This window comes from Candidatus Dojkabacteria bacterium, from assembly GCA_016927995.1.
Classification (GTDB): Bacteria; Patescibacteriota; Dojkabacteria; order JAFGLO01; family JAFGLO01; genus JAFGLO01.
Map to the genome: position 1 here is coordinate 1 of JAFGLO010000003.1, position 57671 is coordinate 57671.

Here is a 57671-nt window from a genome sequence, read left to right on the forward strand (position 1 = left end):
AGATATAATGGGAGCAGACATCCATGCTGCACAGATTGGTAACTTAAGCTCAAATGACATTACGATTTCAGAGAATCTGGATGTTGGCAATAATGCGTATGTTCGGAATGGACTTAATGTAGGGTCTGGAGGAATATTTACTAACGGAAATTTGAGCACAACCGGAACATTAAATTCATTAGGAACATATTCTGCTACAGTCGGAACAACAAACAGAGATCTATTCATCGACGACTCCGGAAACATTGGATACGTATCATCAAGCCAGAGATACAAAGAAGATATCGCAACTGAGACTGATATTTCTTGGTTATTTGACCTAAGACCTGTCACATTCACTTATAAATCTGATCCAGATAACAAACTTCAATACGGTTTAATAGCAGAAGAAGTTGAGCTGGTTAATCCCCTTCTCGTAAGCTATGATGAGCTTGGTCAACCCGAAACAGTGAGCTACAGCAAGTTAATTACGCCAATGCTGGGTGCAATTCAAAAGCAAAAACTAACCCAAGATAAACTTACCACTGACATAGAAACCTTGCTCACTAAGTTTACCAATATTGAAACCAGGGTATCCAATTTGGAAGCGAGTTTACAGCAAAGCGGCGTAGCCATAATTCCTGCCGGTCAAACTGAAGTTTATGTAGAATTTCCAAAGTCCTATTCCGAAAACATACCTAAAGTAATTGTCACATTAAACTCCGACTTACAGGTTCTTTTCTCTGTTACCAACAAAACTGCTACTGGATTTACAATTAAAATTAGTGCTGCTGTAACTCAAGATTTATCCTTCGACTGGTTAAGCGTAAGGTAACGGTAGCAAATATTATAGGAAAATAACGAGACCCTGTATGAAGATATCCGAAATACAAGCCAAATCCGTGCTTACTAAAAGCAAGCTCCCCGGTGCAGACTTTGTTATTAACCCCTATTCTGGTTGCCAGTTTGGCTGTGTTTACTGTTACGCCGATTTTACAAGAAGGTTCACGGGTCATACACGAGATATTTGGGGAGAATATGTTGATATTAGAACAAATGCTGCAGAGATTTTAGACAAAGAGCTAGATAGACTAAATCTGACCGAATCGATCAAACGAAACAAATTCAAAACCGGAAGCAAGCCTGTAATTTTCTTTGGATCAGTAACCGACCCCTATCAAGGAGCTGAAGCAAAGTACAAAATTACAAGAGAGTGTCTTTTGGTCTTGGCAAAACACAAGCTTCCTATAAAAATCTCGCTACTTACCAAGTCGCCTCTAGTAACACGAGATATCGATCTTTTAAAAAAACTTGATATTACGGTTGGACTTACGATTACTTCAACAGATGACAAAATTGGCCGACTCTTCGAGGTTAGTGCCCCACCAGCAAATCTTCGACTTAAGGCGTTAAAAACCCTTAACGAAAATGGAATCTCAACCTACGCATTTGTTGGACCGTTGTTACCTCACTTTATGACTAATCCTAAAAAGCTAAAAGATCTCTTTTCCCAAATAAAGGAAACCGGCACCAAAGAAGTCTGGGTTGAGCACATAAACTTAAGCGGATCTAAGTTTGAAAGACTAACAAAACTAGTCGGCGATAAGCTTGGGCAAGAAACGCTTAAAAAATTTAAAGAATCTCAAACCCGTAAATACAAGGATCAACTGAATGCGGTTGTAAAGGAAATTATATACGAGCTAGGCCTTACCCTTGTCGGAGGCGACGTGATAGATCATAAACGCAAGTAAATCAAAGGTTTAGCTTAAATTCTTAGCTAAGTAAGCAACAATGTAGTCAAACATTTCTCCAAGTTTTTGCCTTTCATTAATCGGTACAAATGGTCGAAGATCTTTTATGAAATAATCTTTTGAGAATGATTCTAAACGTTTTTTCAATATTCTTATATTAAAAATCTCGCCATAATACTCAAGCTTCCGGTTAATCATTGTTACATCTAACTTTCCACCAAGTTCCTGCAGGATCCAAAGATCATAAAGATCTCTTGGCTTATCCCTACTCAGAATGGCTCTTATCTTTTCAGCAATAATTTCATCTTTACTCAAGGACCTTACAAATCCTCCAAAAACAATAGGATATTCTGTTTTCAAAATATTTTTTACTGGTTGCAAGACATTTTCTCGCAGGGAGAAATCAAGCTTTACAAATATCTTGTTTTTGAAAAACGGGTGACTAGCTGTAAGTAAATAAGTTTTCCCGGCAAGTGTTTTCCTTTCTTTAAATTCGAACGGATATTTTTTGTTTAGGCTCTTAAAAAGACTGTTTATCCGTGCAGTAAATTCCTTCTCGGGAAGATTAACTGTGAAATCCAAATCCTCAGAAAACCGTTTGCCTCCGTATAGTAATCTTATTGCAGTCCCTCCTTTAAAAAAAATCTTTTCCGAGAACTTTTGTTCATATAGCTCTTTCAAAAACGTTATCTGGACAAATTCACGTAGTACAATCGACTCATTTATTTTATATCGCCCAGCAAATTCTTTAACTTGTTCTTGGGTAATCATATATACTTTAAGATAAATTCATTAACCTTATTAACTAACCTAGGTGGAAGTAGTTTTGTGTATTTTTTTAAAACAGCCTTGTCAACAATAGAAAAATCCATATCACCTAAGCAGCTCTCGGTTTTTAAACCCCTTGAAATCATATACAGTTGATCAAAAAGGGCTTTTTCCGGATTGGCTATTAAAAAACCCTTCTCTTCATAATACCCAATATAAAGCCTAGTACTAAGTCTCGAATATGTGTACAGTTTATCCTCGATTTTTTTCCGAGTGGGAGATTTAGTGGTTACAGACGTTATTTCAAATGGAAACTGACTTAGAATACCATGATAATTTAATGCAGTTTCGAACGATACATAAGATGGAGAGTAAAGAAACTGCGCAATTTCAAAATCGGAAACAGACGAACCACCCAAAATATACTTTCCTCTTTCCAAAGAAACAAATATACCTTCTTTTACGAACCGTTTGATTATTGATTGCAAGGTACTTTGAGATCTGATCCCTAATATTTGCTCTAGATCAAATATGGTAAAGAGTCTTTTCCCAGAGTTGTTAATTGCGTTTAGATATTTATATGTTGCCATATACTGCACATTATATGCAGTATAACCGAACATGTCAAGTCAAGCAAAGCCCTAAGCAGGTCGCCATTAGGGCCCTACCGGTTTACAGTTCAACACCTAACAGGCTCATTATACTTGTCGGGGGCGACGTGATTGATCATAAAAGGTTATAATCTACACCCGAATACTTAAGCTCATCTACTAGATTCGAGTTGACAACCGGAACAGTAGTTTATCTACCCTTCGGGTTACCGTTTTAACATATCGGTCAATGTATCCTCCAAAATTTGAATAGTAAAAGATCCAAGTCCCAAGCCAGATCCAGCAGTATTTAAGGGCGATGAGAACGTATGCTAACTTGATGTTTTTCCTAAAAGCTGACTTATTCATGCGAGAATTATACCACCTAATAACTATCCACGTCCGGGAAGTCAACATGTAGGGTTTCCTCACTTACCAATATCCATTCGTCATTTTGCCACTTGTAATCGGAAATTATCCAATCGTGCTCAGTTTCTGTTTCATTGTATGTCTCTACGTTAAGCGTAATTTCAATCCACTCAGACGGGCCAAAGACTCCACTACTCCATCTGAAGTAATAAATTGAATGTACTGAACCTGCACCCGAGTGAACCCAAGAACGTATAGCATCCCCTTTCAAAGTAGGATACGCAAACTCACCCAAGTATTTAAACACAGTTAATCTACCGGAAGTAGTATCCAGCATCGATTGCCAGATTCCATAATAGGAATTTCCATTAGCAGACGGATACATAAAAATCACCAAATCGTTTACCCCATCAAATGTCATGTCTTTAAGTTCAACCATGTCGTCGCTAAATATAAGGTCCATTGCATGATCAACAACTTGCGTATGTGCAAGTGTCCACGGAGTCGTATCGATAGCGGAAATAGGTCTAGTGTAAATTGTTAAAACGGCGTTAAAAATATCCCCTGAAGGATATGCAAATTCGTTAATTGGTAAAATTTGGACAGCAACATAATAATCGGCGTTAAGAGTTCCAACAAAAACAAATCCGGTTTCGTCGTAGTTAACAACTGGCGCTAGGTTACCATTTGTAACCCATGGTTGTTCTAAAAATTCCCTGGTTGTTTCTTGAAGCATTCGGTTAACCGTAGAGGTGTCAGTGGAATCCGTTTCTTGCGGGGAATCCGTTTCTTGTGTAGATAAATCAGTCGTGTCTTGGGATACACATTCTTCGCACTCATTGCACTGTTCACATTCCTCACACTGTTTGGGTATTAAAACTCCTATTACAAGTCCAACAGATATTAAAATCCCGGACAAACCCAAAACAACAAAAGGTTTTTTAACGTTTTTCAAGGAAAATTTTCTCATATTGGTCACAATATATCATATGGGATATGCAAGCTGCAATCCTTAAGAAACCTCCAGCCTTTGCCAAGGATTACAAGTACCTGTGCTACAATATACATGTACATAACTTGTAAGGATTCATTGTTATGCTTGATCCGCAAAAGATTTCAAAAATAGGCATAGGAACATATGGAATTGGCGGGCGGGGCCATAGAGACGTTGAATTAACCGAGAAGCAGGAAGACCGTAAATACATAGACGCAATTGCTTACACACTTAAACACGGTGCAAACTTTTCTGAAATTTCGGCAGGTTACGGTCATGGAAACTCACTCAGATTGTTTGCAAAAGGACTTAAAGCCTCATTGGTTAAGCGAGAGAATCTTTTTCTTACAAACTCCCTGTATCCAAGAGATTTGCCAAACATTGAAACACTCAAAGAAGATTTAAAGGCATTTTACGAAATCCTGGAAACTGATTATGCGGACTCAACACTTGTGACTTTGTCACTTTTAGTAAAGTTTGGTCACGAAAAAGTTTACGAAATGCTTCACGAATTCATAGATTCGGGGAAAACTCGATTTGTTAGTATTTCAAACGCAAGCCCTGACTCCATAGCTGCTTTCAAAAAGGAATTTGGTGACAAGGTCTTTGCACATGAAGGGCATATCAGCTTTGAGGTACGAGCAATGGCCGAAAAAGGTATATTTGATACGTGTAATACGCTTGGAATTACAAACATTATCTGGCGACCGCTTCACAGAAATGCTACGACACAGCGAAATTGGCCCCTGCTTTTAGAACTTTCTCAAAAATATGGGAAAACCCAAAATCAAATTATCCTAAACTGGATTTGTCATTTAGGGTTTCATCCTATGGTTATGTCGGCTAATCCTAAACATATCGACGAGAATCTTTCGGCTCCGGATTTTACAATGGAACTTTCGGATTACCAACGAATCAATAAATTTAGACCCCAAAACTATAACCCACCAAAAGTTGATTGGGAAAAAACAGGTAAAGGCGTGTCTATTGTAGAATTGGTAGTAGATTTTGATAAACATATCAAATTATAAATACGCTTGACAAAACCGGCCGCGGGACGTATTATGTACACAATTGTACATGATTCGTCCCGAAATGAATTATAAGGCACTTCTCCTAAAGCAAAAAAGAAAGATTTTCAAGACCGATGATTTCACGATTATTTGGAAAATTTCGAACAAGAACACGCTACTAACAACAATAAAGCGATACGTAAAAGACAAAACACTTCACAGAATAAGAAAGGGCCTCTATAGTGTAGTTCCATTAGCAGAGCTTGATCCATTTCTTGTCGGAACTTCGTATGTTAAAGGATTTTGCTACGTCAGCCTGCAAACAGTATTAGAGCTTCACGGGTTAATAAACCAGTTTTCCCAGAAAATAACACTTATAGGTAATAGATCAATTAATTTTTCCGTAAACAATACGCAATTCCTATGCAAAAAACTAAGCCCCAAATACTTAAATAATTCCGAAGGAATAAATCTCGAAGGTGAATATCCTATTGCCACAAGAGAGAGAGCAATTGCAGACATTCTATACTTTAATCCGAAATTCCATTTTGACAAAGATATCTCCAAGTATGAAAAAGAACTTAATCTTATAAAAAGTAATGTATATTCATGGAAGTAACAAGAAGGCAAGATATGCCTCATAAAATTGCGCTTTATAGTCTATTGGATGCCTTACTTTCAAACCCAGTAATTGCCACAAATATATATTTCAAGGGGGGAACATGTGCTTCAATGCTAGGCTTTCTAGATCGTTTCAGCATAGATCTTGATTTCGACATACTTGATAAAACTCAAAAGCCCATATTAAGAAAGGCTATTCATAAGATTATTTCACAGCTAGGATACACAATAAAGGATGAGTCGAAAGAGCAATTGCAATTTTTCCTAAAATATAGAGACATTCCAAATGAGCGGAACAACCTAAAACTTGAAATATCTGACCTAGTATCGACAAAGAACAAGTACAAAGAATACTACCTTGTGGAAATAGATAAATACTGCCAAGCCCAAACAATTGAGACGATGTTCGCAAACAAGCTTGTTGCATTAAAAGCACGATGGGATGAGGGTAAAGGCATTTCGGGTCGTGATATGTATGATATTCACCATTTTTTCAAACAAGGATACGACATAAATACCCCTGTTGTCGAAGAGCTTAGAAACTGCAGCTTTAATAAATATGTAAAAGAGCTAATAGATTTTATAACTACTACTGTTTCAGATAAAATGCTGTGGGAAGACCTCAATCCTCTTGTTTCAAGCAGTAAGTTAAAAACGGTTGTGCCTAAAATCAAATCAGAAGTCATATCAGCATTAAAAATCATCCAATTATGAGCACTTTCGATCCAGGTAATCAAGGCACGTTGGAACTTCCAGAAGCTTTAGGACTCCTGTTTTGCACGGACTAGACAGGTCAACAGGCCGGCTATAACGAGCTATTTTACATTGCAAGTACAGTTAAGCAAGATAAAAGCATTAGACCTTACCTTGTCCTGCATAACCAAACGGTATACAGTTAAGCAAGATGACAGACAATCAAGACACAATACAGGGCGGAAAATAGTTCCGAATACCTGCAGGAACAAAAAAGAAAGATTTAATAATAAATATTGTTGGCGCGAAAAATCCGCTTATCAAGTTCTAAAGAATAAATGGGTGATCGAGCGGAGTTGAACCGCCAACCCCCGCTTCCACAGAGCGGTGCTCTAACCAGTTGAGCTACGACCACCATCTAAAAAACAGTTAGCTGGAAGTCCCTATGCTGTCGGGACGACCACCATAAGATTCAAGGGCATCTAACAGCAACCTCCCTTGCCCACTTTTCAAGAACTTTTCACGTTTTATCACACATCTCTTACAATATCCTCCCTCGTAGTATACCATTTTATATGGTCCATTCTCGCGAGTAAACTTACTACAACCAGCATTGTGCTCTTCCAACCTAACCGTTGGAACAGAAGTTCAACAGCATATTTTAATACATTTTAGGGACTTTTTAAAGGAAATCTCTTCTATCCGACTACCCAAATATCTGACTAACTAATAACGATACATCCTCAGGAGCTTCCCTTTTTGCAATGATGTTCGTAATTGTTACAAAGAATTGAAAACCCCAAATCTCTTTCTTTTTAGCTTTAATCTGTTCTGCGGTTACATTTTCCACGGTAAGAGAAGAATTCTCTTGAGCAATTAACTCCCGCAAAACTCTGTCATCCGGCGTTATAAAGAAATCTCCCTTATTATCAGGTATCCTCTCGGCAATTGTCTTAATTAACTTTACTGCACGTCCCCTATAACACTCATGAATAGCTTCTAGCGATTCGAAGCCGATTGCCTTGAAAAACTCCAGTATTGAAGCCTCATACCTACCCGTAAGTTGAGGCATCGCTCTTAATAATTTATAGCCCTCATTAACTCGGTCCTGTATCATAACGTTAACAAAACAATCAAAGTCTCCAAAAACTGCAATAGGTCTATTAAAATCAGAATCTAATGTGCCACTATCCTTCAAAGAACCTGGCAAGCAGCTTAGTGCAAGTTGAGGCTCCTGTTTCACTCTATAAAATCTATATCCTGAACTCATAAATATGGGCGCAGTTTTAGGGTCAAACTCTTCAATTCCTGAATCTACGCGAATCAATTCGTGAGTCATTATTGCGATAAAGTTTTCTAGAACAGAACCCTTTAGCTTAGAATCTTTTCGAATTCTTGAGCGAGTCCAAATAGAATTGCCTTTGTTTATTATCGTTTTAACCTGTCCTTGAGCAAGAATAGTCTTGGCCGGAATACCCGAAGCATCTATTTGTTGTTCTCCAAGTATTCTAGTATGCTCATTCAGAATTTGTTGCATACTAGACATATCAACAAACTGGATGTCCCCATAGTATAATGAAGACACACTTCCTCCATACACATAATTGTAGACTACGGTTAGGTTTCGTACTAACTCCGAGGCTTTATCCAATCCATATTCATCAAGACTATTTAAACCCTTGTGTGTATCAACTTCGTGTTGAAGGTTCTGGTAAGCACGCTCCGGCGTTAGCGCTTCATTTTGGCATCCGGTTAATAGTGCTGCTACTGTAACCATTGCACCTTGAAGGAACTCACGTCTTGATAGTTTATTCATAATTAACCCAACCAAACAATTAAAGTGAATATTATATCATGGTGCGAGTACATCAACAATATATTTGAAGCCAATTTGAAAGGATTAAACCTGAAGTTACCTATTTCGTGCCGTTTCTAATTGCATAACCCAACGGAACAACCCAAAACACAAGAATTAAGGCAAAAACAGGTTGAAGCCAACCGCCTTCGTTTCCTGTTAAATTTGAGAGAATCACCGTGACCAATTTGTACAAAAAATATATCAGCGAACCAAAAATCATAAGTGACCCCAACGTTTCGTTTTGTTTAAATCCCTTCTTTTTAAAATACCTAATTCCAACATAAACCCCTATGCCGCCAAGCAAAACCAACAACAAAACAAGCAAAATCAAAGGTATAAGCGAAACTACATCTATCCCGGAACCAAGTCCAAATAGTCCCCAGAAAATTCCAAATACAGTAGCGATAATAATAACAATAACAGAAAAGCCAATCATGGAAAGTCCGATAGTTTTGGATTTAAACTTATGTTCCAAAATATTCATTATATTTCCCTTTAACTTAGCCACTTATTCAATAGTACAGGACATACTTTCATTTGTAAAATTCGTAAGACCATATCATTTTCAATCCATTTTGTGGTATAATATCCATCGGAAAATTGTCCAAACTAGGTGATACGATAATTCCTTTAAAGAATAAATCCTCTGCGCGCTAATTTGTACTTATCCTTAAAATACTATGTTAGATAATGGAAAGAAATCAAAGTCACTACAATTCATCTGGCGGCAGCAGCTACCAAAATAGAAACCGAGACAGAAGCGGGGGCTACCGTGGATTCAGTAGGCAAAACAGATTTGGAAAAAACAGAGGGTTTAGAAATCAAAGATCAAACCGTGGAAGATTCATAGGTGAAAAAATCCCATACGAAAAGTATATTTCAAAAACAGTAGAAAACTACATTGCCCCGTCAATTTATGCTGAAGATAGGTTGTTTTCGGAATATGCTATATCGGAACTTATAAAAAGAAACATATCATCCAAAGGGTATAACCATCCTACACTTGTACAGTCACAGGCAATTCCACATATCCTACAAGGAAAAGATGTATTAGGCCGCGCAAGTACAGGTTCTGGAAAAACAGGAGCATTCTTAATTCCACTTATTGACAAAGTTCTAAAAGACAAATTACAAAAATGTTTAATAATTGTCCCAACAAGGGAGCTGGCATCTCAAATACGAACTGAACTTATAGAGCTGTCAAGAGGCTCCGGAATATTCTCTGTCTTAATAATCGGCGGCGTATCCATGGGAATGCAAATTAATGATCTTAGGCGAAATCCAAGTTTTATAATTGGAACACCCGGTAGGTTAAAAGACCTTTATGAAAGAAATAAAATTAACTTAGAAACCTTTAACAATATCGTACTCGACGAAGTCGACAGAATGTTAGACATGGGCTTTATTGGAGATATAACACTCTTAATATCAAAACTAAGAGAAAAGAAACAAACATTATTTTTCTCGGCAACTATGTCATTTGAAGCTGAAAAAATTGCAGATACCCTACTTTCTAATCCTGTTAAACTTAAGATCGAGGAAGAATCTCCTCTTAAAAGTGTTAATCAAAACGTTGTTATGGTTCAAAATTCCGAACAAAAACTTCCTACCCTTGTGTCACTTCTAACTAAAGAAGAATTTACAAAGGTTTTAATCTTTTCAAGAACAAAACACGGAGCCGATAACCTTACAAAGAAATTAAAAGCTCAAAATTTAAGGGTCGAGGCTATTCACGGAAATAAAACCCAGCAAAAGCGACTTAGAGTTATTTCTGATTTTAAGCTAAACCGTATTAATATTTTAGTTGCAACCGACGTCGCCGCCAGGGGCTTAGATATTCCAAATGTTTCACACGTAATTAACTACGACGAACCTCAAACATTTAAAGATTATATCCATAGAATCGGTAGAACCGGTCGAGCAGGCAAGCCCGGAAATGCACTTACCTTTGTGGGGTGTTAGAAAGTAAATCAAAAACTATATCTTTCGAAAATTCTCCGAACTCATTAACCTTAATTACCTTATCAGATATAAATCCTAAATGACCTAGCTCTTCCGTTTCTCCAATAACAATTGTAACAACTTTTAGACCTACCCCTTTTGCAAACCCAGCTTCAAGACACATTCCCCTCCCAACTCCGCCTTTGGAAACAATATTAACAAGCATGTCACACTCTTTAATTTTTGAAAACGCCTTAAGCATTACTTCTTCTTCCGAATCTTGTATTCTTCCCCAGTCTTCTTCGTCTCGAAGGTAAATATAAGTGCTATGACCCGTCTCTTCAAATATTTTTGAGATCTTTTCAAGAAGGCTTTTAACCTCCTTAACACTTTGACCCCCGAACTTATATGTAAGATAAATTTTCATATTAAACCTGTTTAATTAATTCTGCTTTTCCAGTTTTTCCAACTTTTTCGCAGATTTCTAACTCATGAGTAAGATTTAACCCAAGAATACTAAATGGCAAAGTCCCTTTTATCTCAACCAAATTTTCAGGATTCATGTGTCCAAAGTAATGTGAGCCAGGATAAGTTATCGCGTCAAAGAATTCGACTTCTGTGCCAGCTACGTCAATAAATAGGTGAGAAAATGGAAGCTCAGCATCCCCCTTTGGCTCTTTACAATATTTCTTGACTTTGATGGACCCTAGCTTTGCAATCTCTTGCACTGTTTCAAAATCGGTAGCAAAATCTATGTCCTTTTTAGGCACTACATTTACGCCCTGCAAAAGTAGATTAACACTACCAATAAGAAAACCCTTGGCACGCAACTCCTCGGGCAGCGGCGTTAATGTAGCGATAATTAAACTTTCGAACTGCGAAACCAAGTCTAGTGAAATGCCTTTGTTAATAACAGATTTTCTAAAAATTGATTACAGTATTATCTGCTATCCATCTCTCTTTTTCAAGAAAACATTTCCTGTTATACTTAACCATTATGATAGAACTTCCAGAAGCAAAAGTACTCTCGGAACAGCTTACAAAATCGGTTAAGGGAAAAACTGTTGCCACTGTAATTGCAAATCAGAGTCCACACAAATTTGCCTGGTTTAAAGATGATCCAAAAGATTATTCAAAAAAACTTTCAGGTGGAAAGGTTTTAAAAGCCGAACCTATAGGCGGATATCTACAAGTCAAATTTGGCGAGGCCACAATAGTTTTCGGTGAAGGAATAAACTTACGGTTCCTTGGAAAAGACGCAAAACGTCCACCCAAACATCAATTGCTACTTGAATTTGCCGACGGAACTGCACTTTGTGCCTCTGTCCAAATGTACGGCGGACTCTGGCTTTATACCAAATCAGAAAAAATCGACAACAAATACATTACAGGTGCCATTCAAAAACCCTCTCCTTATACCAAAGAATTTACTAAAGCCTATTTTGACAAACTCATAAACGATGAATCTGTTCAAAAATTAAGTATCAAAGCATTCTTAGCTACAGAGCAGCGAATCCCAGGTTTAGGGAATGGAGTCCTTCAGGACATATTGTACAATGCTAAACTTCACCCAAAACAAAAGATAATGAATCTATCAAACTCCGAAAAATCAACCCTGTTCAAATCGGTAACGGACATACTCTTAGAAATGGCTACAAAAGGAGGACGCGATGTTGAAACAGATTTATTTGGAAATCCCGGCGGATTTATTTGTCAGGTTAGTAAAAATACCGTTGGCAAGCCTTGTCCAAAGTGCAAGTCAAAAATTGTTAAACTTGCTTATATGGGTGGGAGCGTATATTTTTGCCCAGACTGTCAAAAAGAAACTGTCAGCAAGAGAGGTTAAAGTCCTGTTTTCAGTTTTTGCTTTTTCTTTCTCGATGCACTAAAAAGTAATAAATAAAGAATGCTTTGTTATCCCTAGTATGAGATAACGGTGAGTGTCATATTTATACTATATATACCAGCAGGCTGCTCACCGGGAATCTTTTGTGAGATACCTATATTCGTAATATCCCAGGAACAAGGTGCCGTAGTACTTGCACCAGCAGTAAGTAATACAATTGAGTCTACAACCCCCTCAGAAAATGAATTAACTGATCCTACAGATATACCAGTCGTTGAACACATCGCATCGGGGGTAATAATCATTGTTGACGGATCAATTGTCATCTGCCCTCCGAATAGATCTATATCAGCACCATCGCCCACATATTCAGTTGGATCATTATAGTCGTATGAGTTTATGGAATCACTCCATAAAGCTAACGGACCTTCGGTAGCTGCAATTGTTAGGATCCATGATTCATTAGCCGTTCCGTTATCTATCCTTATCTTTTGAGAATCTGTACCCAGAACCCCTGTAGATGTCTGAGAATAAATGGAAATCGGGACCTGAGACATCTCAACAGTTGGGGTTAAAACCGGATTACCATCTGTATCAACAATATCAACCGTAAGGGAACCGGTAGACGGATAATCAATCAGGATATAAACATATTCTAAGTTTATATCCTGCGGTCCAGCAGTATCGTTATTTTGAATCTCGAGCCAGACTCCATTAGCAAGGTGTGTTGTTGTTAACCCCGGACAATCTATAAAGTCCCTTGTTTCTGATGCATACTGCGGAGCAGGATCAACACTACAGATTATATTCCCATCGAGGGAATCTCTAAGATACACGCCCCATGTACCCGATAACGTCCCGTAAGAGTCATAATATAATCTGGCAGAGGTTATATTATCAAGGATTATAGTCTGAAAAGGTGCATCTAGTACATCTCCCTTTGTGAGTGCATAACTTACGGAATCATCCACTGTTATTGCCGACAGACATTCAGGTGACTGTTTGTTATTAATTAAACAGTTAGTAACAATAAGGGTTGCAGTGTCGGCATAGACATAATTTAACTTATCGAACAAGAGAGAAAAATACAAAGAACTAACCGATACAAACAATAAACAAAGCGCAAAAGGTTTTTTGTAATTATGCTCTCGATAATCTCGCATGTCTATTTCTATACTATTTACTAGGTGGCACTTTTATCTTTTTACCAACATTTAGTTTGTCCTCAGGCTTAATCTTGTTAACAAGAGCAATTAGCCGACTTGAGACCTTGTATTTCTCGGAGAGTTTGGAGATTGTGTCACCAGGCTTAACGCCGTATTCAATCCAATCCTTGGAAAGCCTCTTATCTGCCGAATATACAAAAACATAATAAATTAGTGAGCCAACTACACATAAGGCTGAAACACATACGGCAACTACAGTTGCCTTTGGCATAATCCAGATTGTATCAGTTGCAGTTAGTGTAACGAAATCCGAATCACCTGACCCATTATTAAAGTTGTTTTTATCATAAGTAACCTTCAAATTAAGATAATGAGGTCCACCCCAATCTGACTGTTTGAATTGGAACATTAGGATCGATTCCTGTTCCCTATATGTTGTATATGTGCTCGAAATTTTACCCAGTTCATTGCCAAAAACATCTTTTACAGTAAGCTCAACGGCGGCATCAATTGAAACTGTTCCATTATTCTTGAGAACAGGCTTCACAATAATTAAATCACCCTCAATCTTCGTGTCCATTCTTACTAATTCCAAGTCCCGTATCAAATCACCCGGAACAGTAACAACAAGTCTTATTGCTTTTCTAATCGAAAGATTGATTCCTGGCTCAAGTTCATTAGTATTTTTTTCCTGAATAACTATACATCCGTTATTCTCTCCGACATCAGCAGAATCCGGAACACTAATCTTAAAGTCCACTATTGCACTTGAATTTGGATCCAAAGTTAACTCTTCAACATCCATTGTTACCCAACTACCAACCTCCTCACGAGCCTCTGCATACTGTCTACAACCAAACCCACCATCACTTGAGATAATTTTATCTGCAGGATAAACAATAACCGTCTTTGTTTCATTTGTATAGTTTGTAATGAGAATTCCGTCGGTTGCTTCTTCTCCAATATCCAGTTCGTGGATAAATATTGACTCCGTTCTGGGATTATCATCTCGAGGATATGCAGGAAGCCCATTTATTTTAGTACTTATGTTGTCTTCCGCAAAGACCGGGGTCAAGTTAAGAAGCATTAAGAATAAAAAGAAAAATACCATTAAAATAGTATTAGCTAGCTTCCTCATTTAATTTAAAAATTAATTTAAGTTATTGAGCAGTAATTGTCAACACAAGACTTATCGCATAATCTGAGGCCGGTGGTTGTTCCGCAGGTATTAACTGCGAAATACTTACGCCCGTTAGCACCCAGTCACCAACACTATCAGATGATGATGAACCTGTCATTAGAGTTATACTATCTATATTTCCTTCCTCGAAAGAAGCCTCGGATCCTAGCGATATGTTATTGGTTGTGCAAGAGGAACAGTTCCCCACTGCTAAATTTGCCGTTGAGGGGTTAATTGTCATCTGACCTCCAAACCAGTCAGGATCCAACCCATCTAAACATCCGGCATCGTCATTAAAGTCATAATCAACACCGGCACTTTCCCATAATGCAGTCGGAGAAGAGGCCGCTATTGTAAGATTCCATCCGGCTGAGGTTGCTCCGGGATTCACAATATATATTTGTTGATTACTAATTCCCAGAGTACCTGTTGAGGTTTGACAAGAAAAACTGAAATCCCTGCTACTCATTACAACAAGTGGGAAAGGAACCGAAACATAAGAAGAATCTACGAGATCAACGGAAAGTGTTCCGGGATTTATTGTTTGACCAAAGCCAGATGTACTAGATAATACATCCGTCTTCTTCGATTCAACGTTGTTAAGATATAAGGTTGCTCCGCAGAAAACAAGTGATAATACAATGAATAAAACTGCAAATTTCTTGTCTCTAAGCTTGCTCATAGAGAAGATTTCATTAAAATTAATTTACTCCATAATAGAAAACTATAATGATTCTGTCAATGTTTACTTGTTTTTAAGAGGAATCAAAATCTAAAGTCCTATTGCACACTATCAATTTCCCTACCAACAATATCAACAACCAACTGATCAAGAGCGCTTACTGTATACTTATCATCCGAAACATGATAATCGGTACCACCGCTTGAGTTAGTTATAAACACATACCTAGCATTCGTTATAAGTGCAACTGTTCTATAAATAAGCTCGCCCTCGGTATTATCAAGTCCACTTGAGGCAATAGGATAAATTTTTATACCAAGTTCTGCACTTCTAAGTGCTGCAATTCTGTAGTCATAGTCCTGACCATAATCATTATGAGGAGGAGCGTCAGCCACTAAAAAAGCAACTCTAACTGCATTTTTGTTAGTTGACCAGCTAAGTTGTTCCATTGTGTCTTTGAGTGCGCTGTTAACATCTTCTGGATAATCGCCGCCACCACTTGCCACAATTGAAGAAAGATTAATCTTAAATTCTTCAAGATTATCGGTAAAGTCGTAGACCCTTGTAACATACTCATCTGTTACGTCCCTATAAATTACCATACCATATCTTATCTTGGGAGCATTTTCCAAAACACTTATCTTGCTGGAGATTGAACTCATGGTTTCCTTTAACTTATCAATCTGATCACCCATTGAACCGGTTGTATCAATTACGAAAACTAAATCAAGTGTTAAATCTGTTAAATTATCAGTGTTACTTGTAAGTCCAATATTCCACGAAGGATCCGAATCAGAAAAAGAATATGATTTATCACCAATAGTTATAGAATATGAAGTTGCTAGCTCACCACTACTTTGTTGCCCCACATTTGTATATAGTGCCGGGAAGAAATAGATCTTGCCATCGGCATCGGTAACTAGTTTGTATGTAACACCATTTGACCCATTAATAATAAGCTCCTGACCCAAAACAGCTTTTCCGGAGGCATCAGTAACACTTATCTCATATCGCTTGGAAAGTAGCACGTCGGTTAAAGCAGGGTGAGACTGCGAAGCAACGTATGAAATAAAATCCGAAAAATACTTATTATCATCAATTTCACCGCCTGAAAGCGGACTTGAATCAATAACATTTTCGCCAGTACCCATTTCGTAATAACTGTCGTCACCTGAATAGCCTGCCGAGTCAAGGACTAAACTTGTTGTAACCGGAGCCGTTTTACTTTCCTTAGAAAACAAACTAAATCCCAATATCGAAGAATCACTGCGACTACCGCCCCTGCGATCATAAGATCCCACCCGTTCACAATATTCACCCTTGTCCAATAGTTCATCTTTTACATAGTCCGGAAAAAGATTTCCTAAAAGATAAGAAGTGGTATCCAAAGGATCACCAACCGGTTTTTTAAAAAAATTATATGCTAAAACCCCACCCACAACCAAAAGTCCAAGCCAGCCAAAGACATAAATCCCCACAAAAGGAGAAACCAGGTTTTTAAGAATCTTGCGCTTATCCATAAAACTTAAAATAAAATTAGTTTCATAGATATAGATACGGGAGGTTACAGTGGGCAGTGAAATAGTGAAATAGTAATCCGGAAGATACCTATGAGAGAAGTGGCAAGCTTTAACAAAAAAGATAAAATAGATAAAGGGTTCACTTCGAACACAGGAATCGACGGAAGCTTAAGCAGTGAAGTAGTAAAGTAGTGAAATAGTGAAGTAATCCTCCGGAAGATACCTATGAGAGAAGTGGCAAGCTTTAACACAAAGGCAAAACAGATAAAGGGTTCACTTCGAACATAGGAATCGACGGAAGCTTGTGCAGTAAAACAGTGAAGTAGTGAAACAGTAATCCGGAAGATACCTATGAGAGAAGTGGCAAGCTTTAACAAAAAAATGTATAAGAAACCTACCTCTGGAATTATGTAGCATAACCGCAGAAATATCTGCCTCAAAAACCTCATCGGGGTTAAGGTTAATTCCTGTCTCTTCCCTAAGCTCTCGAACGGCGCAAGCTTCTAATGACTCATCAGCTTCAGGGTCAAACTTGCCTCCGGGAAAGGTTATTTGTAAAAGGTCTTCATCTGCAGGAGCTATACGTTGCGAAACTAATACAAGAGGGTTATTATCTTCACCTACAGCCCAAACTATAACCGCAACCACAGGGGTTCCCTCTCGTTGTTCAAATTCGCAAGTAGGGCAGATTGCATGAGGCCTATTCATGCCAGATTATATCACCTAGCTAACCTAAGTTTTCAATATCGTCCCAATCAAAACCCTTGCTTAAAAGAAACCGTACAGTTTTCTGATCCGAAGAGTCAAATTTTTTATTTCCGAATTTTTTTTGATAAACGGCTTTTAAAAGTGTCATTTCATCGATTTCAAGTTCGTTCCAAACCTCTTCTGCTAAGGTTTGCGAAATTCCTTTTGAGAAAAGCTCAGAAAAAATAAGACGTCTGCCCCTTGGTTTATTAGCTACTCTATCTTCTATAAAAGCCTGCGCAAAGTATCTGTCATTTAATAGTTTGGCTTCTAAAAGTCTTGTAATTACCTTATCGGCAATCTCGTTTTCATTTACACTTTGCGTATCCGAAAACCACTTTTTTCTGTTTTTAAAAAACAGGTTGGAAATATATTGTCTAACCTGCTCTCTTGTTCGTATCATTTTGGCAAGATATTTCACACAACGTTCGTAAAGCTTCTCAAAAAGTTCAGAATTTATAATTGTTGACAACTCACTTTCCGAAATTTTTAGACTATCATAAAGTTTATGATCGGCAACAGTATTGATTGATGCCCCAAACGCAAATTTGCCGTCAAGATAAACATTAAATCGGTTGGGATTTTTTGCTTGTGGAACAATCTCTGTAATAATCATGATTCAAAAATCACTACCTGAGGATCACCAATAACGGTCTGCCTTGGGCCTACATCTTTTCTAACAACACATCTGAGCCCAACTACTGCATCGTTCCCAATGGTTACACCTTTTAAAATTACGACCTCGCCGCCAACAAAAACCCTATCTCCAAGTTTGATCTCGCGCGAATCAACCGGCTTACTTAAATCTTTATGATGGGTCCAGTAGCCTTTGGAGTGAAAATCGTTGTCTTGGATAATTGCAGTGCTTAACATGCAATCCTTACCGGTCTCCACAAGTTTTCTTGCAAAAATTGTTGTCCCGTTAAGCCGAGTACCCAGACCAATCTTTATTACGGCATCCTTAGATTGAGTGATAAGTTTTACACCACCCTGTGGTGCAAATGACCACGCATTAACATTATCGCCAATTACTACTTTTCCCGGACCTTTAATGATAAATCTTGGACAACACGCAAAGTTTCTGCCAATGCTAATTCTTTTTCCCGCAAAAATTCGATACGGCAAAACCATAAAAAATGTAAGAATTTTCGCAAACAGCATTTTCATGGAATCTTGACTAAACTTACCCGTAAATTATATATCGATATAGCATTTGTTACAAAGCGGGTTGTTACGGTTCAGCCGGAGTAGGATTAAGTAGAACGTCTAAAAATAATTGATACACAAGCCCACCAACGTTTAGTGGTAATCGTCTTGCACCGTTTCGTCCAACTACAATGCCGCTATCGTTTAATACCTCTATAAGATCTAGCTCCAACCTTTTAACAATCAAGTTGCATAATATTTCGGAGACGGATACTTCACGATTCTTAGGTATCTCCCTTATATACTTAAAATCTAATTGACGGCCTAAAATATATAACAAGCCACTATCCCCCAAAGCTATCAGACTATCTAATCCGGGTTTTATAATACAAATCTTTTTTACCGTTGGAAGCCTTTCATAGTCAAGTCCAGTTTTTAATTTAATACCATTACGAAAAAGCCCTTGAGCGGTTCCTCTATAAAACTCAAATGCTTTGAGTCTTTCTTTGTAATCTTGACCTGATGTTGGTACCTTGTCTCTTCTTCTATCAAGCTCCGCTAATTTATCTTTAGGAATCTCTTCCACATCTTCATACTCAGCAATTACCCGACCCACACTATCGATAACTCCGCCAGCTGTTAACAGTTTCTTACAATCCGCAATACCAGAACGAAGAACTCCAAGATAAAGAGCTTTAACATTGATACTATTTCCTGCACTATCACTAACAGTTACACTATCAATCCCCAAAGCTTGACATACTTGCTCATCAGTTACCAAATCCAAAAGAAAGTCAGTTCCTACGTATCTATCACGGATATCGTACTGATCGTGAAAAACATCTCTGGAAAATTTTGTGGGGGTTTTATCGGGGCTCAAGAGATAATTAAATGATCTTATTTATATTTCCGCAAAAATAACCACGTAATTGTGTCCATATTTTCGAGCGCACCTGGGACAGGTCGTAAAATAAAAATAATATTTTTTGGGCGACCATCGATTATCGGACAAATATTTCTCAAATTCTTTTATCCAAACAGATACATTATCAAACGGCCCATCAAAAACCTTTGACACATAAACACCTGAAAAAATAACATTTTTTGCGTTAGGCACTTCCTTATTTACGGCAATATAAAGCTCTGATTTCCAGGGAGAAGGATCATATGAAAGCATAAGAAAATCTTTTACGTCAGGAGCTGCATCAGACAATTGTGCCGCTTTCCAAAGTCCTGAAAACACTTTAGCAAATTTACCCGGAAGTGGAATATGCGCAATTTGAGGGATTGTATCCATAATAAACCTTTTTCTATCCCACTTGTGTACCTTATCCAGGAAAGGAATTGGGTCAAATTTGGGACAACATTGAACGTCCGGTGAGTATGCCACAATATGTCAATAAATTTATATTCAATTAGAGTTTACCAACATCTCCATCAAATTTCTACAAGAAAGCAGCAAGAAAGGAAACTTAAGAATCAGCTATTCAGTATAAATTGGGAGCTTAATGATAAAGGTTGAACCTTTGCCGACCTTTGACTTAAGCTAAGGTCGGCTAATAATTTTTTTAAACCCGGAAAAAATCTCGTTTCTTCTAATAATAAGTTCAAGAACACCCCAGAAAGATAATACTATTAATACAGAATAAAAAACAATTGTAATAGCCTTTGTATTCTCTTTTGTGTCAATTTCTGCTTTTAGTCCGGTAAATCCATCAATATAACCATTATTATTCGGATAATTGGGCTCGTTTTCTAATTTTACTTCTAGAAGTAAGGTGTCTATATATTCTCCATAAGTTACCGAGATCTTATGTACTCCAATTGAAAGATTTTTAAGCGTACAGCTGGTTCCTACACACAACTCTCCATCAATGTTAGATGCCCATTTAATAAGTTCATTTGCAACGTTAGAGATACCACTGACAGTTAAATCAAAGGTAAGCGTATCCCCGGCATTAACTACAAATCTCTCCTTATCCGTGTTAATTGCAAACTTTACTTCACCAATAATTACCGGAGTGGGAATAGGCGTGTCTGAGCTTCCCTGGCTTGGATTAACAGAAGGTGAGTCAGGAACCAACGGATTATTATCAACTACCGGCGGGTTGGGATTATACCAAGAATAAGCGCTCGGCCGGTTCGATAATAAAATACCCTTATCCATTGCATAATCAAAATCCGCTATAAATTCCCACCAATTACGTAAAGGACTCCCTCCCGGATCCAAAAGCCCATTGTTAAGCCCGGGAATATTTTGCATCCACCAAATTTTAAATCGGGCCCCACCATCGTCAGAACAGGTTAAGCCTGACCAAGTATGACAATTTACATATTGAACCGTTCCACTTCCATCGGGACGCCAGTTGGCACAATTTGATAACACGGTAGTTTCACTATACCAATTGTAGTCATTCCCGGCAGGAACATTTGGAGGACAGTGTGTCCAACCACAGGCATTTATTACTCCGCCTCTCTGCCCATGGGGATTAACAAACAAGTCCCACATAAAAGGATCATTACCTAAAATTGCCTCTATATGATGAGTATGATTTTCCAAAAGCTCCGAAAGTCCACGACCATAGTTCATGTTAAATAGGGAATATGATTTTTGACAAATGGGAAAAGCATTTACGTGTTCGGTGTTTCCATCGATTCCATAGTCGGGATAATTCCAATACTCCCGCGAGTCATAGCCCATTACAAGTACGGACTCCACCGGCTCCAAATCGGCATAATGGTACCCCCAAATCCAAACCTCTTTAACACCGTTATTATCGACGGCATTACAAATATTTTCACGCTCTAACATTCCTCTGTAATCAGGACGATAGACTCCAGGATTCCAAGGAATCTGATTCGTTGAACGAACAATATCTTCCAGATATTCAACCTGTTTATAAATACTGTAATCAAGCGAAATCAATGCGGTTGGATCTTTATATCCATGATACTTTGTTGCCGCTTCCAAATTGTTTATTCCCTGATTTGTAACCGAGTTTATGCGTGATCTTAATTCAATCAACGAGGAGACTCCCAAATAACCTGTTTTTGATAGGTCGAGCCCGCCCTCACCGGTAATCGGGATATAACTTATTACATAGACGGGTACACGAAAGCTGCTTTGGGCATAAGTGGGTGAAACAAGTTCCGTGCCAAATTGCGAGAATATATACAGTACAGCTAGCAAACTCAAGCACAATTTGAAAAATTTTCTACGCATCAGGCAAAATACTTTTACTCTTATATAGGTTCATTATACTATCAGCTGTAACTGAAGTAAATTTTCGTTTATACTCTTAGCATGCGAACAATTCGAAAAGTTCTTAAAGCAATTAATCCCAAAGATCTCTGGATATTTATTTTACTTTTGGTTCCGGCAATTATTGTAATTGTTATAAACGCTTTGTTTAGGGAAACATATCTTCCGGCAATAGATGATATAGAACATGAAAATTGTTACTTAGTTACAGAAATTGTTGATGGCGACACAATTAAAATCAACTACAATGGAACCACCGAGACAGTAAGACTTATTGGCATTGATACCCCCGAGTTAAACTTAAGAAACTCTCAATACCCTGAGTGCTTTGCAAAAGAAGCAAAGATTAAATTGGAATCTCTTATTGCCGATCAAATAATCTGTGTCGAAAATGATAATTCCCAGTTAGAAAGAGACAAGTATGATAGGCTGCTTTTTTATATTTTTAGAGAATCCGACAACCTTTTTATTAATAGGGAAATGATTTTGGAAGGCTTTGCCTATGAATATACTTATGATACTCCCTACAAATATCAATCCGAATTTATATCTGCCGAGGATCAAGCTATTACCCAAAACCTTGGGCTGTGGTCAGAATGTGATTAAGTTAGGCGTGACTAGCCATTGTGACTAATTATCCCTTTTTTCGTATTCATTTGTATGAAAACATTTTGGGAACGACTTCGTATCGTTTTAATAACAATTCTTATTACAATCGTGATTCCGGCAGGTCTAGTATTTATACTTGGAGACTCAATAAAAAAGCTATCTGACGTAGCTATTGAGGTAGAAGTTGCCACCGGAAGGCTTTCCTGGCTTAGCGACTACCCGATTTCTCGTGAGGGTGCTCTAACAATTCGTGAAAATCTTGGCATCTTGTCGCATACCCGAGAATACATGTTTTTTGATGCGCTTTTTACTGGACTCGTTTTTGCTATAATTATTGGCAGCGAGTATTTGCTTATCTTAAGCGTGAAAGAGAATGAAGGTTAAATCACAACCTAACTTTATGTTACTTGCAGTTACCATCACTATTGGGACCCTTATGTTCTCAAATATTTTCAATATACTAGCTTCGCCAGTTATACATTTTGCATCGGACTTAGTGATGACTCAAAGTACTTATGTCTGGGGTTATGCCGACTCCACAGCGCCTATCGGCGAGTTACTACAAACAAGATCAAGAGAACGAGCTTTCGAACTGGACGAAACAGACCCGAAATATATTCCTAAAGACGGAGGTAGATATGGCGAATATATGTTTCAAGACGCCATTTTCTATACGAGCATAAATATATTATGCATACTGGCAGTAGCAATAAGCATATTTGCCAAATATCCTAGAAGGGTCAATCTCTCTCTTTCCGTGATCATCCTATCCGTCACCCCGATCTTCTTCCTTGTTATAGGCTACTTCTTCGGGGGAGGACTTAATCCGTTACAATGGATATCCTTATTTACAAATATCGTGATACCAATGATTGGTGAGCTAATCTTACCCTGTCTTGTAGGCGGAATAGTCCAGGGACTGATAATCATTGCGGGATGGGCTGTGTATAACATAATTTCGAAACATTCGAAAAACAAAAAATGAAACCGTATAAGAATCCCCCCGTTGCGTTACTTATAGCAATAGCAACTTTTTTTATGCTGTGCATTAATATAGGCCTTGCAAGAGAGAAGATTCAAACACACATAGATGAGATTATGGCTTACGAGAATTTATATGCTCCAAGTTGCTCAGAACATCACAAAATTGCATAATGCAAAGCTTTTCCCCGAACACGTGACTGTCTCAAAAAGCTTGACACTATTTGCCCCGTAACAGATCCTTTAATTCCGGACAGACTAGAACAATATACTTTTCAAGACGAACTTAAATATACTGCAATCGCACTACTCTGGGGAATGATAACGTTTCTAACACTGACATTCAAATTTAAATCAATCCGTGGCATCGCATTAAGGATGTTTATAAATTACACGCTCATCTCTTCAACACTACTACCTGTACTCTTTTTCTACTCAAAGAATCTGGACACACTTTTATTTCAAATAGTAACAACAGCAGCTATTATTTCAACACCTGTCCTGATCATACTTGCTGCTTTAATGATATATAAAATCCTGATTAAAAGATCTTCGAAAAACTAGATTTGACCTGTTTTCGAGCCCGCCGTAAAATGGAATTACGTTAAGTTAATGCTTATTTTCCATGGCGGAAGCCACAAAAAAGTCAGGTACCGCACAAAAAATCATAATTGCCTGCTGTAGTGTGCTTTTAATCTTGACCTGTTGTGCAGTAACCACGATAACAGTTTGGTTTGTATACAGCAGATTTTTGACAAGCTAAATTTCTTAACCTATTCAAGTACAAACGGTCCATACCAGGCCTGGTTAACATAACCAATACCTGCTTGATAGTCTTGAATCCAAAGCACGTTAGATTTCGAGTCGATATAAACATAAAATGTTGGAACCTCACAACACATATACTCTCCACCACTCGAAGTATCTAAATAAAGAGGATTTTTTGTAATGGGATTACAGTAGTCACGAGAAGACTTATTGTCTGCAACAGGAATAAGCCGTTTAGGCGTGGGATAATCATGATAAATCTCAAGCCCTTCATCAATAGATTCTATTGATACAAGGTCTAAACCAGGACTCAAAAGTTTGTTTAGCAGGTGCAGTCGTGTATCCAATCGATTCTCAAAAGGACCGTAATATGAAACTTGGGCTGTCCCTAAACCCAATTCGTATTCTTTTATCCAGAAAATATTAGATTCCTTGTCAAGACAAATATCTACATAACCAGCAGGATCACACTGACAGGCCTCACAATATAAACTTATTGTTTTTATTATCACGATGGGGTCGTTTGTAATAGGATTGCGATCATCAATAGGAACTAAGCCTATCTCTGTAGGAAATGATAGGTAATCACCTTTCAAAATTATTCTTTCATACTTCCAATTCGTAACCCAAAGAAAGGCACCTACCGATAGACAAATCACAATGAAGGCTCCTGTAATAATAGTGATTTTTACACCTAATTTGACCATCACAAGCCTCGTAAAAATTATATCTAATTGTATAGATTACGAAGGTTACAGTAAATGTTTAAAACAATGATTCTTGGCCAAAGCCGGCAATCCTGTGGGGTGCGTAGTGACGCATCCTTTTTTCAATCTTATATTTTTCACATGCCTCATTAAAAACCGAGTATAATAATTTTGCGTTTGGGCTACCGCATCCGTAGCTCTCGCGAAAAGTTTGGCGATATCTGTTAGATAGCCCGGGAAATAAAATATCCAGTTTTTTATAAAAAAACTCACGCTGCCTATCCCTTAAAGTCACCCCAAAGCTTGGCATTATATACTTTACCCCGCAATCAGCCGCCTGTTTAACAATATTAACCACGTTTTCCACGGTATCGTTAATAAATGGCAAAAGCGGCATTAATAAAACACCAGTATAAATACCAGAATCAGAAAGTCTTTTTAATGCAGCAAACCGATTACTTGGCTTACTTGCCCCGGGTTCAAGTTTTGATGCCAAATCGTCGTCAAAAGTCGTTACTGTAAAAGCAATAGAAGCATAGGTTTTGGCAATTTCTGAAATTACGTCTATATCCCGCAAAATCATGTCGCTTTTGGTAAGAAGACTAAGCGGGAATTTATACCCAGCAATAAGTTCCAACGCCCGGCGCGTTAACCTATAATCCTTCTCAATATATGTGTACGGATCGCTCATTGCACCTGTTCCAATTGTCCCCTTAATCCGCTTTTGGGGAAGCTCATCTTTTAGCAGCGTAATCGCATTTTTCTTTACAATTATTTCCTTGTCAAAATTTTCAATTCCATAACATTCACTTCGGGAATCACAGTAAATACAACGATGCTCACATCCACGATAGATGTTCATTGTGTATTTATGACCAAACCAGGAATCGGGTTTTGAATGGTGGCCAAGAATAGTCTTGGCATTTATTTCTGTAATCATGATATTGCCTGCAATATATTGTATCAAATATGTGATATAATTTCACACATAAATTAACAAAACCTTCATGAACTCCAACACAAATTCCGTCCAGGTATTCTTAAGAACCATTGCCTTTTTCTTAACGGCAGGCGTACTTGGCACGCTTTTATTTGTCCTAGCAATGGTTGTCGGCTTAAACAGCTCACTCGCTGCATGCATTACAATTCCTGGCGCAATAGCAATTTTGACACTTTCCGGAGTTGTCTCCGGCATGTTTTATGTACTTCCGGAATGGGAACGGCTTGTGCTTTTAAAGGTTGGTAAATATGCAGGTACCAAAGGCCCAGGACTTTTTGTTATTCCTCCCTTCCTTTATTCTGTTGCTGCAATTGTTGACACCCGAATTATCACAAAACAGGTAGAAGCAACAGCCACTCTTACAAAAGATAATGTTCCAACAAAGGTTACCGCAGCAATCGAGTTTAAAATTGAAGATCCTCAGAAAGCCGTTATAAACGTTAGAGATTATCTAAGCACCGTAATTTGGCTTTCTACCGAGGCATTAAAAAACACTATTGGAAGCCTTGATCTTAAAGAACTTTTAAGTAATCGTGATGAAATCGCCAAAGCACTTGAAGATCAGATAGACAAAGAAGCTGCAGTTTATGGAATTGATGTTCGTGCAGTTCGTATTACAGATATTGACACTCCGCCACAACTTGTTGAAGAGCTGGCAGTTATTGCACGAGCAAGGCGTGCCGCTCAGGCCAAACAGCTTCAGGCCGATGCAGAAGTTGCCGTTGCACAAAAGATGGCCGAAGCTAGCAGGATTTTAGCTACGGAGGAAGGTGGATTTAAACTTCGTGAGCTTCAGAACCTTTCTGAAATGTCAAAGGAAGAATCTGCAATGATTATTATTTACCCTTATGGCGATGACATGGGTAAACAGATTGCTGCTGCTGCTACAAACAGGAAGGAATGAAAAGGTAAAGTAATCGGGACAGGTCCGTCTATATTCTAAATGGATTTACTCCAATAGCAGTTAATAGATGCTCTAGGCCTCGGGCACCCCTTGCTCTTCTCCACAAATTCCTTACAGAATCAATAAAAAGTCCTAAACTCTCTTTAGAATTAAGAGACTCAATCCAATTCGACTTTAACCTTGTGTTATCAGAATTATCTCTAAAAATGTCCTTTAGCTGACTCAGCGCATAAAAGATTGCAAGAACATGAAAGTTACAGTCAATAAGTGCAAGTGCACAAATGACCATAGTATTAGCATTCGGATCAATGGTTCGTGAATATTCTTTATACCACCGAACAAAATCCATAATATTCGGGCTATCATTCACACTTTCCCTTCTAAATTCCTCGGCAACACGAACATAGTAAGCCCCATTTAATATATCCCACTGTTTGGAACTTAACTCGGAAATCTCGTTCATACGATTACCAACCTGCCTTAAGTCCCAATTTCCTTTTTCATCTTTCACAAGAAATGGATAACTTGGTCTCTCAAACATTAAATAAGCCGAAAAGATTTGTGCTAAGAACTCTCCTCCATTATGATATAGAACCACCGTTGGATAAACATTAAAATCTGCTCTTACCCTTTTGTAAGCAACCGAATCTTTGTTAAATTGCCACTTTGATAAGGGATTATCCTCTTGATTAGATTCTCTATTCACACCTTGATCAAGATCATTCAGAAACTCTCCTGTTCTGACGAAATGTTCTCTACTCCTGAATGACACACCCTTATTGCCCTCGTTGTATCTACCCGTTCTTACAAATTTAACTATTTCGTCTATCTGTAAGCAGCCCACATTCAATTCATTTTCACGACAATTAGCCCCTAAATATTTTATAAAAAAGCTTTGAATTTTCTGACTACTATATTTGGCACCTGCGAATGCCAACACGACAAAAGGTAATCCGAATTCACAATCCTCGGCTATTATATTAAATAGATCTTGCGCAACGGTATCGTCAAATTCCTCAGTATCTTTCAAGATTTCCAATTCACTTGCAAGAGCCACATACATCGGCATTACAAACTTCATCTGGTAAGGCTGGGCAGCTGTAACACCCAAATGTCCATCTCTTTCGCGGGTTAGGACGATGGGGTCTCCGTCCATTATTGCATATTTCACGGCCAATATTGATCTACCTGCGGTTGCGTGATCGGAATGGGCAAGCTGATTGTTTATACGCAAAGCACTCCCTATAAAGTCTCTGGCAGGCTCCCCTGCAAGCAAAGCAGTTTCGTATGGTTTACCCTTGAAAACTCTTTTACTAAAAATAGCCTCTAAAGGGTTAGAAATTACGGCTTTACTATTGCCATTACCCCAACAAATCTGGTCAGGTCTAAAACTCATAATTTATTGGATTAGGTTAATCTGATTTGTTTTTGCGTTTTGGTTATCATATCTTTTACCAAATACACTCCATTTTTAGCTTCGTCTTCCCCTATAATCACCACATTTTTAGCACCTATTTTGTCAGCAAAGCGAAGCTGCTTATCTAAAGAATCGGCATCAAGATAAGATACAACGGTACATCCTTCTTTCCTTAGCTTTGCTGCTATTTTGTCTGATAATTCCTTTGTTTCTTTAAACCTTGTTACCAGATAATCCAGGGAATTGTCATACTCCGGCACAAGGTTCCACCCTTCTAAAAACAACTTTGTAGTCTCATCCCCTGGTGCACATCCAACGGCAGGAAATGAATTTTTACCAAATAGTACTGCAAGTCCGTTATATCTACCCCCGCCAAAAAGTGACCTTTTATTCTCTGGATTTTCGTCAAACACTTCAAAAACAGTGCCGTCGTAATAATCAAATCCACGAACTATAGAGGTATCAATTTTTACATATTCAGCAAACCCAAGCTCGGATAACACTTTATACACAGTATTAAGCTCTGTTGTTCCTTCACAATCCGGAAGGTTTTTTATATCACCCGAGACAAAATCTACCAAAGCGTCAACATTTGGGACATTAAGCTCTTTAAGTGCAGAAACCAAATCCTCCCTGGATATATTAGCCACCTTATCCATTAGCCTAACAACATTTTGCCTATTAGCAGAAGGGACAGCCGACAAAACATAGTCTATAAGCTTTCTATTATTAATTCTAACCTTAAACGAATCCTTAGGGGCGCCAAGTGCTAGCATTATTTCAATGGCAATCTGGATTATTTCAACATCGGCACTTAACGAATCGGCCCCAAAGATATCATAGTTAAGCTGCCAAAACTCACGATTTCGCCCACGTTGCGGCTTCTGATTTCTAAAAAAGTTGGCAATGGAAAAGTATCGCACGGGCTTTTGCATGCTTTCATAGGTTTTGGCAACAAGCCGAGTAACAGAAGGTGTCATTTCGGGGCGCATTGCAAGTTCACGCCCAGCTCTATCGGTTACTATCATAAGCTCTTTCCCACCTACTTCTTCACCGGATTTGGCTCTATAAATATTGGCATCCTCTAAAACGGGAGTTAAATACTCTTCGTAGCCAAAGCTTTTACAAACTTTCCGCCAGGTATCAAAAATATATTTACGAATTGCAAATTCTTTTGGATCCCAGTCGTATGTTCCTTTGGGTGGATTTACCGATAATGTATTCATTTTAGGTTCTTTAGTTAATTTATATATGATATCAGATATTCCTTACTTCATCATCTGTTACATAAAACAGAGGGCTATGTATGCGGATGAGAAGAAAGCTTGGTTATAACCTTGAAATAACCGCTTTGAGGACGACTTAAAAACTTGTTTACACGAGTCACCGTGGCAATACTTACACCGGTTCTTTCGGAAACCTTCCTCTGGGGAAATCCAATATAAAGCCACTTAGCAGCCTGGAATCTGCCTACAAATGCACGAAGTTCTGCTTCGGTCATCAGATCAAAGCAAAACTCGTAAAGCTCTTTTTTATTCTTGCATTCAAGAAAAGCCTCTAGCAATTCCTTGAGCGGTTTTTTAAACCTTTGTGGTTTTTTCTTAGCAATATTTCCGGACATATCTGTTATTTGAAACTGATTTGTTTTTTTACACATCGTATTATTACATTAATACAATGTACTTGTCAAACAGACTAATCGTCCGCAAGAAATCCTACTGGAAAAGTTCATTTTTTCTGACACAAAAATTTCAACCAGAGACTTTCAAAATAGATCCCGGAAGACTTTAGTCACCTTATAGAGCTACTTATTTCTTCTTAAAAAGGCAGGTTTGTCAAGATCATCCATGTCTTCATCGTCATCACTAACGGTAGAACTAATTTTGCCGGCACTTAAGTTTACTCCACCGCTTTTAATAATTGGTTCGGCAAGATCCTGTCCCTTTTCGAGATCTCGTTGTTTCCCTTCGTCGAATCCCGTAGCAAGAACAATAACCTGAAGCTCGTCACCCATGTCTTCATTAAGGCTTGCACCAAAGATAACATTGGCGGAAGGATCCGCGGCGCCCTGAACCATTTCGGCAATTGTGTCAATCTCATGCATAGACATTGTGGGACCGCCAACAATATCCAAAAGTACACCCGTCGCACCATCCATACTCATATTAAGAAGTGGGCTTGTTGTAGCCATTTTAGCAGCTTGTTCAGCCCTATTCTCCCCAGATGCACTACCCATTCCCATAAGTGCAGACCCACTGTCACGCATGATTGATTTTACATCGGCAAAGTCTACATTAACGTATCCTGTTTGGGTTACAAGGCTTGAAATACTACGCACGGCCTGAGCCAAAACTTCATCAACCTTACGCATGGCTTCAAGGAAAGATATGTTTTTGTCGATAATTTCAAGAAGACGCTGATTAGGAATTGTTATCAAAGTATCAACATTGCCCTTTAAGTTTTCGATACCTTCCAGGGCAACATCCATTCGGCGCTGTCCTTCAAACTTAAATGGCTTAGTGACAATAGCAACCGTTAAAGCACCCATCTCTTTACAAATTTTTCCGATTACGGGCGCAGCACCCGTGCCTGTTCCGCCACCCATTCCTGCGGTAATAAAGACCATATCCGAACCGGCTAACACCTCCTGCAGTTGGTCAATCGACTCCTCGGCAGCCTTTTGACCCGTAACCCAATCACCACCGGAACCAAGCCCTTTAGTTAATGTTTCACCAATGGGAACAGTAACAGGAGCAAGTGAGTTATGCAGAGCCTGAACGTCAGTGTTAACTGACACAAAATCAACCCCTTCAATATTATATTGAGAGATCATGGTGTTAATGGCGTTTCCACCACCACCACCCACACCTACTGCTTTAATTCGAGCAACCGGATCAACTGTTGGAGTAACTAACATAATTTTTTTATAATAAGTTCAGTTATTTGTTCGAAGGGAAAAGATTCTTAAACCAATCCCTTATTTTTCCGATAATTTCTACACCTTTATTTCCACCAAACACTCTACCTCCACTTATATCTACCTCTTCAACCAACGCATATTTAATAAGTCCTTGAACCGTTGCAAATTCCGAATCGTTAATTTCATCAGTCATTCCACGAAGTCCCGATGGCTTACCAATTCTTGCCGTTACGCCAAAAACCTTTTTAACATGCTCAACGATACCCTCAAGCTTTGCTCCACCACCCGTTACCACAACCCCAGCCGGAATAGCTAATTGCACCTTTGACTTTTGTACCTGAGATTTAACAAGTTCTAAAATCTCTTCAATTCTTGCGGCAACAATATCTTTACAAAATTCTTTTGACACTTTCTCAATACTTGTAATTCCAAGCCCGGTAACATCGACCTCATCGGTACTAATTTTCTTTGACTTTTTCTCGGAGGGTTTCTCGGATTTTTTTCGGTTAATTGCTGGTGTATTGTCAATTTCTTCGGCATCTACTATCTCTTCATTTTTACCAGCTACAAGATCCTTAAGCCCGCGTTTAAGCCGCTCGGCCTCCTCGAATGATATTTGTAACCCTGCAGCTAAATCGCTTGTAACATGCATACTACCAAGCGGAACCACGCCACTGTATGCAATAGATCCTTCGATAAACATTGCAATACTAACTGTTTCTGCACCAATGTCCAAAAGCATTACTCCAAGTTCTTTCTCGGTATCAGTAAGCACTGAATACGATGAAGCAAGCCCGGAAAACACAATTCCATCAACTCCCATACCCATATTTTGAACAGCTTTAATAAGGTTCTGAACTCCTGTTGCAGGTGCAGTTACAAGATGTGTATCAACCTCAAGTCTACTACCCGACATTCCAATTGGATATTTTATTCCACTTTGAGAATCTACTATAAATTCACGAGAGATTATGTGTAAAATTTCACGGTCTTGGGAAATTGGTATTGTTTTGGCACTTTCTATTGCACGCAAAACATCATCGGGACCGATATCTTTATGCGCAATTGCTACAACACCTTTATTATTGACACTCTGTATGTCTTTTCCATTGATATTAATGTAAACACTGGGGATTGTAATTCCAGCCATACGCTCCGCGGCAGCAATCGTATTTGCAATTGTCGCAGTAGCTTCGTCAATGTTTACAATGATACCCTTTTTTATACCGGTACTTGGCTGAGTATAAACTCCAACAACTTGAGGAATTCGCTCCTCACCATCAATTGCAGCAATAACAGCAGATGACTTAAATGACCCCACATCTAGGGCCGCAACTATTCTCTTACTCATCAAAATTACTTATTTAAATAATGCCTTTAGCAATTTACATCTTGAACTATGATAATAACCACAGCCCAATTTGTCAAATATACGTGATTTCGGTTATCTCCCCCTTTCGGTTATTATTAGCCTGTCTTCATACAATCTAAATACTGTTTTAGGAATATACTCGGGATACAAAACCAGTAGAGTCTCAAGATTACTCAATGCATAAGTATAGTCCACTCCACAATCAATCTCAATCTGGTTATCATTTGCCACAACAACAACCTGGTTTCGGTCAAAAACGGCAACAACCGGATCCGAAATTGCAGTCGTTAATATACCACTACTTGCAATCTTTTGGTATATGTCCCAGGCACACTTAGTGCCTTCGTCTACAATCTCTGAACCTATTTGGTATTCACGATTTCTTTCGTCGGCAATATATATGGGACAGTCGGAGCCATCTTCTACATTATCAATTACAAAATTATCAACTATGTAAAGAACACCGTTTTGTCCCATTATACAATAATCAGGCTCATATTCGTTTACCCAAAACACAAGCTTATTAGGAAAAACCTTTTCGACATAGACTTCGTCAACCCAGACAAAATCATTTTCGGTCCGAGATTCCAGTACACTTTTGTTTATTGAATACAACGGCTTTCCAATATATTCAGAAAATCTCGAGGTAATATCGTTTGATTCGGTTTTTAGATAACCGGTGTCTGTAGAAAAATACTTTACCTCGATGGAGGAAACCAACGTAATCTTGAAATAAAAAAGATAGAGAAGGAATCCAAACACCAAAATGGTAAATCCAACAAATACGGTACGAACACTAGGAATCTTTATGGCAAAAAATCGTTTTCTTTTTTTCATTCTAGGCAGTAATCAATATGCCGAGGATCAGATTTGAACTGATGACCCCACCGTTTTCAGCGGTATGCTCTACCAAGCTGAGCTACCTCGGCAAGTTAAGGCAAACATTATCACAATCAATAACTGTTTGCAATTATATTATACATGAAACACCCCTCCCTTCGTCAAACTATGATACAATACACCGTTTAACTTTTCACAAACAAAAATGGATTTTACATACAAATCGAAAAAACATTCAAACACTCACATTACCTACAACGTAACAGTAGATTACAAAGAATATGACAAAATTAAAGAAGAAGTCTACGACGAACTTGCCAAAGATATTGAGCTTAAGGGTTTTCGAAAGGGACAAGCCCCACGAAACATGGTTGAACCAATGATCCTTAAAGATTTAATAAATAAAAGCCTTGAACGCCTATTATCCAAAATCACAAGTGAAATGCTTGAAAAAGAAGGTGTTGACCCTGCATCTACTGCAAAATACGACGTAAAAGAGGTAGACAAGACAAAGGGTATAAGTTTCGAAGTCGAATTTTACGTTTACACCAAATTCTCATTGCCAGACATTAAGAAAATAAAAATTAAAATATCCCAACCCAAGGTAACAGCCGACGAAGTAAAGGCTGCAATCGAAAATACAAGGGAAGAATGGAATAAAAGCAAGACCAAAGGCAAAATTACTAAAGTTACCGACAAATGGATAAAAGAGTTAAAGCTTCCAAAAGTTGAAACAATTTCTGACTTCGAGAAATTCGTAGAAGCCGAACTCTTGCATCAAAAGTATCATATTGAGGAACAGCGAATTTTTAATGAGATATTGGATAAAGAAGTCGCAAAATCCAAAATTGAAATTCCCGAGAACGTCATCGAAAACATTAAAAAAGGTGAGCATCAACGTTTGGACGAAGAGCTTAAAAAGCTTAAACTTACAAAAGAAAAATATCTAAAAAGTAACAAAAAAACCGAAGCGGAGCTTGAAAGTGAGTGGGTTGAGAAATACTCAAAATCAATAAGTACGGAAATCTTTCTAAGCAGATACGGAAGAATAAATGATGTAAAAGTTCCCCAAGAGCTTTTGGAAGCCCTTAAAAAGCAATACGAAGGAAGTCCTTTACTCTATAGAGCCGTCGAAAAAGCATTTTTGGATTTAAGCGCCAATCATTTCTGGCAGGAAATTAAAAAAATAAACAAAATCGAGCACACTCATTAGATGACACTAACAGAGAAGATTGATAAATACATTCTTGGTAACATTTTGTACCTATTATTTGCCTTCTTTTTTTTATACAATGCACTTGCATTTGGCGCACCTATTTTGCATAAAGTCGGCATTATAAAGCCAGCTGAAGCTATCTATAAACTTTATTCAAAGTTTTGTCATCAGATGCCTGATCGTTCGTTTTTTCTTTTGGGGGAAAAGCTCGTATACACAAAACAGGAACTTTTTGACGCAGGATTTAGTAATGCATTCGAGGAAGACCCAATTAACTATCAGATAGCATCAAGAAGTTTTTACGGAACAGATAATTTAGGATACAAAATTGCCTACTGTAGTAGAGATACAGGGATCTATCTTATGATGCTTGCAGTTCTTGTTGCAGTAACTTTCACAAAGCTACAGTTTAAGTTTATGCCCACGTTTGCTAAACTTTTGTTTGTTCTCCCTATGGCACTTGATGGCGGAATACAGCTTGTATCAGCAATTCTATATTACACCGGAAGCATCGATGCGCTTTTTTATGAAAGCAATGTAACAAGAAGGTTAATTACAGGTGCTTTATTTGGATTTGCAATGGGTACACTTCTTTTTCCTTATATAAAAAGTGAGACTGCACCGGTTAAGGTAAAAGGTGATTATCTCTAGCCCCCCAGTCCCCAACCGCTGCCTGGGAGGGGATAGCTTATCAATTTACCGTTTCCCCATGTCTATCAATACTTAACAGCAAACCAACGGCGATCATTACAATCAGAATCGAAGAACCACCATAGGTTACAAACGGCAGTGGCAGACCGGTAAGCGGAATAACTACAAGATTAGTAGCAAAATGTAGAAGTGCCTGAAGTAAAATCCATGCCCCAATACCAAGTGCAATAAGCCGCCCTATCGGATCGACGGTTTTTAATGCAATCATTGTTGCAAATACTGCAAAAGCCACATACAATCCCATAAACAAAATCCCGTTCCAAAAACCTACTTCCTCAAGAATTACAGCAATAATTGAATCGGTAAAAGCAGTATTTTCGACCAAAAAACCATGTTCCTGCATTGAGTTACCTAGTCCAACTCCCTTTGCACCACCGTTCCCAATTCCTATTAAAATTCGCTGGATCTGATACCCGCTTCCATGCATCTCCTCTTCAGATACAATTCCGGTTTTAAATACCTCAAGAAACGTATTTATACGTTTAAGTCTGTATGGCGCTACGATTCCAGCAACAACCATTAGTAAAAGCAGAATAATTACTACGGAAATACTTCCCATCATGTGTACGATATCTTTACCCGAAACAAAAAAAATTATAAATGAGGTTGCCAATACAATCATAGTAGTTCCCATATCCGGTTCAATAAGAATCAGAAGCCCTATGCCTCCCGCAATTGCTAAAAATCCTAACAAATCATATAAGAAGTGTCTTTGTAGTGCCTCTTTAAAAGATTTAACAGTTGGTTTAGGCTTAGAAAGCCAAGATGCCAAATAAATTATTATTCCAAGTTTTGCAAACTCAGCCGGCTGAATTGTCCCCACCCCGGGAATAACAAACCAACGCCTTGATCCACCAATATACTCACTTAAAAACAATACTGCAACAAGCGAAACAATCATTCCCGAAAGTAAAACAACCATGAACTTACCTTTAGTAAATTTTCGGTAGTCGATCCGAGAAATAACCAGAATTGCCAAAGATCCAAGAGCAACCCACACCAACTGTCTGACTACAAAGTGAAACTTATCGTGAAATACCGTTACCGCTTGATATATACTTGCGTCAAATATAAAAACGATTCCGGCAAACAAAAGGATAAAGGTTATAGCAAGAATACCCCAAGACAGAAGTGACATTTTGGGGGAGTTCCTATTAATTCCTTTTACAGAAAATGCTCTAATTTTCCCGGACTCAGAACCTAATATCACTGGCATTTAAGAAAACTTTAGATATTTTTATAAATCTCAATAATCCCAAGATTATTACTTTGTTTGTTCTGATTTGAGATATTAAGAATTAAAACATTGGAGCCACTTTTTATCTGATAAATTTTTTCGGACTCAGAAACAACAAACTTCACAAATTCATCTCTGTCCGTCGGAACTTTACCGCCTTTTATTAAAACAGTATTAACACCCCGCACAAGCGACAGTTTCTGCATGACACTTTTGTCTTGAGTTAGTGCAATAATTGGAACCTCAGGTAGAAAACTGGATAAAAGCCTTGCTGTAAATCCGCTTTGGGTGTACACAATTATATAATTACAGTCAAGCCCTGCAGCTATCTCCAATGCAGCTCTTACGACCAACCGTTTGACACCAAAATCACCTTCATAATTTGTTATTACACAACTGGCAAGGTCTTCCACCTCGATAGCTACATCCTGCATAACCGAAACGGCTTCTGCCGGATATTCACCAATCGAACTTTCGGCAGAAAGCATTACCGCATCGGCTCCATCTAATATTGCATTGGCAACATCACTAACCTCAGCCCTGGTTGGTCTTGGATTCTTTTTCATCGATTCAAGCATCTGCGTAGCAACAATTACCGGCTTACCGGCCTGCTTACACTTTCTAATTATTTTTTTCTGAATTAGCGGAACTCTATGTAACGGAATTTCAACTCCAAGATCACCTCGTGCAATCATTATTGCGTCAGCTTCTTCGATAATCTCGTCAAGGTGGCTAAGTGACTCGGCTGTTTCAATCTTTGCAATAATGCCAATATTGGAGCCTTTTATAAGCCTTCTTATTGATTTAAGATCAGCCGCTGTTTGAACAAACGATGTGCCAATATAGTTATAATCAAGTTTTACTGCATTTTTTATATTTTCTTTATCTCTTTTGGTAAGCAAAGGAACCGAAAGCTTTGTATACGGTACATTAATAGTTTTTCCATCAGTAACGGTACCGGAGTTTAGTATCTTTATATGAATAAGCCTATCTTTCATTTTTTGGACAATTCCCCTGATATTTCCATCGTCCACTAGAATATTCGTACCAACGCTAATATCTTTATGAAGGTTTGAATAAGTAACATAGGGATATGTTGTTTGGGTTGAATCCGTTGAAATGATTAGCTCACTATTCTTTTTAAGAGTAATTGGGAATTTTTCCTGGAGCTTTATTCTAATTTTGGGTCCTTCGGTATCAATATCCATGGCAATTTGAGGAGAAACAGAGTGAACCAAGGCTTTTATACGTTTTAGTTCGGCATAATCAGCAAATGCAGAGTTAAGCCTTGCAACCCGGAATCCGTTTCTATACATTTTTTTCAGTGTGGTAATATCCCAGGTGGAAGGACCTATCGTTGCTACAATTTTGGTTTTTATCACATGAATTAATAATAAAGCTTAGATTTGATTTTTAATCATAATTAATCTTATCATATTTGGCAAACTATGATATACTCATTTAGCAAATTACATATTTAAAGTTGTTAATGGATCTTAAGAAGTTCCTAAAGCAGTTCATAGTAGCGTTTTTGTGCGTAAACACAGCAATTGCTCTATCGTCTGCTGCAAGATTTCCGGCAGATCTTGTATATTATCTGTTGGTTATAAGTGTTATCTCGATAATTATTACATTCACAGGAAATTTAATAAAATTCTTTACAATCCCCGAAAATTCGGGAACTCGCCTGGTTGCCGGCACATTGCTAGTAATCATTGGAGTCTTAATCTCCGGATACATTGCAAACAATGTTGGATTCTCGGTATCAACGTTCGAATCACTTGATTTAGGATTATTTGTTCTCAAAAAGTTTACGATAAGTGAAACCGCAGCCATGATAATCTTTAGCGTTTTAACGGCTGCCTTAGTTGAAATATTTTATGCAATAGACAAAAAATGAATGAAACAATCTTGAGGGTATCACACCTTATAACAACATTACTCATGGTTTTTTTGATCCTTCTACAAAATAGAACAGATAGCGGTAGCGGATTTTTGTCAGGTGGAGGGGAAACATTTAAAACACGTAGAGGAGTTGAAAAGACTGTATTTGTCATAACAATCCTGATTAGCCTTGCCTTTGTTGTACTCACTATATTGCTTTTAAAGCTTTAACACCTATGTCACAAAAATTTTCAGGAAGATTCTTTAAACTCCTTCTGGCGATAAGAGATCACCTTTGGAACTACCCGGAAACGATTATAAAAGCATTCAAGATTATTTCCCCATTTGGGTACATCGGAGTTTTAACAATTTTACTATACCCTATTATTTCAACGGTCATACCGACCTCTAAAAATCCCCTAAAGCCCGACGTTACAGAAATATATGAGGCTTATATTGGTACAATATCAACGATTAACCCCCTATTCGAAACTAACAACCAAATTGAAAAGGATATAATAAGTCTTGTTTACTCACCTCTTTTTGTAATGGATGCTGAAGGAAAGCTAACATACAAACTTGCCAAAAGTTACTCGGTAGACGAAAGTGGAAAAAATTACACATTTTATCTTAGACAAGATGTACTCTGGCATGACGGTAATATCTTTTCTGCAGACGACGTGGTCTATACATTTACAATGGCCGAACGAATAAAGACACAGAATATCTCGGTTAGAAAGGTCGATGATTTCACCGTAATGTTTAGTTTACCTCAACCAAGTCCAATTTTTTTGGAAACAATAATACTTGGAATAATGCCTAAACACATTTGGGGCAACATAGAAGAAGGTCACATCCCATTCTTCTTTAGGAATCAAGAGCCTATTGGAACCGGACCGTACAAGTTGACATCTTTTAGCGAGCAACAAATTGTTTTAGATAAAAATCCTGATTATTTCGGATGTATCCCATCAATTGATCGCATTAACATTATGATGTTTCCAAATGAGACCGAATTAATAGAAGAACTACAAAGCTTAAAAGTAACTTCGGTACTAAATCCTCCAATAACGCTTCAACCGGTACTATCACAATATGGTCTCATTAAATACTCAAAGCCAATCAAAAGAAATACAAAAGTTCTTTTCCTAAACACCAGAGAAGTAAAGTTTTCGGGTGAAAGTCAGGTCAGTAATATACTACACGATAGCAACATAAGACGTGCAATAGCAATGGCAATAAACAGGGAGGAATTACTTACTGACATTAGTGTTGACGGTGATCCGACAATTACACCATTCGATGAAAATTCATGGGCATTCGACCCACTCCAAAACTATAATATCTATAATCCACAATCTAGCGGCAGTCTTTTAGATGCTGTTTCCTGGGAGGTTAACCCCGAAACCGGTATAAGGGAGAAAAATGGTCAAAAACTCAGTCTTTCAATAACCTATCTTGACAATCCGCAAAATGAGTCGATTGCAGCTTTTTTACAGGAAAGTCTGCTAAAAGTTGGAATCGAACTTCTCCTGGATCCACGTGATTATAGCTCGCTTACTCAAGAAATTATTCCCCTACGTAGTTTTGATCTACTACTCTTTGAAATAGAAACCGGTTTAGACCCAGACTGTTATGCCTGGTACTATGGAGGAAATGTAGAGCATCCTAACCTCAATCTGTCGGGATATTCATTACAAAATGTAGATAGAATCCTGGAGGAAGCAAGAACAACTATTGACAAAACTGAGCGTCAAGGGCTATACCATAGATTCTTGATTTACTACAACCTAGATATTCCAATAATATATTTATATCATCCTGCACTTGAGTACTATGTAAGCTCAACTGTATCCAATATTGATTTGTCTAACGTGACCCTAGCAGAGGATAGATTTTTGGGTATTTGTAACTGGGAAGCCAGCAAGTAAGTCACTTCTCTCATAGGTATCTTCCGGATTACTGTTTCACTACTTATCCCAACACGGTCATCTGTTGCCCAGTATGTTCTCAGAGAACCCCTTGCTTGTTTTGCTTTCTTGTTAAGGTGAATCTCTGCTCACATACCGGTCTTCCAGAGTTTTACTTTACTATTTCACTACTTCACTATTTCACTGTATAATTAGTTACTGCCGGGGTGGTGAAATTGGTAGACACGTACGCTTCAGAAGCGTATGTCCTTTATCGGACGTGCAGGTTCGATTCCTGTTCCCGGCATTTTATAAATATCCACAAAAATCATGCTTCGAAAGGATTCTGTTTATATACTTAAATGTCGAAGAATAAAGGAGAACACTCTTCTTGTTACTGTTTTTAGTAGGATTTACGGAAGATATTCATTTATTACTCAAAAGGGGAAGGATCTTTCTACGTCCGAAGCTATTCAGCCTTTTAATCTTTGCATGCTTCAGCTTTATCAGGCAAGAGGACTTCCTATTCTTAAAGAACTATCAGTTGAAGAGGAGTTCAGTCCTAAGTCCAATTTGACAAATCAGCTTGCGGCACTATATATTATCTCGGTGCTGGCTCAGATAACACCTGAAGATCTTCCGCTTCCGGAAAGTTTTGATGCCGTTACCAAAATAATTAAAAAACTTGAATCGATAAGTCTCAAAAAAACCGATATACAAACGGTAAAGGATTTCTTCTTGAAAGTTCTTCTAAATGAACTCGGTGTGGAGGGAGATAGAGATCTACACGAAAAAGCAGAGGCTTATTTTCAAAAACAACTCTGGAAACTTAATATGGAAAATCTTGAATAAATGAATATACTTGGAATTGAAACCAGCTGTGATGAGACTTCTGTTGCTATAGTAAGTAACGGAAAAGATGTCCTAAGTTCGGTAACAAATAGCCAGCAGGCGATTCATGAAAAGTATGGTGGTGTTATTCCCGAGCTTGGTGCCAGAAAACATATTGAAAATATTGGCGTAGTATACAAAGAGGCTCTTGACATTGCCAGACTTGGTTTAAATGATATTGCAGCAATTGCTGTAACAACTTCTCCCGGTTTATCTCCTGCATTAAAGACCGGAATCGCATTTGCAATGGGTTTAAGTCAGTATGGACTACCTCTTATAAAGGTAAACCATGTAATTGCACACGCCTACTCACTTTTCCTAAGTCAGGCTTATCCCAACCCTGATTATCCAATAATCACTTTAATTGTTTCGGGTGGACATACTCAGCTTGTCCGATTTGACTCGCCCATCGAATTTGAAATTCTTGGTTCCACAATCGATGATGCGGCAGGAGAGTGTTTTGATAAAGTTGCCAGAATGCTAAATCTTCCCTATCCCGGCGGGCCGGTAATTGACAAAATATCAAGCCTTGGGGACGAAAAAGCAATTTCTTTTCCAAGACCAATGATTGAATCAAATAATTTTGACTTCAGTTTCTCGGGACTTAAGACCGCGGTTTTGTACCACATAAGAGACACAAAACTCACACCTTCCCTAGAAGAATCCAACGATCCGCAAAAAGAAATTAGCCGACTCACGACCTATGATATTGCGGCCTCTTTTCAGGAAGCCGTAGTTGATGTACTTGTCGATAAAACTGTAAGACTCGCGATAAAAGAATCCGTTAGAAACATAGGAATCGCAGGTGGTGTATCGGCAAACAGTCGGCTCCGTGAAAAAATGATAAGACGTGCAAACGAACACAACCTTGACCTGTTCTATCCCGAGCTTAATTACTGTACAGATAATGCAGCAATGGTTGCCGGACTCGGATACCATATGCTAAAGCAGGATTAATCTGCTTCGGTAAACTTGTCGGAATCGTCATTTCCACACTTCGGACATTTTTTTAACGGATGGTTCCCTTCGTATAAAAAACCACAAACCAAACATTTGTATCTGCGCCACCTTAACTCAAGCTCCTCTTCCGAAGTCACGCCCACCTTTGGGTGGGAAGAATCATCTGCAGGAATATCTATTTTCGGTTGCATATCAGCCGCTGTATTAGGCTGTGCACTACCCTGCGGTGCATTATTCTGAAAAGTCGGTGTCTGTTGTTGATCCATCTTTAAGTGCTTCAATTTGAGTTAAGGCAGTTGTAAGCTCATCTTTAAGTTTTTGAGCCTCATCTGCAGTGATTGTTCCTTCCGCATTCATGGTATCAATTGATTCCATAAGCTTATTTACAATCTCAGTAGCCTTGTCAAAATCTCCCATTGATAAATAGATCCGGGCTATTCTTAAATCAATGTCGTAAGACAGTACGGGAAATGTTGATTTAAGGTCGGTATATAATGTGTATGCCTCTTGATAATTTCCTATTGAAGAATAAAAATCGGCAAGAGTTATCCTAAGATTAATATTAATCGGATTTAATGACAAACTTTGATTGTATGCATTAATTGCTCCCGTTGAATAAGGATCGTTTTCAGAAAGAAGGTTCAGTTGTGCAAAAACATTCCCGCGAAATTCCCAGGCTTCATAATTTAATGGATATTTTTCGACCATACGTTCAGTTCCTTCTATTAGCTCTTCCACAATTACTGCAATCGATGTACTCTCAGGATCATCGGAAATCAGCTTCACAAGGTCTTCGAAAAGGAATGTATTCCTTACTGTGTAGTATTTTAATTCATCAACCGTTGTAAGTGCTTTGTTAATGTTTGAGTAAGTCTTGGTTTGGTCCACTTCATACTGTTCTACTGTTTTGATATATAAACTCTCAGCCCAAAGTCTTCGAGCATATAAAGATCCGAAATAAAGCAGACAAATAAGTCCTAAAATTCCGACAGCAAACTCAATTGCTCCGCTAAACTTTTGTTTATTAGTTACACCTTCATCGAGTGACATTGATAACTTGAGCGTTAATGTCTTTTCTTTTCCGGGATTCACAATATAATAAGCACTAAACGTAACCCCTAAAACAATTACCAGAAGTAAGGCATATTGAATAGGCGCCGGAATTATAAGCAGTCCCAATAGCATTATTAATGATGCTATCGTTAACCCACCGGTTAAGTTGCTAAACGGATCGGTTCCTTGTTGAGATTTATCAAATATAATTTGTTTAATAATAAATCCAATGACAATTAGGAAGGCTATAAATCCGAATATTCCAAAAGACACAAGGAGTGTGTTTATCAAAGGTCCAACCCAGACAAATCCCATCTCTGGAATCATATTATCCATAAACATGGTTAAATCTCGATATCGCATAAAAACAATGCTATCAATTCCGGGTCCAACACCGGTAAATAGCGTTTGAATATTTGCTGAAACTGCGTCGACTGTTAAGTCCCATGCATATTTTATTGGCATGGCACTTATTCCAAAGTTAGCAAGAGTTTCGAATTTGTCTTTTATACTGTTAAAATAAAATGCAAGCCCCAGAGAAACCAGAATGGTGGATATAAATATAAATAATGATTTTCCCTTGGAGAATACATCTTTAAATTTGGTCAACCACAAAATGACCAAAACACATACAACTATTAGTGTCACAGCTATTCCAAATGGAGTAAATAGTCCAAATGACAGGTCGTAAACATTTAAAAGTAGAAAAGTTGAAAATCCGGTTGTAAAAGTCAGAATCGGGGTCAAAAACAGAAGATAGGTTTTATTGAAAGACTCCTGTGCCACAAAGTAAATTCCACCAATAGAAACAGCCAATAAAAGGTATGCAAACGGCACAATATATGAAGTCGGAACAAAACCTCCGCCGAAAAAGCTGTTTGCAAGATCAATTCGTCCGAGAAGTTGAAATAATTGTACAACTGCAGCTACAAATAATGCAATACAGAAAATTCCTACCCAAAGAAAAATGTCACGCTTGGATAACTGAGCATTTATTATTACCATAAATAGAAGCCCTAAAAGAACAAGCGTTAAAATTCCCACTGTTGGATACTCCATTGATGCAAGAAAATTTTTATACCCCGGATGAAAAAATATAGTAACAAAAAGAACAACTATAAATCCGACATATGCCCACATTGCGTCCACATATTTCAAGGTAAACATCCCGTTCTTCTTTGAAAAGATCAGAAACCATACTCCAAGAACAAGACATATGAATACTGTCATTAAAAGCAATGAAATGTTGTTTACTTGAAAATATATAGGATATATTCCGATTATTACGGCAACACTTAGAAGAGCCAGGGTCATTATTCCCAGTCTTTTACCAAGAGGATAATTGGACATTGCAGACAGATTTGAATTTATTTTTCTGAAACCAGGATACGCGTATTAACAATTTTTTCACGTTTTGACTGATTCTGTATAAGTATACCATTTTCATTATTTGGTGCAACAATTTCATGATATACGCTATTTACCGTAAGCTTATACCTACCCTTTTTTACCCAAAACAAAAATGTACCAAAATCATCCGTTACTCGCCTATCAATTACCTGGGAAAATTCCAAGTCGACAAGGTCTATAGTTATACCCGGAACCGGAGTACCATCTGCTAAAACAACCTTTCCCTTTCGAGTAGATGAAGGCGTAGTCAGTTCTAAAAGCTTAAGCAACAAAAAGAACACACTTATTCCAAATAAAACATAGTTATACCAGGCTGGACTTAATACAAGAACAATTCCCGAAAAGATAAAGCTTGCAATCACAATTAGTGTGTTAAATCTTGTAAAAAAGTTGTTTAGACCTATCGAAAGCTTTCGCACAAATCGACTTTGGATTTTATATTGAATAGGGTCAAGTGGAATACTAACCGCAGAATCATATTTTTCAAATTGCTTGTAGGCAGAATGCGTATACACGTTGGTATATGGAAAGTCATTTTCGACCAGCACAATATCCGAAGGAAAAGTATAGCCCTTTAAACTTGCATGTAACTGGATCGGCTCGTCAACTTTTTTAAAATAAAATGTACCCCTGAAATCGGTAACTGCAGTTCTTAAAAGCTTGTGGTCTTTATTAAACACACGAATCACAACCCGAGCTAATGGCTCCTTTGTCAATGAATTGTATACAACACCCTGCTTAAGAGGTAATTTTGTAAACCCGATAAGGTTAAATAGGTTTAAAATTAACTGGAAGAAATAAGGAACATTTAAAACCTGCCACCAGAGGTATACGTTTACTGCCGCTAAAGCATAGGCACCTGCAGCAGTTACGTTCTTTGCAACTTCGGGTACAGACTTAATAAATACCTGGGTACGCTCAAAGAGATCCACAAGAAATTCAATCTGTGTCTCGAAAAAGCCTTTTACCGGTTCAATTATCGGTGCCTCCCTTTGTATTTCCAAAACCCTCTGATTCGATTCCCCTTCCGGACCTGTAATCGTTGTATATTGAATCTTAAAGACATATACTCCGTACCAAAGTTCCTGATTAGACCCCCAGATTTCATTAAGATTGTAGACATTTTGTGCACCGGAGATTAACCCCCAAGACTCAAACGGACCTCCATCTTTACTTACAAGTAATATAGCCTCGGTTATCCCATCCCATAAGGCGTCTACACTTATCGTTATTAGCCCATTATTATTGTATGTAGCACTTTCAAGATATATATATACGTCTTCATACACCTGAGTACTGCTAACAATATTTGACCATGTAGTTTCGTTTTCATAGGGTCCCTTACATTTAGCTCTGTAAAAATATTTCTGACCTATGGACAAGTCTTCAAATGTATAAAACTCGGTTAGGATATACCCTGAATTTGATAATACTTCGGAAAAGTCGTGGAAAACCGAAATTTCCAGATAGTAGGAAGCACACCCTAACCCAGGATTTATGTAAATTGTATTTTGATTACCTATTGTAAATTCAGGCTCTTCCTGGAGAGTCGGCGAACTTATTGGATAAACCTGCAAACTATTTACAATATTCGACCAATTACTTTCATAATTAAACTCGTTTCTGCACATGACCCGATAGTAATACATTGTATCGACAGCAAGTCCCGAAAATGTATAGCTAGTGCTCGAAACAAATCCCGACTCGGCAACTATATCGGAAAAGGATAAATCCCTTGAGGCCTGCGCAAGATAATTATGACACCCCGTACCGGCGGACCAGTAAACCGTATTTGAGGAACCTACCGTTTCTGCAGGCTCGGGTTGCATTATGGGTGCAACCATCTGGCCTACTGTAAAACTATCGGTGTAAGTAAGTGTAAAGGAATAGGGTGAGGTTACATCGATACTAACGTCATACGTTCCGGGGTTCGTACAGCTTATGTATCCGGTTGCAATCCCGTTTATGTCCGTTGGAGACATTGGCTGAGTAACATCGCAAGAAGAGATCGGATCAACATTTATATAAACATAAAATCCCGGTACGGGCACATAGCTTAATCCTCGAAGATAGATTGTTACGGCAACAGGTTCTGCCTGCTCTGCAATTGAAGGATTCAGGGTAAAGTATGAATTATCCCTGTAATAGTTTATGTATTCACTATATACGGTTGCATTTATTTCAACGTCTGTCTGAGCAAAGATCGGATAAACTCCCATGAAAAACCAGGCTAACGTTGCGAGTACGAATATGTATAGTATGCTTGAAGTTTTCATTAAAGAATATTAAACTCTCGTAGTGTTCCAGTATATGTTAAATCCTAATAAATAACAATGGCTACCATATTTATTCATTCCGACCCAGATATCACTAAAGCCCGCGTAACAAGATACTTATCAAGAAAATTAAAAATTAACAAAGAAATTTCACTTGATCAAAATACACTTCCCGATATCCATATCCTTCTAGGAACTGAGAGTATAAAAATAAACGAGATTAAAAAACTCATGGATGATCTTTCGTTTAAACCTATGCAGCTCTCCAAGCAATTTGGGATAATAATGAACGCCCATATGATGACTCCTACAGCCCAAAATGCCCTTTTAAAAAATCTCGAAGAACACCCGGATAGTACCGAATATATACTAACAACTCAGGATATTCATTTGCTTCTTCCCACAATCATTTCACGATGCAGGGTCAAATATGTTAAAAAAGCATTCCACAAAACTGAGATTCCGGATGTCTGCAAAGAATTCAACTCTTCTCCCAAATACAGAAAATTATTAATTGTTAAGGAGATTTCAGATCAAAAGGATTCAAACGTCGTTTTTTCATTCCTAACCGGATTATTGCGATTAAGCCAAGAAGATCTTTCAAGCAAAAAACTAAATGTAGCCACCCCAAATATAAAGCTTGTACAATTTGTCCAAAACTATATAAAGCAAAACGTAAACAAGGCGCTGGCGCTTGATTATCTTGTTATTCACTGGAAGCGAATTTAATCTGTTTTAATTTGTACTTCTATTCTACTTTCAGGAAGAATGTTTGGGACTCTATCCGCCCACTCAATTATTACCAGTCCACCAATTTCCAAGAATTCAAACAAAGATATTGATTCCTTAAACTCTTCTTCCGTTAGTCGATATGCATCTATATGAAACACAGGTCCATTAAAAACTTTCCCTGAAGCTATGTATTCATTCATTAAAACAAAGGTGGGACTTACAACTGGCTCCTTGACATTAAGTGTTGCCAAAAGTTTACCTGTAAGATATGTTTTTCCTGCGCCAAGTTCACCATACAAGCAAATACATTTGCATTCGGGAATAAGCTTCAGCACTTCTGACACCAATGCATCGTAATCTTTAAATTCTAGTGTTTTTTCTTTGTATTTAACCAAATACTCCCTACTGACACTCACTTCTCCCTCCGACGATTGGACAGCTGAAGTTTTCAACGTTTATTCTCCCAAGATACTCTCGTACAATGTCAATATACTTAGGATCATATATGAAAACCTCGGCCGGATGATTTCTGTTGGCGCCTATTCCAAGACTTCGACCTAACGTTATATTCCCCATGGAAAAGAGGGTACCCTTTAGCACAAGCTGGTTTGTATCAGCCTGTATTAATGTACTGCCCGAAACGATTATTGCTGCCTCAATATAATCATCGGATACCGTATCACCGTTCCTATCAAGAGTAGCACTTGCACCCGGACCAATAGTTAAATTGCCCCTCACAATAAATACAATCCCGCTTGATACATTTGCGCCCCTAAGGTCCGGTGAAATTGTAAGATCACCATCTACAAAGATTACCTTTACACCTGAATATGTTCCTGATGCCACTCCTCCGCCCCACCTGAATACTCCGTTTGATGAATTCGTAGTCAACGTAGTAGAATTAAGAACCGTCCAACTATCTCCTGCGTAACCGGTATTAAGTTCAGCCGTCTGTTTGAGTAGACTATACCAGTCAACATTTCCTCCACTTGATGAAGTTTTGTTACGCTCGCCCGGATATCCTGTTATCACAAATGAGCTTTGGGATGTTCCTGTTGTAAGGGTGCTTGGAGTAACATTTATAGATCCGCCTGAATAAGCAAGATAACTTGATAAATACCACAACTGCCCAAAACTCGTTCCATTATTTGCAATACCTACGGTAATATTTCCTCCGGAGTAAACATCACCCTTACTTGTAACAAACCATGGAGCATCAATTGTATAACCTAAGGTTGCTATTCGTTTGTTTCCTGCCAGATCTTGTGCAGTTACCCTAAAATTGTAAGTACCGCTACCAATTCCCGAAACAATTACGTAACAAGTACCGGACAATGTCCCTGCCGCTTGCGTACACGTTGTTGAGACTATATTCCCAGGAGCAAACCTTGTATACGTCCCTCCATTCACCGAAAATCTCAAATTGAAAAACCCGGAGGTTGAAGTTTCTGATGCAAACGAAGCTCCTCCCGCAAGTCCACCTCCATCTTCCGCTACCTGTGAATCAGAATAGGAAATATTTATCCTAAGTCTGTCGGCATAATAACCGCCGACTCCGTTTGAAACTGCCTCTATACTTGTAATATTTGCGCTTGGTGCAGAATTATCAACATAAAGCTCAAAGTCATTGTCTGTAGGTAAACAACCCCATGAGCTTCCATTCCATGCACAGGCATAATGACCATTGGGTCCAATATTTGCTCTCATCAGTGACCAACTGCTACGAACACTGGTACCATTAAATTGTACTATTCCGCTTTTATCTGATGCATGTTGGAAAAGATATAACTTCCCGGATAAACTGCTACTTACGGGTCTATATGTATAATTTACCGTAACAACGCCGGATGCCTTGGTTACTGACTGAGTGCGCACTTCCGTGTTACCAACGGTGCAGGAACCGGAAGTAGCCGTATCGGTACCCGAACTTGTTAACGAACATAAGCTTGTGCTACCGGCCAAGTTGGTTGTCCAGTAAGATTGACTACTAAAATCAGGGGAAATTGACCATGGATATCTTCGCCAATCGTTATCACAACCATTTCCGGTGTTTTTAGGTTGGCAGAAACTATATGCGTAATTCCAACCGCAATTTGCCGTTGCATTACACGAACTAGCATTGGTTACTGTTCTACAAGATATTGTACCATTGTATGAATTATCACAATTTTTATTTATCATTTCGGACAGTCCACAAGAGCAAAGGCTTCCCGTACCAATATATTGAATACCTCTCATTACCCAGTTACCTGTACCACCTGCCCTTATGTTATCGGCTCTAAGCATAAATGCTGCGGCCAGACCCGCCCTATTTGTCTCGGGAGCATTGTTACTACTTTGAAGCCAGTAAGCAAGATTTGTAACTGAATCAATTGAGAATGTATGCCCAATGGTTGATCGAATATTAATTTGTTTTAAGTTTGCATTATTACCGACATAAAGTTGACATTTGTTTCTAACCGCATTCCAAGCACAGGCTGACTTGGCCTGACATGTTGCACTTGTTTTATATGAATTACAGTTATCGTAATAAGTTGCAGCATCGGTACTTACCTGCACGGTATTGATTGTTGGATAAGCATTTACAAACCTATAAAAGAAATTTTTAAAATCACCTCCCCAAGCAGTTACATTACACCTTCTCATATCACCTGTTGCTATTTGGACAATGTTAACTCTACCTATTGTTGATGGATTGGTCCGTTCCAAAAGATAATTCTGAATATCAGGAGTGTAATTTCTTTGAGAATTTTCCATACTGTAAGTTGCGTTACAGTTGCTTGGACTATCCTGGCACGTATTTGTTATCTTTTGATTGGCGTCGTTGTTACATTTCCAACCACCTCCCTCGGGACAGTAATCATAGATCCAGGTATTTCTTGTGTTGTACATTGCCTGAACAGCTTGTGCATTAGGCCACGTAGCCGATGTTTTAATATATACGTTTAGAGCAAAGTCATACTGAATCCACTTACCAACCCCAGTTATTCTGTCTGACATAATATAAACGGGCGTTCCGGCAGGTGGAAGCTGAATGGTTGTAGGTTGGTTAGGATTTGTAGAAAGTGATTTACATGTTTCAGTGCTTATACTTCCAATACATAGGTAACCAAAGGTTGTTTGCATCGGCGGACCAGATACAGTTTCAATACAGCCTGGCGGAGTCGGTGATGGCGGAATAACCGGTGTTGTTCCACAGGTATATATATTTCCACAGGCACAAGTAAATGAACAATTTGCCCCTGCAGGACACGCACTTCCAACACAGTGAACTCCCGCACAGCCACAAGTAGTACTGCATGTGCCTTGCCTGCAAAATCGACCATCGGAACAATACTCACCAGCGCCAAAGTTCTGACAACAACAGCTAACGCTAGGTCCACAATTATTCACAACGGGAGTTGGACTAACAGTACAAGCGGTTATTGTACAATCAGCCCATACCTTAAACCTTCCAAACAAAAATATTCCCCCACCGAACAAAAATACTCCAAGAACCAATTGAACTGTAAACCATAGGGGTTTTGACCTTTTAACTGCAGCTAGCATTGATTAGTTCATAAAGTTAGGTTGTTCTGTTGTAGTTTCCCGGCTTATTGCCTTAGACAAAAGATATGCCCACCAACCTGTAGAGGAAACTTCATACAACTGCTCTATATTACTAGCCCCGGGGTTTGAGTATCTGGTTCCCTTTATTGCACCATATCCCTGGGATAATGTATCAAGTTCTATCATTCCAGAAGAAATTACATATCCATACAAAATATCGAGCTGATCTTGATATGAAGCTCTGTTATCTGGATCGCTAATATATAGTGTCTCAAAGGCGTCAATACAAGGCAGAATATTCATTGGGTCATTTGTTATGCTTTGATTTTCGGCAAAAGTCCTCTCGCCATAAATTTTTTTAATATCACCTCTTGTAACAATATAATCTACATATCCTAAAAATTTTCTATCACCTGTTGCATCGTAAAGTCTGGCCCCTGCCTGAATCGCATAACAACTTGATGTTTTAAAATCAATATCATCCGTGAGTGAAGGTTCGATATCGTTTTCATAATAGAGAAACAGGTGGACTTGGTTAAGTAATGAGATCGCACCAAATAAATAACCCCTGTCTTGCGTCATTTTATATGCATTACTTAGCTCAATAGACCCTACGGCTGCCATATTAGTTGAATTCTCAATGCCTGTACCAGTCATTTCATTCCCAAAATTAACCGGCAAAGTAGAAACGTATTCGGTAAAATACATGAAATCAAATGCACTATTATAACCTGGGTCTGTATAATAGCTTTCATCGTATCTTTCACGAACAACAGCTATATAATCATCGGCGTATTCGGCTTTGCTGGCATCCGACGAAAGTACAATGTCGCCGTATTGGAAAAGCCTGGATTCAAAATACCCGACAGGAATTGATTCATCTGTTAAGTCATCAAGATAAGTTGAATAATCTGCTACTTCACTATCAAGCATGTCATTTCCGAAAAAGGCATAATTAACCCAGTTATATGGCTTATAGTCTTCGGAACCTAACTCGCAGTTGCCTGTAAAGGTTTTGCATGTAAGCCAAAATGGGTATTTTCCATCCGATGTTTCATCTACCTTTTCCAAAAAAGAAACGGCAGCTTCCTGCAAAAATTCATGGTCGGTAATGCCTTGATAATCTCCGCACGAGGTTACGTCGACCTTTCTAAAAAGCCTTAAACCTAAAAGATTTAAATAATCGAGTTTTAAAATTACGCAGCCCTGACCGGCAGTTAAGTTAGTATTTTTTGGCAGAAACACATCGGTCAGTGTTGACGTATTTAAAAGCGACTCTGTAATAGAAAAGGAATACTTTGAGTAAAAAAGACTGTCAGTTTTAGAGACAACTTCCCCTTTTAGAAAAATAGTCTCGGATGTTCCATTAGATACTACCGAAGCCATTTGACCTTCAAAGTTAACAGTTTTAAAAGGTTGCCCAAATACAATCCTTTGAGTCAACACGTTATACAAAAAGAATGACCCAACAAGTATAACTAATACAAGTCCGGTTATCCATACATATTTTGGGACTTTTTTCTTTATATTTATAGCCATTTTATTCTTCTTCCAAAACACGCTTAACTTCTTTCACGATCCCTTCCATGTCCATTTCGGTCTTAATTACATAACCGTCGGCGCCTAGCTCAAAACACTCTTTTATTGTACGCTCGCTAGCAAGATTTGTAAGAACCAAAACTTTTGGATCGCCATAAACCTTTGGTTCTTTTCGCATTACGGAAAGAACTTCGGTTCCGCTAATTCCGGGCATCATAAGATCAAGAAGAACAAGGTCAATTTCGTCTTTGTTTTCCTTCATAATGTCAAATGCCAGATTTCCGTTAATTGCGGTTAACACGTTGAAATCGGCAAGTTCAAGCATCTGTTTATATTGCTCCAAGATTACGGATTCATCATCGACTATTAAAATTGTGTGCTTCACAATATTGCTCGAAACAATTTATATAATTCATAGTAGCAAAAGCCCTAGTTTTTGTCCAACTCACCTTCACCATTGTATAAAACGAAATCGAATATCGTAGCAACACCGTCATTTGCGTGGTCAGTTCGGTTTAAAATTGTATTTATACCACTACAACTTACATCGGCAACATAAATATACCTTTGCGTTGGAAGTTGTGCACCCACACCGGTTACAGAAACTGTGACATTACCATATAATGGCCGAATTCTTACGTAAAGGGGTTCAAATCCTGCCGTTGCAGTTTGCTTTAAACCCCGAAGACTGCCTTTAACTGCAGTTTCCAAAGAATACCACAGTGGTTCCGTGGGCTCATAGGTTCCCGGGTTTCTAATAATAACCGGATCTTTAGGATTTGTGATAGGATCTGTTGGGGTTTCAGTTCCCGGGATTGTCACTGTTTCATTCCCCGCAGCAGTTTCCGAACCAACAAGTTTGTAATTTATTTGCTTTGTAGTTCCGGGAATTACACTTTCTTTCAAAACCTCATACACTCCGGTTGAGGGGTTCTTTCCAATTGTCTTTACCACCAAAACAACGTTTGTTGATGTATCGCTACTTAGGGTAATTTGAATAGTTGAAGACTGAAGTAAACCATGAACATCAACCTCCAGAACGGAATCCTTAGCAACCGACTCATTCTCAATATAGTTTCGAGGAGTATAATCGACGGTTCCGGTACAACCTGCCGGAAGATCTGACCCATAAAGTGACGAAAGCGACATCTCACAGGTGCCGGCACAAGCATTTTCATCGTTTATTAAGGAATACATCCTGTCTAAGGCTCCGCTTGCAACTGATGTTGCCGTCTCGGAAAGCCTGAGCTCGGTAACCTCACGCATATTTGTTAAAACGCGAGAGGAAACGGCAATAATAATTAATGCCGCAATTGATATTGCAACTATAAGTAGCATAAGTGCAGCAGCTTTGTTCTTTTTCATTTTTAGAGATTTTAATTAATTATTGTATCCAACTTGAAAAGTCTCTGTATTTATCTCGGCTTGTCTTACCACTTTAACCTCCCCGGAAAATGGTCCATAAGTGGGAGAAGCCTCAATAGTTACAATTACAATATCATTTCCAAATTCTATACTTGCACATTCAAAGGTAAGACTACTAACATTCGTTTCTTTTCCAACAATATACACATCATTTGCAGAAATTGAAGGATTATTGGTCCGGATAATTGAACCAACATTGTCGTTTTGTCCATACTTAAAAACAACACTATCCTGCCCGCCAACCAAACCTAGGTACAATCCATCATCTTTACACATCTCGCTAAGTGCTGAATCGGCACTTTGAATATTGGATCTTATAACGGTAATTGCAAAATCAAGCTCTCCAACAACTTGAGTTTTCGCATTTATAAGATAGTTTACCCGAAGTGCTGATACAAGAAGGTTTGTAAGCGCAAGCATTATAATTCCAAGGGTTAAAATAGCAATTATTAGTTCGATCAAGGAAAATGCTTTTGTTTTTTTTCTGTTAATATTTTGATACAACGGTCGTTAATTTCACAAATGATTTAACTCCATAGACTTGATTACCCCCAATAATGACGGTAACAAGCTTAGGTCGTAAGGCTGCAGGAACACTTGCCCCCCCGGGTAGTGTTTTTACGGTAACAAGTACATTAAACAGCATATTTTCGGGGACACGTCTATGTGCAGGACCTACTTTTATACACACATTAGGATTTGAGTTACAAAAATTTTGCAATGCGGTAACCGTTTTAATGGTTCCCGGATCAAGAGGTGTAGAAGTTGTACCAAACCGCCAGATTCCGTTATTGTTTTCAAGATTATAGGCAACAGACCCGGTTGGGTTCGGAATGCTTGACCAATTTCCAACCTTTAAAGATCTTATTCCACCTAGAATTTCCAAGGCCTGGTTTCCGGCCAATGTATCAAATTCTATCTCGGTTGCACGTCTATCTAGGCTAAGCATTAATTCCATAAAGGCAAAGGCACCAATTCCAAGAATTGCCAAAGCTATTAATATTTCAACCAACGTAAACGCACCGGATTTTATATTCGGCAAGATTTTTTTATTATTCTTTTTGTTCATATGATAAGCTTTATTTTTTTATCTCCTCTTCTTTGGTTTTAGTAGTTCTTACAAATTCGATACTGGCACCGCTGGTTATTTTGATTATTCGTGTACTTTTCCCGGCACCAAATGTAACCAACAATGAGTCAATCTTTGAATCAAAAATAGCACCTGTTTTACTTACAAAATATACCCTACCTGTAACGCTCTCAAAAATTATGTATTTTACATCGGTATTTAAAGCAATTCCCTTTAACCCGGAACCCGCAGACAAATCCTTTTTACCCGGCAAATATACAATCCCTTCATTTACACCGGTGCAAGATGTACCTCCAAGATCCCTCCAGTCAAAAAGATTAAACAGGGTGGAAGATAGCGGTGTATATCCGCCTGAATTTGAGCACATTTTAAAAAGACTATAGGTATTCTTTGTACTTATCATTGAAAGATCAACCCCTATTCCGTACACCCAATTTTCCCCGGCACCTCTCTTTGTGACCAATGCACTATGTTTTGCATTTTCAAGATTATCCTTAAAGTTTAGTGCGGCCTGATCTACAAGCTGAACTCTGCGTATAGCCAAAAACCCCACACTCCCACCAGCAATTACAATCAAGGCAATAGACATAACTATCAATACCTCCAACAGAGTAAGCGCACGTTTGGGATTAGAGATTTTTTCCATATTCAACTATACTTTAGCTTTGCAAACTCGTCAACCACAATAAATCCGAAATCACTGACGCTACATATTCGTCAAATCGAAGAAAGTAACAAAGAACTATACCTCCTATTAATATGGGCAAATATGGAATATACATTCCTCGCCAATTTTTATGTTTTACAATAATAATGATAAGAACCACCAACCCACCCAAGAGACTTGCCATCCAAAGACTACCCAACACAAAATTTAACGGAAACCATAAAAACATAAGTGCAATAAATCGCCCGTCGCCAAAACCCATAAGCTCCTTTTTTAGATATTTATACATTAGGTAGAATCCGAGAAGAACAAAAACTGCAATCCCTATATCCCAAAGAACTATTAGATTTTTCTCAAAAATTACAAAATATAACGAATAGATAAATCCGCCCACAGTTAAAAGGTTGGTTAATCCTTCGTTAATCTCTTCATGAATAAGGTCGTACATAAAATAGTAAAAGAGGACACTTGCAAGAATTATCAAAAAAAACACCGACACCGCTGAACGAAACAATTCCAAGTTCGTTTCAACAATAATCAATGATGGGTTAAACGTATAATAAAAAGCGGCATATACAATGTATACAAAAGCAAACCCCAAAAAGGCCTCAACTAACGGATAATACATTGGTACTTTATATCCGCACTTTGAGCATTTGCCGCCTATTATTAGATACCCAAACACAGGAATTAGTTCAATTACTGAAAGTCTTTTTCCACATTTTTCACAAACGGAGAATCCTTTAAGCGGTTTTTTTTGGGGCTTTCTGTATACAAGATTTGTTAAGAAACTTGCAACCGAAGCCCCGATTAACCAAACCCAAATCAGTAAGAACAGCTTAATAGCAAGAATACTCCAAACACTAATTACCTCCACGGTTCAATTACTGTGTCTTTGATGCAAGACAAGCCGTAGTTAATAATGAACTGTTGCCGTTACCTTGACAGTAACATTGATCTAGTGAGGTACATTTACCATCGGAAGGTGCTTTAAGTTCAAGACACGTACAAATTGCATAGTAATGCTGTACTGAATCGGTTGCATATGAATAACAGTTATTCATTGCATCACCTTTACAGGGAGTTCCGTCGAAAACCCCTTCCATAAACGATGTAAGTGCGCCCGAGCTACCTATCATTACAGTCATGTCTGCGTCGACAGGATATTTTATATTGTCGTTATAATACGCTTGCATTAGTCCGGCAAGGTTATCAACGTTTTTCTTTCTTCTTGAGTCACGGGCAAGTTTCATTCCGTAACCTGCTGCAAGTGTAACACCCATTGTAAGAATTCCTATGATAACAAGAACTATCATAAGTTCTAAAAAGGTGAAAGCTTTTGTTGCTTTTTTCATGTCACATAATAAAAATTTATATAAAGTTTTCACTTAATCTAATGTATAGTAAGAACTTTGAGTTGTCAAATCAGGCTACAAAATGACTAACTTGCAATAATCTTTGAAAGCGAGAACATTGG

At 38.2% G+C, this 57671-nt stretch carries 60 protein-coding genes and 3 tRNA genes (1 of these 63 running past the window's edge); 20 read left to right on the top strand and 43 right to left on the bottom strand.

What is annotated here, in order from left to right; translation table 11 throughout:
• Both JW962_00355 and JW962_00360 read left to right on the top strand, forming a co-directional pair.
• Positions 1-814 (top strand): tail fiber domain-containing protein (locus JW962_00355; GenBank protein ID MBN1373774.1); only part of this gene is annotated, 814 nt, incomplete at its 5' end.
• A gap of 37 nt (positions 815-851) precedes the next feature.
• Positions 852-1730 (top strand): radical SAM protein, encoded by an 879-nt coding sequence (locus tag JW962_00360; protein ID MBN1373775.1) that lies wholly within the window; start codon positions 852-854, stop codon positions 1728-1730.
• Positions 1731-1739: 9 nt separating this feature from the next.
• Here JW962_00360 and JW962_00365 read toward each other — a convergent pair whose 3' ends face one another.
• The 3 genes from JW962_00365 to JW962_00375 form a co-directional block, all read right to left on the bottom strand.
• A complete protein-coding gene (locus JW962_00365) occupies positions 1740-2501 on the bottom strand; it encodes a nucleotidyl transferase AbiEii/AbiGii toxin family protein (GenBank protein MBN1373776.1) in 762 nt (253 codons plus the stop codon).
• Positions 2498-3088 carry a hypothetical protein gene (locus tag JW962_00370; protein MBN1373777.1) on the bottom strand — a complete coding sequence of 197 codons (591 nt, stop codon included), beginning with the start codon at positions 3086-3088 and terminating at the stop codon, positions 2498-2500. Before JW962_00370 ends, JW962_00365 begins: the two co-directional genes overlap by 4 nt.
• A 385-nt stretch (positions 3089-3473) precedes the next feature.
• Positions 3474-4427, bottom strand: coding sequence for a hypothetical protein (locus JW962_00375; protein MBN1373778.1), 954 nt, complete (start codon positions 4425-4427; stop codon positions 3474-3476).
• Positions 4428-4552: 125 nt separating this feature from the next.
• Between JW962_00375 and JW962_00380 the strand changes: the two genes are divergently transcribed.
• Genes JW962_00380 through JW962_00390 form a run of 3 tightly spaced genes read left to right on the top strand, consistent with a single transcriptional unit; the run spans position 4553 to position 6799 of the window.
• Positions 4553-5482 carry an aldo/keto reductase gene (locus tag JW962_00380; protein MBN1373779.1) on the top strand — a complete coding sequence of 310 codons (930 nt, stop codon included), beginning with the start codon at positions 4553-4555 and terminating at the stop codon, positions 5480-5482.
• 49 nt (positions 5483-5531) lie between these two features.
• Positions 5532-6083, top strand: a complete 552-nt coding sequence (locus JW962_00385) for a hypothetical protein (protein MBN1373780.1) — start codon at positions 5532-5534, stop codon at positions 6081-6083.
• The gene (locus JW962_00390) at positions 6074-6799 is read left to right on the top strand and encodes a nucleotidyl transferase AbiEii/AbiGii toxin family protein (GenBank protein MBN1373781.1); all 726 of its coding nucleotides are present in this window, start codon (positions 6074-6076) and stop codon (positions 6797-6799) included. Before JW962_00385 ends, JW962_00390 begins: the two co-directional genes overlap by 10 nt.
• 320 nt (positions 6800-7119) lie before the next feature.
• Here JW962_00390 and JW962_00395 read toward each other — a convergent pair.
• The 3 genes from JW962_00395 to JW962_00405 all read right to left on the bottom strand — a co-directional run bounded on the left by JW962_00395 (position 7120) and on the right by JW962_00405 (position 9120).
• Positions 7120-7193 (bottom strand) — tRNA-His (locus JW962_00395).
• A 291-nt stretch (positions 7194-7484) separates the two neighbouring features.
• On the bottom strand, positions 7485-8594 hold the full coding sequence (locus tag JW962_00400; GenBank protein ID MBN1373782.1) for a hypothetical protein: 1110 nt from the start codon (positions 8592-8594) through the stop codon (positions 7485-7487).
• A 100-nt stretch (positions 8595-8694) separates the two neighbouring features.
• Positions 8695-9120, bottom strand: a complete 426-nt coding sequence (locus JW962_00405) for a hypothetical protein (GenBank protein ID MBN1373783.1) — start codon at positions 9118-9120, stop codon at positions 8695-8697.
• 206 nt (positions 9121-9326) lie between these two features.
• Here JW962_00405 and JW962_00410 point away from each other — a divergent pair, with 206 nt between their 5' ends.
• A complete protein-coding gene (locus JW962_00410; protein ID MBN1373784.1) occupies positions 9327-10598 on the top strand; it encodes a DEAD/DEAH box helicase in 1272 nt (423 codons plus the stop codon).
• Here JW962_00410 and JW962_00415 read toward each other — a convergent pair.
• Entirely contained in the window at positions 10579-11004 is a 426-nt protein-coding gene (locus tag JW962_00415; GenBank protein MBN1373785.1) for a hypothetical protein, read from the bottom strand. The genes JW962_00410 and JW962_00415 overlap by 20 nt on opposite strands.
• Before the next feature lies 1 nt (position 11005).
• Positions 11006-11464 carry a hypothetical protein gene (locus tag JW962_00420; GenBank protein ID MBN1373786.1) on the bottom strand — a complete coding sequence of 153 codons (459 nt, stop codon included), beginning with the start codon at positions 11462-11464 and terminating at the stop codon, positions 11006-11008.
• A 110-nt stretch (positions 11465-11574) separates the two neighbouring features.
• On the opposite strand from JW962_00420, the gene JW962_00425 reads away from it, so the two are divergent.
• Positions 11575-12423 (top strand): endonuclease VIII, encoded by an 849-nt coding sequence (locus JW962_00425; GenBank protein MBN1373787.1) that lies wholly within the window; start codon positions 11575-11577, stop codon positions 12421-12423.
• A gap of 74 nt (positions 12424-12497) precedes the next feature.
• Here JW962_00425 and JW962_00430 read toward each other — a convergent pair whose 3' ends face one another.
• The 10 genes from JW962_00430 to JW962_00475 form a co-directional block, all read right to left on the bottom strand.
• The gene (locus tag JW962_00430) at positions 12498-13586 is read right to left on the bottom strand and encodes a hypothetical protein (GenBank protein MBN1373788.1); all 1089 of its coding nucleotides are present in this window, start codon (positions 13584-13586) and stop codon (positions 12498-12500) included.
• Between the two features lie 13 nt (positions 13587-13599).
• Positions 13600-14727 carry a LysM peptidoglycan-binding domain-containing protein gene (locus JW962_00435; protein ID MBN1373789.1) on the bottom strand — a complete coding sequence of 376 codons (1128 nt, stop codon included), beginning with the start codon at positions 14725-14727 and terminating at the stop codon, positions 13600-13602.
• Positions 14728-14749: 22 nt separating this feature from the next.
• On the bottom strand, positions 14750-15451 hold the full coding sequence (locus tag JW962_00440) for a hypothetical protein (GenBank protein ID MBN1373790.1): 702 nt from the start codon (positions 15449-15451) through the stop codon (positions 14750-14752).
• Between the two features lie 98 nt (positions 15452-15549).
• Positions 15550-16971: a VWA domain-containing protein gene (locus tag JW962_00445; protein ID MBN1373791.1), complete on the bottom strand. Its 1422-nt coding sequence runs from the start codon at positions 16969-16971 to the stop codon at positions 15550-15552.
• Between the two features lie 273 nt (positions 16972-17244).
• Complete coding sequence (locus tag JW962_00450; protein ID MBN1373792.1) at positions 17245-17679, bottom strand: NUDIX hydrolase; 435 nt, start codon at positions 17677-17679, stop codon at positions 17245-17247.
• A gap of 19 nt (positions 17680-17698) precedes the next feature.
• Positions 17699-18334, bottom strand: coding sequence for a regulatory protein RecX (locus JW962_00455; protein MBN1373793.1), 636 nt, complete (start codon positions 18332-18334; stop codon positions 17699-17701).
• Positions 18331-18885 carry an acyltransferase gene (locus tag JW962_00460; protein MBN1373794.1) on the bottom strand — a complete coding sequence of 185 codons (555 nt, stop codon included), beginning with the start codon at positions 18883-18885 and terminating at the stop codon, positions 18331-18333. Before JW962_00460 ends, JW962_00455 begins: the two co-directional genes overlap by 4 nt.
• A gap of 64 nt (positions 18886-18949) precedes the next feature.
• The gene (locus tag JW962_00465; GenBank protein ID MBN1373795.1) at positions 18950-19744 is read right to left on the bottom strand and encodes a hypothetical protein; all 795 of its coding nucleotides are present in this window, start codon (positions 19742-19744) and stop codon (positions 18950-18952) included.
• Positions 19745-19765: 21 nt separating this feature from the next.
• Complete coding sequence (locus JW962_00470) at positions 19766-20254, bottom strand: hypothetical protein (GenBank protein MBN1373796.1); 489 nt, start codon at positions 20252-20254, stop codon at positions 19766-19768.
• A gap of 156 nt (positions 20255-20410) precedes the next feature.
• A complete protein-coding gene (locus JW962_00475) occupies positions 20411-22060 on the bottom strand; it encodes a hypothetical protein (GenBank protein ID MBN1373797.1) in 1650 nt (549 codons plus the stop codon).
• A 108-nt stretch (positions 22061-22168) separates the two neighbouring features.
• Here JW962_00475 and JW962_00480 point away from each other — a divergent pair, with 108 nt between their 5' ends.
• The 3 genes from JW962_00480 to JW962_00490 are packed head-to-tail and all read left to right on the top strand — an operon-like array spanning position 22169 to position 23720.
• Positions 22169-22732 carry a thermonuclease family protein gene (locus JW962_00480; GenBank protein ID MBN1373798.1) on the top strand — a complete coding sequence of 188 codons (564 nt, stop codon included), beginning with the start codon at positions 22169-22171 and terminating at the stop codon, positions 22730-22732.
• A gap of 54 nt (positions 22733-22786) precedes the next feature.
• A complete protein-coding gene (locus JW962_00485) occupies positions 22787-23119 on the top strand; it encodes a hypothetical protein (protein MBN1373799.1) in 333 nt (110 codons plus the stop codon).
• A complete protein-coding gene (locus tag JW962_00490; protein MBN1373800.1) occupies positions 23109-23720 on the top strand; it encodes a hypothetical protein in 612 nt (203 codons plus the stop codon). Before JW962_00485 ends, JW962_00490 begins: the two co-directional genes overlap by 11 nt.
• Before the next feature lie 769 nt (positions 23721-24489).
• Here JW962_00490 and JW962_00495 read toward each other — a convergent pair.
• Together JW962_00495 and JW962_00500 are read right to left on the bottom strand one after the other, a co-directional pair.
• On the bottom strand, positions 24490-25191 hold the full coding sequence (locus tag JW962_00495; protein ID MBN1373801.1) for a hypothetical protein: 702 nt from the start codon (positions 25189-25191) through the stop codon (positions 24490-24492).
• 58 nt (positions 25192-25249) lie between these two features.
• Complete coding sequence (locus tag JW962_00500) at positions 25250-26131, bottom strand: radical SAM protein (protein ID MBN1373802.1); 882 nt, start codon at positions 26129-26131, stop codon at positions 25250-25252.
• A 67-nt stretch (positions 26132-26198) separates the two neighbouring features.
• Between JW962_00500 and JW962_00505 the strand changes: the two genes are divergently transcribed.
• Positions 26199-27095: a hypothetical protein gene (locus JW962_00505; GenBank protein MBN1373803.1), complete on the top strand. Its 897-nt coding sequence runs from the start codon at positions 26199-26201 to the stop codon at positions 27093-27095.
• 28 nt (positions 27096-27123) lie between these two features.
• On the opposite strand, the gene JW962_00510 is transcribed toward JW962_00505, so the two are convergent.
• From JW962_00510 to JW962_00540, 7 genes are all read right to left on the bottom strand, one after another.
• Positions 27124-28491, bottom strand: coding sequence for a hypothetical protein (locus JW962_00510; GenBank protein ID MBN1373804.1), 1368 nt, complete (start codon positions 28489-28491; stop codon positions 27124-27126).
• A gap of 11 nt (positions 28492-28502) precedes the next feature.
• Positions 28503-29738, bottom strand: coding sequence for a histidine--tRNA ligase (locus JW962_00515; GenBank protein MBN1373805.1), 1236 nt, complete (start codon positions 29736-29738; stop codon positions 28503-28505).
• Between the two features lie 74 nt (positions 29739-29812).
• Positions 29813-30169, bottom strand: a complete 357-nt coding sequence (locus JW962_00520; GenBank protein MBN1373806.1) for a TrpR like protein, YerC/YecD — start codon at positions 30167-30169, stop codon at positions 29813-29815.
• Positions 30170-30316: 147 nt separating this feature from the next.
• A complete protein-coding gene (gene ftsZ, locus JW962_00525; protein MBN1373807.1) occupies positions 30317-31429 on the bottom strand; it encodes a cell division protein FtsZ in 1113 nt (370 codons plus the stop codon).
• A 22-nt stretch (positions 31430-31451) separates the two neighbouring features.
• Positions 31452-32783 (bottom strand): cell division protein FtsA, encoded by a 1332-nt coding sequence (ftsA, locus tag JW962_00530; protein MBN1373808.1) that lies wholly within the window; start codon positions 32781-32783, stop codon positions 31452-31454.
• Positions 32784-32876: 93 nt separating this feature from the next.
• The gene (locus JW962_00535) at positions 32877-33641 is read right to left on the bottom strand and encodes an FtsQ-type POTRA domain-containing protein (GenBank protein ID MBN1373809.1); all 765 of its coding nucleotides are present in this window, start codon (positions 33639-33641) and stop codon (positions 32877-32879) included.
• A gap of 18 nt (positions 33642-33659) precedes the next feature.
• Positions 33660-33733, bottom strand: a tRNA-Phe gene (locus JW962_00540).
• A gap of 116 nt (positions 33734-33849) precedes the next feature.
• On the opposite strand from JW962_00540, the gene JW962_00545 reads away from it, so the two are divergent.
• Both JW962_00545 and JW962_00550 read left to right on the top strand, forming a co-directional pair.
• Positions 33850-34857, top strand: coding sequence for a hypothetical protein (locus JW962_00545; GenBank protein ID MBN1373810.1), 1008 nt, complete (start codon positions 33850-33852; stop codon positions 34855-34857).
• Positions 34858-35511, top strand: a complete 654-nt coding sequence (locus JW962_00550) for a DUF2085 domain-containing protein (GenBank protein ID MBN1373811.1) — start codon at positions 34858-34860, stop codon at positions 35509-35511. It begins immediately after the preceding gene.
• A gap of 40 nt (positions 35512-35551) precedes the next feature.
• Here JW962_00550 and JW962_00555 read toward each other — a convergent pair whose 3' ends face one another.
• Entirely contained in the window at positions 35552-36787 is a 1236-nt protein-coding gene (locus JW962_00555) for an FtsW/RodA/SpoVE family cell cycle protein (GenBank protein MBN1373812.1), read from the bottom strand.
• 11 nt (positions 36788-36798) lie between these two features.
• Complete coding sequence (pyk, locus tag JW962_00560) at positions 36799-38190, bottom strand: pyruvate kinase (GenBank protein ID MBN1373813.1); 1392 nt, start codon at positions 38188-38190, stop codon at positions 36799-36801.
• A 107-nt stretch (positions 38191-38297) separates the two neighbouring features.
• Between pyk and JW962_00565 the strand changes: the two genes are divergently transcribed.
• From JW962_00565 to tsaD, 6 genes are all read left to right on the top strand, one after another.
• Positions 38298-38708, top strand: coding sequence for a hypothetical protein (locus JW962_00565; protein ID MBN1373814.1), 411 nt, complete (start codon positions 38298-38300; stop codon positions 38706-38708).
• The gene (gene secG, locus JW962_00570; GenBank protein MBN1373815.1) at positions 38705-38923 is read left to right on the top strand and encodes a preprotein translocase subunit SecG; all 219 of its coding nucleotides are present in this window, start codon (positions 38705-38707) and stop codon (positions 38921-38923) included. Before JW962_00565 ends, secG begins: the two co-directional genes overlap by 4 nt.
• A 5-nt stretch (positions 38924-38928) precedes the next feature.
• Complete coding sequence (locus tag JW962_00575; GenBank protein MBN1373816.1) at positions 38929-40623, top strand: hypothetical protein; 1695 nt, start codon at positions 38929-38931, stop codon at positions 40621-40623.
• Positions 40624-40823: 200 nt separating this feature from the next.
• Positions 40824-40909 (top strand) — tRNA-Leu (locus tag JW962_00580).
• A gap of 23 nt (positions 40910-40932) precedes the next feature.
• Complete coding sequence (recO, locus tag JW962_00585) at positions 40933-41454, top strand: DNA repair protein RecO (protein MBN1373817.1); 522 nt, start codon at positions 40933-40935, stop codon at positions 41452-41454.
• A complete protein-coding gene (tsaD, locus tag JW962_00590) occupies positions 41455-42450 on the top strand; it encodes a tRNA (adenosine(37)-N6)-threonylcarbamoyltransferase complex transferase subunit TsaD (protein MBN1373818.1) in 996 nt (331 codons plus the stop codon).
• Here the strand turns inward: tsaD and JW962_00595 are convergent.
• The 3 genes from JW962_00595 to JW962_00605 are packed head-to-tail and all read right to left on the bottom strand — an operon-like array spanning position 42447 to position 47192.
• On the bottom strand, positions 42447-42719 hold the full coding sequence (locus JW962_00595; GenBank protein MBN1373819.1) for a hypothetical protein: 273 nt from the start codon (positions 42717-42719) through the stop codon (positions 42447-42449). The genes tsaD and JW962_00595 overlap by 4 nt on opposite strands.
• On the bottom strand, positions 42685-44856 hold the full coding sequence (locus tag JW962_00600) for a tetratricopeptide repeat protein (protein ID MBN1373820.1): 2172 nt from the start codon (positions 44854-44856) through the stop codon (positions 42685-42687). Before JW962_00600 ends, JW962_00595 begins: the two co-directional genes overlap by 35 nt.
• A 17-nt stretch (positions 44857-44873) precedes the next feature.
• Positions 44874-47192 carry a hypothetical protein gene (locus tag JW962_00605; protein ID MBN1373821.1) on the bottom strand — a complete coding sequence of 773 codons (2319 nt, stop codon included), beginning with the start codon at positions 47190-47192 and terminating at the stop codon, positions 44874-44876.
• A gap of 57 nt (positions 47193-47249) precedes the next feature.
• On the opposite strand from JW962_00605, the gene JW962_00610 reads away from it, so the two are divergent.
• On the top strand, positions 47250-47921 hold the full coding sequence (locus JW962_00610) for a hypothetical protein (protein MBN1373822.1): 672 nt from the start codon (positions 47250-47252) through the stop codon (positions 47919-47921).
• Here JW962_00610 and tsaE read toward each other — a convergent pair.
• From tsaE to JW962_00665, 11 genes are all read right to left on the bottom strand, one after another.
• On the bottom strand, positions 47918-48340 hold the full coding sequence (gene tsaE, locus JW962_00615) for a tRNA (adenosine(37)-N6)-threonylcarbamoyltransferase complex ATPase subunit type 1 TsaE (protein MBN1373823.1): 423 nt from the start codon (positions 48338-48340) through the stop codon (positions 47918-47920). The two genes, JW962_00610 and tsaE, sit on opposite strands and share 4 nt — an antisense overlap.
• A complete protein-coding gene (locus tag JW962_00620; protein ID MBN1373824.1) occupies positions 48327-51473 on the bottom strand; it encodes a hypothetical protein in 3147 nt (1048 codons plus the stop codon). Before JW962_00620 ends, tsaE begins: the two co-directional genes overlap by 14 nt.
• Positions 51474-51476: 3 nt before the next feature.
• Positions 51477-53012: a hypothetical protein gene (locus tag JW962_00625; protein ID MBN1373825.1), complete on the bottom strand. Its 1536-nt coding sequence runs from the start codon at positions 53010-53012 to the stop codon at positions 51477-51479.
• Between the two features lies 1 nt (position 53013).
• Entirely contained in the window at positions 53014-53397 is a 384-nt protein-coding gene (locus JW962_00630; GenBank protein MBN1373826.1) for a response regulator, read from the bottom strand.
• Between the two features lie 44 nt (positions 53398-53441).
• A complete protein-coding gene (locus tag JW962_00635) occupies positions 53442-54377 on the bottom strand; it encodes a hypothetical protein (protein ID MBN1373827.1) in 936 nt (311 codons plus the stop codon).
• Positions 54378-54392: 15 nt separating this feature from the next.
• Positions 54393-54941, bottom strand: coding sequence for a prepilin-type N-terminal cleavage/methylation domain-containing protein (locus JW962_00640; GenBank protein MBN1373828.1), 549 nt, complete (start codon positions 54939-54941; stop codon positions 54393-54395).
• On the bottom strand, positions 54925-55506 hold the full coding sequence (locus JW962_00645; protein ID MBN1373829.1) for a prepilin-type N-terminal cleavage/methylation domain-containing protein: 582 nt from the start codon (positions 55504-55506) through the stop codon (positions 54925-54927). The genes JW962_00640 and JW962_00645 overlap by 17 nt, the downstream gene beginning before the upstream one ends.
• Before the next feature lie 10 nt (positions 55507-55516).
• Positions 55517-56173 (bottom strand): prepilin-type N-terminal cleavage/methylation domain-containing protein, encoded by a 657-nt coding sequence (locus tag JW962_00650; protein MBN1373830.1) that lies wholly within the window; start codon positions 56171-56173, stop codon positions 55517-55519.
• Between the two features lie 13 nt (positions 56174-56186).
• Entirely contained in the window at positions 56187-57071 is an 885-nt protein-coding gene (locus JW962_00655; GenBank protein MBN1373831.1) for a prepilin peptidase, read from the bottom strand.
• 7 nt (positions 57072-57078) lie between these two features.
• Positions 57079-57549 (bottom strand): type II secretion system protein, encoded by a 471-nt coding sequence (locus JW962_00660; GenBank protein MBN1373832.1) that lies wholly within the window; start codon positions 57547-57549, stop codon positions 57079-57081.
• Between the two features lie 86 nt (positions 57550-57635).
• Positions 57636-57671, bottom strand: partial view of a type II secretion system F family protein gene (locus tag JW962_00665; GenBank protein ID MBN1373833.1) — the final stretch only. It continues 1185 nt past the right edge of the window; 36 of the gene's 1221 nt are visible here — the last part of the coding sequence; its start codon lies beyond the right edge, outside the window — the gene reads right to left on this strand; it ends in the stop codon at positions 57636-57638.

Bases quoted from the DNA above. Each gene is read 5' to 3' on its own strand.
- JW962_00360 (MBN1373775.1), top strand. From the start codon at position 852: ATGAAGATATCCGAAATACAAGCCAAATCCGTGCTTACTAAAAGCAAG.
- JW962_00365 (MBN1373776.1), bottom strand. From the start codon at position 2,501: ATGATTACCCAAGAACAAGTTAAAGAATTTGCTGGGCGATATAAAATA.
- JW962_00370 (MBN1373777.1), bottom strand. From the start codon at position 3,088: ATGGCAACATATAAATATCTAAACGCAATTAACAACTCTGGGAAAAGA.
- JW962_00375 (MBN1373778.1), bottom strand. From the start codon at position 4,427: ATGAGAAAATTTTCCTTGAAAAACGTTAAAAAACCTTTTGTTGTTTTG.
- JW962_00380 (MBN1373779.1), top strand. From the start codon at position 4,553: ATGCTTGATCCGCAAAAGATTTCAAAAATAGGCATAGGAACATATGGA.
- JW962_00385 (MBN1373780.1), top strand. From the start codon at position 5,532: ATGATTCGTCCCGAAATGAATTATAAGGCACTTCTCCTAAAGCAAAAA.
- JW962_00390 (MBN1373781.1), top strand. From the start codon at position 6,074: ATGGAAGTAACAAGAAGGCAAGATATGCCTCATAAAATTGCGCTTTAT.
- JW962_00400 (MBN1373782.1), bottom strand. From the start codon at position 8,594: ATGAATAAACTATCAAGACGTGAGTTCCTTCAAGGTGCAATGGTTACA.
- JW962_00405 (MBN1373783.1), bottom strand. From the start codon at position 9,120: ATGAATATTTTGGAACATAAGTTTAAATCCAAAACTATCGGACTTTCC.
- JW962_00410 (MBN1373784.1), top strand. From the start codon at position 9,327: ATGGAAAGAAATCAAAGTCACTACAATTCATCTGGCGGCAGCAGCTAC.
- JW962_00415 (MBN1373785.1), bottom strand. From the start codon at position 11,004: ATGAAAATTTATCTTACATATAAGTTCGGGGGTCAAAGTGTTAAGGAG.
- JW962_00425 (MBN1373787.1), top strand. From the start codon at position 11,575: ATGATAGAACTTCCAGAAGCAAAAGTACTCTCGGAACAGCTTACAAAA.
- JW962_00430 (MBN1373788.1), bottom strand. From the start codon at position 13,586: ATGCGAGATTATCGAGAGCATAATTACAAAAAACCTTTTGCGCTTTGT.
- JW962_00435 (MBN1373789.1), bottom strand. From the start codon at position 14,727: ATGAGGAAGCTAGCTAATACTATTTTAATGGTATTTTTCTTTTTATTC.
- JW962_00440 (MBN1373790.1), bottom strand. From the start codon at position 15,451: ATGAGCAAGCTTAGAGACAAGAAATTTGCAGTTTTATTCATTGTATTA.
- JW962_00445 (MBN1373791.1), bottom strand. From the start codon at position 16,971: ATGGATAAGCGCAAGATTCTTAAAAACCTGGTTTCTCCTTTTGTGGGG.
- JW962_00450 (MBN1373792.1), bottom strand. From the start codon at position 17,679: ATGAATAGGCCTCATGCAATCTGCCCTACTTGCGAATTTGAACAACGA.
- JW962_00455 (MBN1373793.1), bottom strand. From the start codon at position 18,334: ATGATTATTACAGAGATTGTTCCACAAGCAAAAAATCCCAACCGATTT.
- JW962_00460 (MBN1373794.1), bottom strand. From the start codon at position 18,885: ATGAAAATGCTGTTTGCGAAAATTCTTACATTTTTTATGGTTTTGCCG.
- JW962_00480 (MBN1373798.1), top strand. From the start codon at position 22,169: ATGCGAACAATTCGAAAAGTTCTTAAAGCAATTAATCCCAAAGATCTC.
- JW962_00485 (MBN1373799.1), top strand. From the start codon at position 22,787: ATGAAAACATTTTGGGAACGACTTCGTATCGTTTTAATAACAATTCTT.
- JW962_00490 (MBN1373800.1), top strand. From the start codon at position 23,109: ATGAAGGTTAAATCACAACCTAACTTTATGTTACTTGCAGTTACCATC.
- JW962_00495 (MBN1373801.1), bottom strand. From the start codon at position 25,191: ATGGTCAAATTAGGTGTAAAAATCACTATTATTACAGGAGCCTTCATT.
- JW962_00500 (MBN1373802.1), bottom strand. From the start codon at position 26,131: ATGATTACAGAAATAAATGCCAAGACTATTCTTGGCCACCATTCAAAA.
- JW962_00505 (MBN1373803.1), top strand. From the start codon at position 26,199: ATGAACTCCAACACAAATTCCGTCCAGGTATTCTTAAGAACCATTGCC.
- JW962_00510 (MBN1373804.1), bottom strand. From the start codon at position 28,491: ATGAGTTTTAGACCTGACCAGATTTGTTGGGGTAATGGCAATAGTAAA.
- JW962_00515 (MBN1373805.1), bottom strand. From the start codon at position 29,738: ATGAATACATTATCGGTAAATCCACCCAAAGGAACATACGACTGGGAT.
- JW962_00520 (MBN1373806.1), bottom strand. From the start codon at position 30,169: ATGTGTAAAAAAACAAATCAGTTTCAAATAACAGATATGTCCGGAAAT.
- ftsZ (MBN1373807.1), bottom strand. From the start codon at position 31,429: ATGTTAGTTACTCCAACAGTTGATCCGGTTGCTCGAATTAAAGCAGTA.
- ftsA (MBN1373808.1), bottom strand. From the start codon at position 32,783: ATGAGTAAGAGAATAGTTGCGGCCCTAGATGTGGGGTCATTTAAGTCA.
- JW962_00535 (MBN1373809.1), bottom strand. From the start codon at position 33,641: ATGAAAAAAAGAAAACGATTTTTTGCCATAAAGATTCCTAGTGTTCGT.
- JW962_00545 (MBN1373810.1), top strand. From the start codon at position 33,850: ATGGATTTTACATACAAATCGAAAAAACATTCAAACACTCACATTACC.
- JW962_00550 (MBN1373811.1), top strand. From the start codon at position 34,858: ATGACACTAACAGAGAAGATTGATAAATACATTCTTGGTAACATTTTG.
- JW962_00555 (MBN1373812.1), bottom strand. From the start codon at position 36,787: ATGCCAGTGATATTAGGTTCTGAGTCCGGGAAAATTAGAGCATTTTCT.
- JW962_00565 (MBN1373814.1), top strand. From the start codon at position 38,298: ATGGATCTTAAGAAGTTCCTAAAGCAGTTCATAGTAGCGTTTTTGTGC.
- secG (MBN1373815.1), top strand. From the start codon at position 38,705: ATGAATGAAACAATCTTGAGGGTATCACACCTTATAACAACATTACTC.
- JW962_00575 (MBN1373816.1), top strand. From the start codon at position 38,929: ATGTCACAAAAATTTTCAGGAAGATTCTTTAAACTCCTTCTGGCGATA.
- recO (MBN1373817.1), top strand. From the start codon at position 40,933: ATGCTTCGAAAGGATTCTGTTTATATACTTAAATGTCGAAGAATAAAG.
- tsaD (MBN1373818.1), top strand. From the start codon at position 41,455: ATGAATATACTTGGAATTGAAACCAGCTGTGATGAGACTTCTGTTGCT.
- JW962_00595 (MBN1373819.1), bottom strand. From the start codon at position 42,719: ATGGATCAACAACAGACACCGACTTTTCAGAATAATGCACCGCAGGGT.
- JW962_00600 (MBN1373820.1), bottom strand. From the start codon at position 44,856: ATGTCCAATTATCCTCTTGGTAAAAGACTGGGAATAATGACCCTGGCT.
- JW962_00605 (MBN1373821.1), bottom strand. From the start codon at position 47,192: ATGAAAACTTCAAGCATACTATACATATTCGTACTCGCAACGTTAGCC.
- JW962_00610 (MBN1373822.1), top strand. From the start codon at position 47,250: ATGGCTACCATATTTATTCATTCCGACCCAGATATCACTAAAGCCCGC.
- JW962_00620 (MBN1373824.1), bottom strand. From the start codon at position 51,473: ATGCTAGCTGCAGTTAAAAGGTCAAAACCCCTATGGTTTACAGTTCAA.
- JW962_00625 (MBN1373825.1), bottom strand. From the start codon at position 53,012: ATGGCTATAAATATAAAGAAAAAAGTCCCAAAATATGTATGGATAACC.
- JW962_00635 (MBN1373827.1), bottom strand. From the start codon at position 54,377: ATGAAAAAGAACAAAGCTGCTGCACTTATGCTACTTATAGTTGCAATA.
- JW962_00645 (MBN1373829.1), bottom strand. From the start codon at position 55,506: ATGAACAAAAAGAATAATAAAAAAATCTTGCCGAATATAAAATCCGGT.
- JW962_00650 (MBN1373830.1), bottom strand. From the start codon at position 56,173: ATGGAAAAAATCTCTAATCCCAAACGTGCGCTTACTCTGTTGGAGGTA.
- JW962_00660 (MBN1373832.1), bottom strand. From the start codon at position 57,549: ATGAAAAAAGCAACAAAAGCTTTCACCTTTTTAGAACTTATGATAGTT.